The 57,671-nt window shown below is 61.8% G+C and carries 47 protein-coding genes, 1 tRNA gene and 1 pseudogene (2 of these 49 running past the window's edge); 31 read left to right on the forward strand and 18 right to left on the reverse strand.

Going from position 1 to position 57,671, the window contains the following annotated elements; genetic code table 11:
* Both JFU04_RS00985 and JFU04_RS00990 read left to right on the forward strand, forming a co-directional pair.
* A protein-coding gene (locus JFU04_RS00985) for an arsenic resistance protein (protein WP_201143360.1) crosses the window boundary here: on the forward strand, nt 1-689 show its 3' portion. It extends 277 nt beyond the left edge of the window; the window shows 689 of its 966 coding nt (coding positions 278-966); the start codon falls outside the window, past its left edge; it ends in the stop codon at nt 687-689.
* 87 nt (nt 690-776) lie between these two features.
* Nucleotides 777-2,381, forward strand: coding sequence for an ArnT family glycosyltransferase (locus JFU04_RS00990; protein ID WP_201143361.1), 1,605 nt, complete (start codon nt 777-779; stop codon nt 2,379-2,381).
* 144 nt (nt 2,382-2,525) lie between these two features.
* On the opposite strand, the pseudogene JFU04_RS30210 reads toward JFU04_RS00990, so the two are convergent.
* From JFU04_RS30210 to JFU04_RS01010, 5 genes and pseudogenes are all read right to left on the reverse strand, one after another.
* Nucleotides 2,526-2,651: pseudogene (locus JFU04_RS30210) on the reverse strand (Fic family protein); the annotation flags it as partial.
* Between the two features lie 481 nt (nt 2,652-3,132).
* Nucleotides 3,133-3,208, reverse strand: a tRNA-Phe gene (locus JFU04_RS00995).
* A 103-nt stretch (nt 3,209-3,311) separates the two neighbouring features.
* Nucleotides 3,312-3,584: an oxidative damage protection protein gene (locus JFU04_RS01000; RefSeq protein ID WP_065899778.1), complete on the reverse strand. Its 273-nt coding sequence runs from the start codon at nt 3,582-3,584 to the stop codon at nt 3,312-3,314.
* Entirely contained in the window at nt 3,581-4,648 is a 1,068-nt protein-coding gene (gene mutY / locus JFU04_RS01005) for an A/G-specific adenine glycosylase (RefSeq protein WP_065899780.1), read from the reverse strand. Before mutY ends, JFU04_RS01000 begins: the two co-directional genes overlap by 4 nt.
* The gene (locus JFU04_RS01010) at nt 4,645-6,855 is read right to left on the reverse strand and encodes an AsmA family protein (RefSeq protein ID WP_201143362.1); all 2,211 of its coding nucleotides are present in this window, start codon (nt 6,853-6,855) and stop codon (nt 4,645-4,647) included. Before JFU04_RS01010 ends, mutY begins: the two co-directional genes overlap by 4 nt.
* A gap of 326 nt (nt 6,856-7,181) precedes the next feature.
* On the opposite strand from JFU04_RS01010, the gene JFU04_RS01015 reads away from it, so the two are divergent.
* Complete coding sequence (locus JFU04_RS01015) at nt 7,182-8,843, forward strand: OFA family MFS transporter (protein ID WP_065899784.1); 1,662 nt, start codon at nt 7,182-7,184, stop codon at nt 8,841-8,843.
* Between the two features lie 59 nt (nt 8,844-8,902).
* Here JFU04_RS01015 and JFU04_RS01020 read toward each other — a convergent pair whose 3' ends face one another.
* Together JFU04_RS01020 and JFU04_RS01025 are read right to left on the reverse strand one after the other, a co-directional pair.
* Nucleotides 8,903-10,240, reverse strand: a complete 1,338-nt coding sequence (locus JFU04_RS01020; protein WP_201143363.1) for an HdeD family acid-resistance protein — start codon at nt 10,238-10,240, stop codon at nt 8,903-8,905.
* Nucleotides 10,241-10,285: 45 nt separating this feature from the next.
* Nucleotides 10,286-11,500, reverse strand: a complete 1,215-nt coding sequence (locus tag JFU04_RS01025) for an MASE1 domain-containing protein (protein ID WP_201143364.1) — start codon at nt 11,498-11,500, stop codon at nt 10,286-10,288.
* 261 nt (nt 11,501-11,761) lie between these two features.
* On the opposite strand from JFU04_RS01025, the gene hisB reads away from it, so the two are divergent.
* From hisB to JFU04_RS01055, 6 genes are all read left to right on the forward strand, one after another.
* Nucleotides 11,762-12,355: an imidazoleglycerol-phosphate dehydratase HisB gene (gene hisB / locus JFU04_RS01030; RefSeq protein WP_017849940.1), complete on the forward strand. Its 594-nt coding sequence runs from the start codon at nt 11,762-11,764 to the stop codon at nt 12,353-12,355.
* Complete coding sequence (hisH, locus tag JFU04_RS01035; protein ID WP_145159878.1) at nt 12,355-12,993, forward strand: imidazole glycerol phosphate synthase subunit HisH; 639 nt, start codon at nt 12,355-12,357, stop codon at nt 12,991-12,993. The genes hisB and hisH overlap by 1 nt, the downstream gene beginning before the upstream one ends.
* On the forward strand, nt 12,994-13,254 hold the full coding sequence (locus JFU04_RS01040; protein ID WP_065899797.1) for a DUF2164 domain-containing protein: 261 nt from the start codon (nt 12,994-12,996) through the stop codon (nt 13,252-13,254).
* A 92-nt stretch (nt 13,255-13,346) separates the two neighbouring features.
* Nucleotides 13,347-14,096 (forward strand): 1-(5-phosphoribosyl)-5-[(5-phosphoribosylamino)methylideneamino]imidazole-4-carboxamide isomerase, encoded by a 750-nt coding sequence (gene hisA, locus JFU04_RS01045; RefSeq protein WP_065899799.1) that lies wholly within the window; start codon nt 13,347-13,349, stop codon nt 14,094-14,096.
* Between the two features lie 79 nt (nt 14,097-14,175).
* On the forward strand, nt 14,176-14,946 hold the full coding sequence (hisF, locus tag JFU04_RS01050) for an imidazole glycerol phosphate synthase subunit HisF (RefSeq protein ID WP_065899801.1): 771 nt from the start codon (nt 14,176-14,178) through the stop codon (nt 14,944-14,946).
* Between the two features lie 66 nt (nt 14,947-15,012).
* A complete protein-coding gene (locus JFU04_RS01055; RefSeq protein WP_201143365.1) occupies nt 15,013-15,768 on the forward strand; it encodes a substrate-binding periplasmic protein in 756 nt (251 codons plus the stop codon).
* Between the two features lie 443 nt (nt 15,769-16,211).
* Here the strand turns inward: JFU04_RS01055 and JFU04_RS01060 are convergent, their stop codons facing one another.
* The 4 genes from JFU04_RS01060 to gpmI form a co-directional block, all read right to left on the reverse strand.
* A complete protein-coding gene (locus JFU04_RS01060; RefSeq protein ID WP_120447417.1) occupies nt 16,212-16,985 on the reverse strand; it encodes a divergent polysaccharide deacetylase family protein in 774 nt (257 codons plus the stop codon).
* Between the two features lies 1 nt (nt 16,986).
* On the reverse strand, nt 16,987-18,303 hold the full coding sequence (locus tag JFU04_RS01065) for a S41 family peptidase (RefSeq protein WP_065899807.1): 1,317 nt from the start codon (nt 18,301-18,303) through the stop codon (nt 16,987-16,989).
* A gap of 31 nt (nt 18,304-18,334) precedes the next feature.
* Complete coding sequence (locus JFU04_RS01070; protein ID WP_065899809.1) at nt 18,335-19,630, reverse strand: murein hydrolase activator EnvC family protein; 1,296 nt, start codon at nt 19,628-19,630, stop codon at nt 18,335-18,337.
* A 259-nt stretch (nt 19,631-19,889) separates the two neighbouring features.
* Nucleotides 19,890-21,416 (reverse strand): 2,3-bisphosphoglycerate-independent phosphoglycerate mutase, encoded by a 1,527-nt coding sequence (gene gpmI / locus JFU04_RS01075; protein WP_106805400.1) that lies wholly within the window; start codon nt 21,414-21,416, stop codon nt 19,890-19,892.
* 151 nt (nt 21,417-21,567) lie between these two features.
* Between gpmI and JFU04_RS01080 the strand changes: the two genes are divergently transcribed.
* The 3 genes from JFU04_RS01080 to secB are packed head-to-tail and all read left to right on the forward strand — an operon-like array spanning nt 21,568 to nt 22,756.
* Complete coding sequence (locus JFU04_RS01080; protein ID WP_065899812.1) at nt 21,568-21,981, forward strand: rhodanese-like domain-containing protein; 414 nt, start codon at nt 21,568-21,570, stop codon at nt 21,979-21,981.
* A 1-nt stretch (nt 21,982) separates the two neighbouring features.
* The gene (gene grxC, locus JFU04_RS01085; protein WP_201143366.1) at nt 21,983-22,237 is read left to right on the forward strand and encodes a glutaredoxin 3; all 255 of its coding nucleotides are present in this window, start codon (nt 21,983-21,985) and stop codon (nt 22,235-22,237) included.
* A gap of 39 nt (nt 22,238-22,276) precedes the next feature.
* Nucleotides 22,277-22,756, forward strand: coding sequence for a protein-export chaperone SecB (secB, locus tag JFU04_RS01090; protein WP_065899817.1), 480 nt, complete (start codon nt 22,277-22,279; stop codon nt 22,754-22,756).
* Nucleotides 22,757-22,888: 132 nt separating this feature from the next.
* Here the strand turns inward: secB and JFU04_RS01095 are convergent, their stop codons facing one another.
* The gene (locus tag JFU04_RS01095; RefSeq protein WP_058413147.1) at nt 22,889-23,344 is read right to left on the reverse strand and encodes a tRNA (cytidine(34)-2'-O)-methyltransferase; all 456 of its coding nucleotides are present in this window, start codon (nt 23,342-23,344) and stop codon (nt 22,889-22,891) included.
* Here JFU04_RS01095 and JFU04_RS01100 point away from each other — a divergent pair.
* A complete protein-coding gene (locus tag JFU04_RS01100; RefSeq protein ID WP_201143367.1) occupies nt 23,343-23,783 on the forward strand; it encodes a hypothetical protein in 441 nt (146 codons plus the stop codon). The genes JFU04_RS01095 and JFU04_RS01100 overlap by 2 nt on opposite strands.
* 625 nt (nt 23,784-24,408) lie before the next feature.
* On the opposite strand, the gene ntrC is transcribed toward JFU04_RS01100, so the two are convergent.
* From ntrC to glnA, 4 genes are all read right to left on the reverse strand, one after another.
* Nucleotides 24,409-25,845: a nitrogen regulation protein NR(I) gene (gene ntrC, locus JFU04_RS01105; RefSeq protein ID WP_008435682.1), complete on the reverse strand. Its 1,437-nt coding sequence runs from the start codon at nt 25,843-25,845 to the stop codon at nt 24,409-24,411.
* Nucleotides 25,842-26,927: a nitrogen regulation protein NR(II) gene (gene glnL, locus JFU04_RS01110; protein ID WP_016979130.1), complete on the reverse strand. Its 1,086-nt coding sequence runs from the start codon at nt 26,925-26,927 to the stop codon at nt 25,842-25,844. The genes ntrC and glnL overlap by 4 nt, the downstream gene beginning before the upstream one ends.
* Nucleotides 26,928-27,265: 338 nt before the next feature.
* Entirely contained in the window at nt 27,266-27,802 is a 537-nt protein-coding gene (locus tag JFU04_RS01115; protein ID WP_065899821.1) for a chorismate mutase, read from the reverse strand.
* Nucleotides 27,803-27,981: 179 nt separating this feature from the next.
* Entirely contained in the window at nt 27,982-29,388 is a 1,407-nt protein-coding gene (gene glnA, locus JFU04_RS01120; protein WP_065899824.1) for a type I glutamate--ammonia ligase, read from the reverse strand.
* 334 nt (nt 29,389-29,722) lie between these two features.
* Between glnA and thiI the strand changes: the two genes are divergently transcribed.
* Nucleotides 29,723-31,177 carry a tRNA uracil 4-sulfurtransferase ThiI gene (gene thiI, locus JFU04_RS01125; RefSeq protein ID WP_106805397.1) on the forward strand — a complete coding sequence of 485 codons (1,455 nt, stop codon included), beginning with the start codon at nt 29,723-29,725 and terminating at the stop codon, nt 31,175-31,177.
* A gap of 139 nt (nt 31,178-31,316) precedes the next feature.
* Entirely contained in the window at nt 31,317-33,137 is a 1,821-nt protein-coding gene (gene typA, locus JFU04_RS01130; RefSeq protein WP_058423717.1) for a translational GTPase TypA, read from the forward strand.
* A 324-nt stretch (nt 33,138-33,461) separates the two neighbouring features.
* Here the strand turns inward: typA and JFU04_RS01135 are convergent, their stop codons facing one another.
* The gene (locus JFU04_RS01135; RefSeq protein ID WP_017529542.1) at nt 33,462-33,896 is read right to left on the reverse strand and encodes a YkgJ family cysteine cluster protein; all 435 of its coding nucleotides are present in this window, start codon (nt 33,894-33,896) and stop codon (nt 33,462-33,464) included.
* Nucleotides 33,897-34,133: 237 nt separating this feature from the next.
* Between JFU04_RS01135 and JFU04_RS01140 the strand changes: the two genes are divergently transcribed.
* From JFU04_RS01140 to JFU04_RS01165, 6 genes are all read left to right on the forward strand, one after another.
* Nucleotides 34,134-36,584: a glycogen/starch/alpha-glucan phosphorylase gene (locus tag JFU04_RS01140; RefSeq protein ID WP_065899830.1), complete on the forward strand. Its 2,451-nt coding sequence runs from the start codon at nt 34,134-34,136 to the stop codon at nt 36,582-36,584.
* Nucleotides 36,585-36,784: 200 nt separating this feature from the next.
* Nucleotides 36,785-40,309 carry a DUF2339 domain-containing protein gene (locus JFU04_RS01145; RefSeq protein ID WP_201143368.1) on the forward strand — a complete coding sequence of 1,175 codons (3,525 nt, stop codon included), beginning with the start codon at nt 36,785-36,787 and terminating at the stop codon, nt 40,307-40,309.
* Nucleotides 40,309-41,661, forward strand: a complete 1,353-nt coding sequence (locus JFU04_RS01150) for a DUF3999 family protein (protein ID WP_201146291.1) — start codon at nt 40,309-40,311, stop codon at nt 41,659-41,661. Before JFU04_RS01145 ends, JFU04_RS01150 begins: the two co-directional genes overlap by 1 nt.
* A 109-nt stretch (nt 41,662-41,770) precedes the next feature.
* Nucleotides 41,771-42,781 carry a class 1 fructose-bisphosphatase gene (locus JFU04_RS01155; RefSeq protein WP_065899834.1) on the forward strand — a complete coding sequence of 337 codons (1,011 nt, stop codon included), beginning with the start codon at nt 41,771-41,773 and terminating at the stop codon, nt 42,779-42,781.
* A 176-nt stretch (nt 42,782-42,957) separates the two neighbouring features.
* Entirely contained in the window at nt 42,958-43,212 is a 255-nt protein-coding gene (locus tag JFU04_RS01160) for a hypothetical protein (RefSeq protein WP_201143369.1), read from the forward strand.
* Between the two features lie 30 nt (nt 43,213-43,242).
* Nucleotides 43,243-43,812, forward strand: coding sequence for a lipocalin family protein (locus tag JFU04_RS01165; RefSeq protein ID WP_201143370.1), 570 nt, complete (start codon nt 43,243-43,245; stop codon nt 43,810-43,812).
* Nucleotides 43,813-43,878: 66 nt separating this feature from the next.
* Here JFU04_RS01165 and JFU04_RS01170 read toward each other — a convergent pair whose 3' ends face one another.
* On the reverse strand, nt 43,879-45,243 hold the full coding sequence (locus JFU04_RS01170; protein WP_201143371.1) for a formimidoylglutamate deiminase: 1,365 nt from the start codon (nt 45,241-45,243) through the stop codon (nt 43,879-43,881).
* Nucleotides 45,244-45,390: 147 nt separating this feature from the next.
* Between JFU04_RS01170 and hutC the strand changes: the two genes are divergently transcribed.
* The 10 genes from hutC to JFU04_RS01220 form a co-directional block, all read left to right on the forward strand.
* Nucleotides 45,391-46,101: a histidine utilization repressor gene (hutC, locus tag JFU04_RS01175; RefSeq protein ID WP_017738808.1), complete on the forward strand. Its 711-nt coding sequence runs from the start codon at nt 45,391-45,393 to the stop codon at nt 46,099-46,101.
* Nucleotides 46,098-46,658: a HutD/Ves family protein gene (locus JFU04_RS01180; RefSeq protein WP_106805392.1), complete on the forward strand. Its 561-nt coding sequence runs from the start codon at nt 46,098-46,100 to the stop codon at nt 46,656-46,658. The genes hutC and JFU04_RS01180 overlap by 4 nt, the downstream gene beginning before the upstream one ends.
* A 384-nt stretch (nt 46,659-47,042) precedes the next feature.
* Entirely contained in the window at nt 47,043-48,746 is a 1,704-nt protein-coding gene (gene hutU, locus JFU04_RS01185; protein ID WP_065899838.1) for a urocanate hydratase, read from the forward strand.
* Between the two features lie 145 nt (nt 48,747-48,891).
* Complete coding sequence (locus tag JFU04_RS01190; RefSeq protein ID WP_120447422.1) at nt 48,892-50,352, forward strand: purine-cytosine permease family protein; 1,461 nt, start codon at nt 48,892-48,894, stop codon at nt 50,350-50,352.
* Between the two features lie 69 nt (nt 50,353-50,421).
* Nucleotides 50,422-51,387 (forward strand): ABC transporter substrate-binding protein, encoded by a 966-nt coding sequence (locus JFU04_RS01195; RefSeq protein WP_065899842.1) that lies wholly within the window; start codon nt 50,422-50,424, stop codon nt 51,385-51,387.
* A 71-nt stretch (nt 51,388-51,458) separates the two neighbouring features.
* Nucleotides 51,459-52,310, forward strand: coding sequence for an ABC transporter permease (locus tag JFU04_RS01200; protein ID WP_012721776.1), 852 nt, complete (start codon nt 51,459-51,461; stop codon nt 52,308-52,310).
* Nucleotides 52,307-53,131 (forward strand): quaternary amine ABC transporter ATP-binding protein, encoded by an 825-nt coding sequence (locus JFU04_RS01205; RefSeq protein ID WP_201143372.1) that lies wholly within the window; start codon nt 52,307-52,309, stop codon nt 53,129-53,131. The genes JFU04_RS01200 and JFU04_RS01205 overlap by 4 nt, the downstream gene beginning before the upstream one ends.
* 132 nt (nt 53,132-53,263) lie before the next feature.
* Nucleotides 53,264-54,787: an HAL/PAL/TAL family ammonia-lyase gene (locus JFU04_RS01210; protein WP_201143373.1), complete on the forward strand. Its 1,524-nt coding sequence runs from the start codon at nt 53,264-53,266 to the stop codon at nt 54,785-54,787.
* Between the two features lie 18 nt (nt 54,788-54,805).
* Nucleotides 54,806-56,344, forward strand: coding sequence for a histidine ammonia-lyase (hutH, locus tag JFU04_RS01215; RefSeq protein ID WP_106805389.1), 1,539 nt, complete (start codon nt 54,806-54,808; stop codon nt 56,342-56,344).
* Between the two features lie 146 nt (nt 56,345-56,490).
* On the forward strand, nt 56,491-57,671 hold the 5' portion of the coding sequence (locus JFU04_RS01220; protein WP_065899851.1) for an amino acid permease. 229 nt of this gene lie beyond the right edge of the window; only the first 1,181 of its 1,410 coding nucleotides appear in the window; its start codon is at nt 56,491-56,493; the stop codon falls past the right edge of the window.

Here is a 57,671-nt window from a genome sequence, read left to right on the forward strand (position 1 = left end):
AGCGCCCGGCGTTGCTGGTGGGCGCGTTGCTGGTGTTGCTCACGCCGTGTATCGACTACGTGGTGGTGTTCACCCACATCGGCAAAGGTGATGCGCGATTGATGCTGGCGGCGACGCCGGTGCTGTTGCTGCTGCAGTTGCTGCTGTTGCCGCTGTACCTGGGTTTCATGCTGGGCGCGCAGTCCGAGGTCGTGGTGGCGGCGGGGCCGTTTATCGAGGCGTTCCTGTGGTTGATTGTGTTGCCGATGGTGCTCGCGGTGATCACGACGTCGCTGGCGCGCAGGTCGGCGCTCATCAATGCCTGGAACAGCGCCTGGGCGTGGCTGCCGGTGCCGGCGATGGCAGCGGTGCTGTTTGTGGTGATCGGTTCGCAAATCACCTCGGTGGTGCGCGACATCAGCCTGCTGCTGCCGGTGATCCCGGTGTATGTCGGCTTCCTGGTGCTGGCCCCGCTGATGGGCGCGCTGGCGGCGCGGCTGTTCGCGCTGCCGGCGGCAACGGCGCGGGCGGTGACCTTCAGCGCGTCGACGCGTAATTCGCTGGTGGTGCTGCCCCTGGCGCTGGCCTTGCCGGAAGACGTGCGAGGGCTGGCGGCGACGGCGGTCATCCTGCAAACCCTGGTCGAACTGGTGGGTGAGCTGATTTACGTTAGGCTGATTCCCAAAGCGGTGTGGCCCGCAGGTCGGTAAAAGCGCAAATGTTCAGGTTTGTTCAGGCGCTATTCAGGGGCTCGCTCGGCAACATAGGTTGGCGCTCCCTACCTGACAGGTCTACTGATGGATCATCGCAACCGTTTTCGCATGGAATCCCTGGGCATTTTCCTGCTTGCCTTGTTGCTGTTTACCTTGGGCATCTGGGATCAGCAGCCGCAAGGGTTTGACGGACGTTGGGCGCTTTTCCTGCAGGAAATGTTTCGCCATGGCGCGAGTCTTTTCCCTACCACCTACGGGCAGCCCTACGCGGACTATCCCGGCACCGCGACGTTCTTCAGCTTTGTCTTCGCCCGGTTGTTCGGCGCGCCTAACCATCTGGCGAATATCCTGCCGACCGCGCTGGCCTCGGCCGGGGTGGTGGCGCTGATCTATCGCCTGCTGGTGCCGTACGGTCGCAGTTGGGCGCTGCTTACCGTGCTGTTGACCCTGCTGACGACCCAGTTGCTGGAGAAGTCGCGCTCGGTGTGCCTGGACCAAATGGTCGCGCTGTTGTGCCTGGGCAGTTTCTACCTGCTGCACAGCGGCGAGCGCCTCGGCTCGCGGTGGCGCCAACTCGGCGTGTTCCCGTTGTTCATCCTCGGCTTTGCGATTCGCGGCCCGCTGGGCTTGATCGAAGTCTGTGGCGTGGTGTGCGTGTACTGGGCACTGGCCCGGCCTGGAGAGCGGGTCAAGCAGGTGCTGATTCATGGCATCGTCGGGCTGGTGTTGCTGGCGGCCTGTTGGTGGCTGCTGGTCAAGCTCGCGCGCTTGAGTGGCGGCGATGCGTTTGCCGATGAAGTGTTCAAGATGCAGGTGGGCGGGCGCCTCGATGAAACCGGTGAGCCGTTCTATTTTTACTTCCAGCTGAGTTTGTACCGCTATTTCCCCGTGGTGCCCCTGGCGCTGGCCACACTGGTTGCCCTGCGCCAGCGCTGGGCGCAGCGCTTCGACGCTGATGTGCAATTGGTCGTGCGGCTCGGCGCCTGCGGCTTGATGATCCTGCTCGGGTTGTCGGTGCCGCACTTCAAGCGCGCTTATTACATCCTGCCGATGGTGCCGATGTTTGCCGCTGTCGCCGCCTATGGGCTGCTCCAGGCGCAAGGATGGTTGATTGGCGTGCGCCGATGCTACGAGGGGCTTGTCGTGGCGCTGCCGGCGTTGTGCGTGGTTGTCGTGTTTGTCTGTCGGCATAGTTGGCAGAAACACGGTTACTGGCCGGGCGTCTCGCTGCCGTTGTTGATCGGTGGGTTGGTGATCCTGCAAGTCGCGGCGCTGCTTGCCTGGCGGCGAGCAGGGCGGCTGGTGTGGCTCAGCGTGTTCGCACTCGCGGCGCAGTGGTTGGTGCTGGTGACGGTAGTGGAGCCCGCCAAGGACTTGCAGTTCGACACCCGCCAGTTTGTCAGCCAGGTGGAAGCCCTGCGCGTGGCGCAACCGGGGCCGCTGGTATTTGTGAATCTCGGCCGGGACACCTGGGCGGTGCGCTACATGATGAATCTGGAGCATGACGAGCAGCCATTGTTTGTCAGTAGCGCCGACGTTGCGCGGCTGGACACTCTGCCCCGCCCGGCGTGGGTCATCGTCGCGCGCAAGGAAACCGCGCTGCTCAAGGGCACGCCCCTGGAGCATCTGGCGCCAAGCTTTGAGGGGCGCTTGAACGACAATCCCCTGATGGTGTTTTTGTTGGAGTGAGTCAGTGACGGGCTATCCGTCTGCCGGTCACGTGAGGGGGCCTGATCGGATGCAGGAGCATGGCTTCCAGCTATCCGACCAAGAGCGGGTGGGGGGTGGTGACGCTGATGTGGAATGAGGCGGCTCGGCGAGTAGCGACTTCGGTCATATGTAGGGCTTATCCAGTTGCTCGGGGATGAAGCCTTCGTCGCGCAGAGATTTGATCACGCCCCTGATCAGATAGTTGTTGGAGAGCCCGATGGTGTATTGCCGCGCGCCTGGGTTTATGGGGCGAAACCTCTGATTGGATTTTGAATATCTCAAAAAAAGGATGCCTTGGTGCCCGCAGATTAGGCTTTGAGGGCCTCATCAGGTCGTTCGTTATCTCAAAAAAGCAGTTCGGGTAAGTGAAAAATATCGGAAGTGAAGTGGTGTTCAGCTTCGTCGCATTTTCGGATGTGGAAGCGAGCTTGAGATGAAAAGGTCGACTCTCATGGTAATCATGAGCATAGCCTCCGAAGTGGGCCTTTTTGCGCTGTCGTGGAATCTGCAGGGGTGAACTCAAGTGCAGGTCGCAGGCCGCGGTCGGAAGAGGTCTGGATGACGGTGGTAAAGCGGCCCCTTGCAGGGCGCATTAGGTCGGTGTCTCGCCAGCGAATGTGTTTGGGCTTATTGGGGGGGGGCGCTTAGAAATCGCAGGCAACAAAAAACCCGCACTAGGCGGGTTTCTTGTGTGTTTCAGATGATATTTGCACCACCTGAAACTTAATAGTGGTGCCCAGAGACGGAATCGAACCGCCGACACGGGGATTTTCAATCCCCTGCTCTACCGACTGAGCTATCTGGGCAACGGGGCGCATTAAACGGGTTTTTCAGGGGGTCGTCAAGCAAGTTTTCAAAAAATATTTAATTATTACCGTCGCTTACGTGCCGACCCCGATTTTTGATCAATTATTGAGCAGGCGGCACGTAGCCGTCGGCCTTGGCGTAATCCTCGCCGGAAAAGAACTTGTCCATTTCGCCTGACAGGTATTTACGATCTTCGGCGTTCATCATGTTCAGGCGTTTTTCATTGATCAGCAGCGTCTGGTGTTTCAGCCAGTCGCCCCATGCCTGGGCGGAGATGTGATCGAAAATGTCCTGGCCTTTCGCACCTGGGTACGGAGGGCGTTCCAGGCCGGGCAATTGTTCTTTGTACTTGCGGCACATTACGGTGCGGGTCATGACGACACTCCTGCATTCAATACGTCGGCCGCGCGCTTCAGCAGTTTCTTGACCGGGGCGGCAAGGCCCAGGCGCGGCGGGGTGGCGAGGTTATACCAGAGCCAGTCGGCCTCGGCCACGTGATGGGCGGATTCCTCGACCTGGACCAGCCAGGGTTCGATGGCCAGCTGGAAGTGGCTGAAGGTGTGGATCAGCCCCGGCAGCTCCTGCTGTTTGCCCAGTGCCAGCGCGTGCTGGTGGGCGAGGTGTTCCAGGTCGGTGAGGTCGTCCAGCTCCGGCAAGCTCCACAAACCGCCCCACAGGCCGGTGGATGGGCGCCGGTAAAGCAGGATTTCGCCTTCGGCATTGGCCAGCAAGGGCATCAGCGTGCGCTTCTGCGGGATGCTCTTGCGCGGCTTGGGGATCGGGTAGCGCGTCTCCAGGCCGAGCATGTGGGCTTCGCAGCCTTTTTCCAGCGGGCACAGCAGGCAACTGGGCTTGCTGCGGGTGCAGAGGGTGGCGCCCATGTCCATCATCGCCTGGGTATAGGCGTTGACGCGGTCATGCGGAGTGAAGCGTTCTGCGGTGGCCCACAGCTGCTTCGCCACCTTGGGTTCGCCCGGATAGCCTTCCTGCGCGGTAAAGCGTGCCAGCACGCGCTTGACGTTGCCGTCGAGGATCGGCGCGCGCAGGCCCATGCTCAGGCTGGCAATCGCGCCGGCGGTGGACAGGCCGATACCCGGCAGTTCGGTGAGCTTTTCGACATCCCGGGGAAACTCGCCGCCGTACTCGGCCACGACGATCTTCGCGGTCTTTTGCAGGTTGCGCGCCCGGGTGTAGTACCCCAGTCCGGTCCACAGGTGCAGCACTTCATCTTCCGGCGCGGCAGCCAGGGCCTCGACCGTTGGCAACGAAGCCATGAAGCGGTCGAAGTAGTTGAGCACGGTGCTCACCTGGGTCTGCTGCAGCATGATCTCCGAGACCCACACCCGGTAAGGCGTGATGCCCTGTTGCCAGGGCAGGTCATGGCGACCGTGGCGGTCGTACCAGTTGAGTACGGCCTCTGAAAACTGCTCGTTTCTCATCGTTTGAACAGGCCTTTCAACGCGTCTTTCAACTGCGGGTTTACCTTGTCGAGTTTCTCTTCCAGCTTCTCGCTGAGCTTGTTGCCGGCTGCCTTGATCGCGACCTGGCTCAGGCCGTCCTTGTCCAGGCGGCAGGCCTTGGCGCCCAGTTCCAGCGGGCCACGGCAACGCAGCGGCACTTCGATGTTCTGGAAGTTGGAACCGACCTGGCAGGCCGGGTCCGGCGTATCACGCTGGTCGCCTTCGACGATGATGCCGACGCGGTAATCCATGCCGAGTACGCGCAAGTCGACGTCGCCGTTGCCGTTGACCGTCAACCCTGGAATGCGCACTTTCAGGTCGGGGTTGCTGGCCACGCCGTTACGGAATGTCAGGTTGCCGCGCAGTTCCTGGAAGGGCGTGTCCTTGCCCTGGGGCGTGGTGCTCAGGGTCTTGCGGTTGAGCAGGGCGATGCCGGTGCACAGTTGCTGTTCGAGGTTGGCGTTGAGCAGCACGCCGTTGTTGATCACAAAGCTGGCGGTGCCGTTGAGGCTGTCGATCAGCGCCTTCTGGCTGTTGCCACGGCCGTTGAGGTTGCTGTCGAGGGTGACCTGGCCCTTGACCGGCGGGTTCTGCCCCTGGGCCTGCAGGATGCGTTCAACCGGCACCTGCTTGATATGCGTCTGCAGCGCGAGGACCGGGATGTCCTGGCGCACATCGAGGTTGCCGTTGGCCTGGAACGTGCCGTTGTAGAGACCGCCGCTGAGGGTGTCCAGCTTGAGTTGGCCGTCGACGCCGGAGGCTTTCAGTGCCGCGTTCTGGATCGGCAGCTTGCTCAGCGTCAGCTGGCCGAAGGCGAGGTCGGCGTCTATGTCCAGGGTGCGCAGGTGCGTCAGCGGCAGCAGCTTGTCGGTGCTCCAGGCGCCTTTGGTGGGTGCGTCCGGCAGCGGTGTAGTGCCACCGGCGGCCATGGCCCCGGCTTCGCTGTTCTGCACTTCGGCCTGGCGGGCGGCGCTCGCGCCTTTGGCGGAGTCGGACTTGGCCGGCAGGTAGTTGTCAGCGTTGAAGGTGTCGCCCTTGAGCTGAACCCGCAGCGACTGCTTGGCGAAATCGTCCACGGCAACGCGGCCGGTGAAGGTGCTGCCGTCGAGTTTCAGGTTCAGGTCTTCCAGCGCCAGGCTGTTTGGCGTGCCCTTGAGGCGGCTGACCAGCTCGACCTTGCTCAGGCTGCCGTCCGCCATCGGCGGCAACGGGTGGCCGACGCTGTCGAGGAACTTGGCCAGGTCAAACTGGGCAATGGACAGCGCGCCGCTGAATTGCGGGGTCTTGTCCAGGTCATTGACCTTCAGCTCGCCCAAGGCGCGCAGTTGGTTGGCCGACAGCTTCAGGTTGGTCCACTCGGCGATATTCGCCGCCTGGTCCACCAGCAACTGGCCCTGGGTGGAGAAGGTCACTGTCTTGCCTTGCAGCGGCTCGCCCGTGGCTTCGCCGGTGATTTTCATGTCCTCGAACTGGTAGCGCTTGAGGGCGCGCTGGATGCGCAGGTTGCCGTTGAGCTCGGTCTTGACGCGCATCACCGGCTGGTTGCTGCCGAAGAAGGCGGTGAGTTTCACCGGAATGCTCGCGCCTTCGTGCACGGCGCCGGCGCTCAATTGGATGCTTTCGGCGCTGAACTGCTTGCCGGTCTGTTCATCGTTGTATTCGATGCGGGCGTTGTTGACCGTCAGGCTGTCGATATCCAGGCGGATCGGCTTTGACGGTTTTTCCGGCTCGGTCTCGGCAGGTTGCTCGGTGGGAGCGGGTGCGCCGGTGCTGGCCGACGACACGTTCTTGCCAATGTCTTCCCAGTTGCCGTGGCCTTGCTTGTCGCGGGTCAGGCGCAGGTTGAGGCCTTCGACACGCACGTCGCTCATCTGGACTTCGCGGCGCAGCAGCGGCAGCACGCGCACCGACAGGCCCAGCATCTGCAGGTCGGCGAACGGCTGAGTCGGGTTGGTCAGGGTCGCGACGCTGGCTTCGTGCAGTTCAAGGCCGAGCCAGGGGAACAAACTCCAGCCGATATCGCCATTGAGCGTCAGCTCGATGTGGGCCTTGTCGCGGGCTATCTGGCGAATCTCGTCTTTATAGTCGTTGGGATCGAAGAGATGGGTCAGGGCAAAGCCCAGAGCCACAATGATCAGCAACAGCCCGAGAAGTACCAGACCCAGGATTTTGCCGAACGCTTTCATGGGCGAGTCCTTGTATGTCGATTTCAAAATTTAGCCGCAGAGTATAACGCCCGACGGCCCGCGTCAGTTCGCGGATCGTTACATTGTATCCAGGGGCGCGGGAACGGGTTTCTGGCGTCAAACAAAACAGATTTCCTGAAAAAGGTGATATCAGTTTGGTTTTTCTGTCATCCACAGGTGCTAATCTGCGCAGGTTCGTCTGCCTTCTGCGACACAACGTCGCGCTTAAAAGGAGCTTTACTCAACAACAACGGCCAACGCTTTGCGTGCAAGGCCGAGGGAGAGAGCGCCTGACGGACACATACTAACAACTGGGGGAAACACCAATGAGCACTAGCACTGCAGCAGGTCATACTGCCGCACAGCCTGCGTTCCTGTCCAAGGAGCGCATTATCGCCAAGCCAGGGTTCAACCGCTGGCTGGTTCCACCGGCCGCCCTGGCCATCCACTTGTGCATCGGCATGGCCTACGGTTTCTCGGTGTTCTGGCTGCCACTGTCCAAGGCACTGGGCATCACCAAGCCGGTCGCCTGCGCGCCGGACATGGGGTTCATCGCCCAAGTCTTCTCGTCCCAATGCGACTGGCCCATCTCCATGCTGGGCTGGATCTACACCCTGTTCTTCATTTTCCTCGGCTGCTCGGCAGCGATCTGGGGCGGCTGGCTGGAACATGCCGGGCCTCGTAAAGCCGGGGTTGTATCGGCCCTGTGCTGGTGTGGCGGCCTGTTGATCTCGGCGCTGGGTATCTATACCCACCAGATCTGGCTGATGTGGATCGGCTCCGGGGTCATTGGCGGTATCGGCCTGGGCCTGGGCTATATCTCGCCGGTGTCGACCCTGATCAAGTGGTTCCCGGACAAGCGCGGCATGGCCACCGGCATGGCGATCATGGGCTTCGGCGGCGGCGCAATGGTTGGCGCTCCCCTGGCGGCAGCGCTGATGGGTCACTTTGCCACGCCGACCAGCGTGGGCGTGTGGCAGAGCTTTGTGGTCATGGCTGCGATTTACTTCGTGTTCATGATCGCCGGCGCGCTGCTGTACCGCGTTCCGCCGACCGGCTGGAAGCCTGAGGGCTGGACCGCACCGGCGAAAAAAGCCAGCAACGCGATGATCACCCACCGTCACGTGCACGTGAATGTGGCGTGGAAAACCCCGCAATTTCGCCTGGTGTGGCTGGTGCTGTGCCTGAACGTGTCCGCCGGTATCGGCATCCTCGGCATGGCTTCGCCACTGCTGCAGGAAGTCTTCGGCGGCAAGTTGCTGGGTGTGGACGTGCCATTCGGCCAGCTTGATGCCGGTCAGTTGGCTTCAATTGCGGCAATTGCCGCAGGCTTCACCGGTCTGTTGAGCCTGTTCAACATCGGTGGTCGGTTCTTCTGGGCGTCGTTCTCCGACTACCTGGGGCGTAAAAATACCTACTTCGTGTTCTTCGCCCTGGGCTTTGCCCTGTACGCGCTGATCCCGAACCTGGGGCACCTGGGCAACGTGGCGCTGTTCGTGGCCGCGTTCTGCATCATCCTGTCGATGTACGGCGGTGGTTTTGCGACCGTCCCGGCTTACCTGGCCGACCTGTTCGGCACTCAGATGGTCGGCGCGATCCACGGTCGCCTGCTGACCGCCTGGGCCGCTGCGGGCGTACTCGGCCCGGTGTTGGTGAACTACCTGCGTGAGTACCAGTTGAGCATCGGCGTGGATCGCGCTGCGGCCTACGACATCACCTTGTACATCCTCGCGGGCCTGCTGGTGCTGGGTTTCCTCTGCAACCTGCTGGTGCGTCCGGTGGCCGACAAGTACTTCATGACCGATGCCGAACTGGCCGCCGAACAGGCGCTGGGTCATGACAAAGGTACCGATGCCTCTACGTCGCTGGAGTGGAAGGCGTCTGCGGGCAGCAAGCCGTTGGCGATCGCCGCCTGGCTGGTGGTGGGTATTCCGTTGGCGTGGGGTGTGTGGGTGACCCTGCAGAAGACCGCGGTACTGTTCCACTGATACGCAGTTTCCCGGCGCCCTTTCACGCAAGATGAGTGGGGCCCGGGCATCCGGCCGCGCTAGTCCTGCTTCTTGTCGGGCGCGGCCTTGGCCGCAGTGCCGCGCCATGGAATCCGTTGAAACCATGGCTGCGGCACCGGATGCACAATCACCCGCAACGCGCGGGCATAGTCCATTACCAATCCCGGTGTCCACGCCATTGTCATGGCGCGCTTGCGCACTTGCGCGGCAATCCACAGCTCGGGCATCAGCAAGGTCTGCAGCACCGAGCGCCAACGCCGGGACCGCTCCGACAGCACGCCATCCATCGAGGCTTCCAACGCAAATGCCACGCTGCTCGAGCAGTTGCGGTAGGTCAGGTTGTAGGTGGCCTGTTGGCGATAGTGGGTCGAGAACTCAATCAGCGCCTTGCGACTGTACCGATGAAACACGATCTTGCGGTCTGAGTCGCACCAGTTGGCGACTTCGGTGGCGTAGTCCGGCTGGAACGTGCCGGGCACGTCGTTGTTGCGCGTGGCCTTGAGGATGCGGAAAAACTCTGACGGCGAGCGATCGATGTCGGCGACCGGGTACAGGCTCAGGTACACCGAGGGCGACAGTTCAAGGGCCGCATGCCCGGTGGAAATCACGCCTTGCGCATCCACCGCTGCGATGTAGCGGTTGATGATCGGGCGCGGGATCGTAGTGGCGCTCGCGGTGCCTTCCGGTGTCCAGATATGCACCACCAGCGGATCGTTGCAGGCAGGTTCGGGCTCCTGCTGTTCGAGCGGTGCTTGCGGCGGCAACTTCTTGAAGTCCGACAGCAGGTCCCTGGGCGCCAGCAACTCGAACGTCGAGGTGCCGTGGCGCAGGCGCCGGACGCGACGCGCGATGCGCACGGTGTTCAAGCCGCTGACGATCATCAACGCGCCGAGGAAAAACGACACCGTTGCACTGTTGGCAATCGGATAGGGACTGACCAGCAACCCCGCAAACACCACCTGCGCGCCGCCGCTGATCAGTGATGTGCGCCAATGCGGGAACCTCACTACCCAGGCCGAGGTGATGGTCAGCAGGCCGATCACGAAGTAGGTGAAGCCGAAGATGATCGCCAGCAGCAGGTTGCTGTAGACCTTGTCGGCCAGAATCAGCACCGCTACGAAGAAGCAGATGCCGCCCTTGAAATACAGCACGGCCCGCTGAGTGCCCACGCCGCTGGCGGCCACGCTCAGGGTGACAATGCTTTCGAGCAGCAACATCAACCCGAACGCGCGCAGCGGGAAATACAGCTCGCCATCCAGCCCATCAATCATCACGCCAAGGCCCATCGCGCCCCAGACGATGCCGACCAGGCCGAGAAACCAGAACTTGGAACGGACGAATTCTGCGCCGAACAGCAGTAAAGCAATCTGGATCATGAAGGTACTCGTACAGGTAGGCGCGGGTCGGCAATAGTCATGGGGTCAGTCATAACGACTCGGTTGCCAGTTGCCGACAATCACTTGGCCGTGCGCATCACGCAGGGCGCCGGGGCTCTGGTCATAAAGGGTCAGCCAGTCACCGTTGCCCTTGTCGATGCGAAACGCCAATGAGGCCGCGCGCGCGTGGGTGGCCGGTGTCCAGTGGCGCTTGAGCTTGTCGCGATCCTCGGGATGCACGCGTTCCAGGACCTGTTGCACGGTGCCCAGTGGCAGGGTGCTCACATCCAGGAGCGTTGCAAGGTTGTCGTCCCAGAGGATTTCCCCCGTGCCGGGGTGCAGTTGGTACATCACGCCATCACCCGCCAGGCGGCCGCTTTGCGGGTCATAAGGCTTGGCTGCCTGGGTCATCAGGCGTATCGCGACCACCAGCAAGGCAGTGATCGACAGGTAGCTTTGCGCAAGCAGCAAGGGTTCACCTTCCAGCAGGCCGGGCACATAAAACGGGCCTGTCTGCTGATCGGTGTAATTGACCACGATACTGCCCAGGACCAGCAGCGCGAGCGAGCCACCGGGGCTGCGCCAGGTCACGCAGACGGCGAGGGTGAGGGCGATGGGCAGGCAGGCGAGGATGAAATACAGCGCAGCACCGGCGTCGGTGTCCAGCATGTCGGTGAGCCAGTGCGGCGTCGTGCCGAACACGTACCAGGTCATCACGGCCAGCAGCGCCACGCACACGGCGCCGGCCCATTTCGCGCGCGCGCTGAGGGCGACGTCGCGCAGGTTGCGGGTCAGTACGTTCATCACCACGACGGTCGCGAAGAACACGCCGTTGACGCCGGCCATCCAGTTGCTCATCAGCGTATGCGACGAGGCCTCCCCGGCCAGTATCAGCCAGGCTTTCCTCAGCAATGCCTCGGCGCCACACACGGCCACGGTTGCCAGCAGCCATAGCACGATGGCGTGCAGGTCGTCGCCACGCCGGGCGAAGCGCCGAACCAGCCAGGCAATCGCCACCGAGCCCGCCAGCGCCTGGGCCGAAAGCGCCACGGCGACCGGTAAGTGTTGCCAGCCTGGCTCATCCAGCAACACTCGCGCGGCCAGCAACACCAGGAACAGCAGCGGCCAGTGTGCGCGTTTCGAACTGAGGAAGGCTGATACCGAAACACCCGCCGGGAACCAGATGATCGCCATGCCCGAGACAGGATCAGCAAAGGCCAGCGAGGCGACGCCGGTCACGTAGTAGGTGAGTGCCCACAAGAGGAGAATGCCGCTGCGCCTTAAGACTCTGGGTATTGTCACTGTTCAGTTCATCAGGTTTTAAACGTTGCGTTCATGTTACAGCGAAGCCGCCGAGGGCATTCGAGTAAATACCTCGGGCGCACCATGTTGGGGCGCCTGCTTGTATGCACATGTCTATCGTCGACACTCCATCAGTCTTATCCCCTCCGATGTTTCTGTTTAGCGCCCGCGCCCCTATAATGGCTGCCTTTTTCGCCCAATGATTTTGCGGAGCTGGTGATGGCCGAACGTAAGGCGTCCGTCGAGCGCGACACTCTGGAAACCCAGATCAAAGCCTCGATCAACCTGGATGGCACCGGAAAGGCCCGATTTGATATCGGTGTACCTTTTCTTGAGCACATGCTGGACCAGATCGCCCGTCACGGGCTGATCGACCTGGATATCGTCAGCAAGGGCGACCTGCATATCGACGACCACCATACGGTGGAAGACGTAGGCATCACCCTGGGCCAGGCATTTGCCAAGGCCATCGGCGACAAGAAAGGCATCCGTCGCTACGGCCACGCCTATGTCCCGCTGGACGAAGCGTTGTCGCGCGTGGTCATCGACTTCTCCGGCCGCCCAGGCCTGCAGATGCATGTGCCCTACACCCGCGCCACCGTAGGCGGGTTTGACGTTGACCTGTTCCAGGAATTCTTCCAGGGCTTCGTCAACCACGCACTGGTCAGCCTGCACATCGACAACCTGCGCGGCACCAACACCCACCACCAGATCGAAACCGTGTTCAAGGCCTTCGGCCGCGCGCTGCGCATGGCTGTCGAGCTTGATGAGCGCATGGCCGGGCAAATGCCATCGACCAAGGGCGTCCTGTAATGCAGACGGTCGCGGTTATCGATTACGGCATGGGTAACCTGCACTCGGTGGCCAAGGCCCTCGAGCACGTCGGTGCCGGCAAGGTGCTGATCACCAGCGATGCCAACGTGATTCGCGAAGCCGATCGCGTGGTGTTCCCGGGCGTCGGTGCGATTCGCGATTGCATGGCCGAGATCCGTCGCCTGGGCTTTGACAGCCTGGTGCGCGAAGTCAGCCAGGATCGCCCGTTCCTCGGCATCTGCGTGGGCATGCAAGCCTTGCTCGACAGCAGTGAAGAGAACGACGGCGTCGACTGCATCGGCCTGTTCCCAGGCCAGGTGAAGTTCTTCGGCAAAGACCTGCATGAAGACGGCGAACACCTGAAGGTCCCGCACATGGGCTGGAACGAAGTGCGTCGCACCGTCGACCACCCGTTGTGGCACGAAATCCCTGACATGGCGCGTTTCTACTTCGTGCACAGCTACTACATCGCCGCCGGTAACCCGCGCCAGGTGGTGGGTGGCGGGCATTATGGCGTCGACTTCGCCGCCGCGCTGGCCGAGGGCTCGCGGTTTGCCGTGCAGTTCCACCCGGAGAAGAGCCATACCCATGGCCTGCAGTTGCTGCAGAACTTCGCCGCCTGGGACGGTCGCTGGTAAATGGCCAAGAAGCCGAAGCTGCCGGTGCTCAACCTCACGCCTGAGCAGGAGGGTGAGGCGATCCTCAAGATCAAGCGCTTCATGGAAGACCGTTTCGAGCTCAAGCTGGGCTCGTTCGAGGTCGCCGAGATCCTTGAGTTGTTCACCACCGAAGTGGCTCCGCACTATTACAACAGGGCGATTTTCGACACGCAGACGCTCCTTAAAGAAAGGTTCGAAAGCATCGAAAGCGACCTGTGGTCGCTTGAAAAGAGCAGCTGAGAGCGTCAGGCGCCAAGCTGCAAGAATTGATACGCGTGCTTGCTTGCAGCTTATAGCTCGCAACTCGCAACTCTTTTGACGAAGGAAAAAGCATGCTGATTATTCCCGCTATCGATCTCAAGGACGGCGCTTGTGTACGCCTGCGCCAGGGCCGCATGGAAGACTCCACCGTGTTCTCCGATGATCCGGTGAGCATGGCTGCCAAATGGGTGGAAGGTGGCTGCCGTCGTCTGCATCTGGTGGACTTGAACGGCGCCTTCGAAGGCCAGCCCGTCAATGGCGAAGTAGTGACCGCGATCGCCAAGCGCTACCCGAACCTGCCGATCCAGATCGGCGGCGGTATCCGCTCCCTGGAAACCATCGAGCACTACGTCAAGGCGGGCGTGAGCTACGTGATCATCGGCACCAAGGCCGTGAAGGATCCGGCGTTCGTCGCCGAAGCTTGCCGCGCGTTCCCCGGCAAGGTGATCGTGGGCCTGGACGCCAAGGACGGTTTCGTCGCCACCGACGGCTGGGCTGAAATCAGCACCGTGCAGGTGATCGACCTGGCCAAGCAGTTCGAAGCCGACGGCGTGTCTGCCATCGTTTATACCGACATCGCCAAAGACGGCATGATGCAGGGCTGCAACGTGCCGTTTACTGCGGCGCTGGCTGCGGCCACCAAGATTCCGGTGATCGCCTCCGGCGGCATCCACAACCTGGGCGACATCAAGTCGCTGCTGGACGCCAAGGCTCCCGGGATCATCGGCGCCATCACCGGCCGCGCGATCTACGAAGGTACCCTGGACGTCGCCGAAGCCCAGGCTTACTGCGATGCCTACGCGAACAGCTCCAAGTCGTAAGCTGAAAGCTGCAAGTCAAAGCACACCTGCTCCAGCTTGCCGCTTGTAGCTTGAAGCTTCTTAATCGGAGATTAAGTCAATGGCTTTAGCCAGACGCATCATCCCTTGCCTGGACGTCGACAACGGTCGCGTGGTCAAGGGCGTCAAGTTCGAGAACATCCGTGATGCCGGCGACCCGGTGGAAATCGCGCGTCGCTATGACGAGCAAGGTGCCGACGAGATTACCTTCCTCGACATCACCGCCAGCGTCGACGGCCGCGACACCACGCTGCATACCGTCGAGCGCATGGCCAGCCAGGTGTTCATCCCGCTGACCGTGGGCGGCGGCGTGCGTACCGTGCAAGACATCCGCAACCTGCTCAATGCGGGCGCGGACAAAGTCTCGATCAACACCGCTGCGGTGTTCAATCCGGAGTTCGTCGGCGAAGCCGCGCAGCACTTCGGCTCGCAGTGCATCGTGGTCGCCATTGATGCGAAGAAAGTCTCCGCCCCGGGCGAAACCCCGCGCTGGGAGATCTTCACTCACGGCGGTCGCAAGCCGACCGGCCTGGACGCGGTGGAGTGGGCGATGAAGATGGAAGGCCTGGGCGCCGGTGAAATCCTGCTGACCAGCATGGACCAGGACGGCATGAAAAATGGCTTCGACCTGGGCGTGACGCGCGCCATCAGCGACGCGCTGGGCATTCCGGTGATCGCTTCCGGCGGCGTCGGCAACCTGCAGCACCTGGCTGACGGCGTGATCGAAGGCCACGCCAGCGCGGTGCTGGCGGCGAGTATTTTCCACTTTGGCGAATACACCGTTCCCGAGGCCAAGGCCTACATGGCAGCGCGCGGTATCGTCGTTCGCTAAACGTTGCTGGACACCATGGCGGGCGCGCGGCACTCTCTGCGCTTGCCATGGATTCCGGTAGCCTTCATGTTCAAGACCCTGCTGCTCGCCCTCGCCAGTACTTCCCTTTTGTTGGCAGGTTCGGCCCACGCCGAAGAACCGTCTGACGCCGCCCTGGTGTTGCTGACGGAAAATTTCCCGCCCTACAACATGGCCAAGAACGGCAAGAACTTCGCCAAGGAAGAAAACATCGAAGGCATCGCCGTGGACATCGTCCGCGAGACCTTCAAGCGCGCCGGCATTTCCTACAACCTCACGTTGCGTTTCCCTTGGGAGCGAATCTACAAACTCGCCTTGGAAAAGCCTGGCTACGGCGTATTCGTGATGGCGCGACTGCCGGACCGCGAAGCGCTGTTCAAGTGGGTCGGCCCGATCGGCCCGGATGATTGGGTGATGCTGGCCAAGGCTGACAGCAAGATCCAACTGTCCGACCTGGAGCACGCGCGCCGCTACAAGATCGGCGCCTACAAGGGTGATGCGATCGCCGAGACCCTTGAGAAACAGGGGCTCAACCCGCTGGTGGTACTGCGCGACCAGGACAACGCGCAAAAGCTCATGGATGGCCAGATCGACCTCTGGGCCACCGGTGATCCTGCCGGGCGTTACCTGGCGCGTCAGGTCGGTGTGACCGGGCTCAAGACCGTGCTGCGGTTCAACAGTGCGCAGCTTTACCTCGCGTTGAACAAGGAGGTCCCGGACGAACTGGTGGCCAGGCTGCAGGCCGCGCTGGACCAGTTGCGTAAAGACGGCGTCGTCGACCAGATCATGGCGAACTATCTTTAACTGACGAGCACTTCTATGGAGCAGGCAATCCAGTCTCCCACCGACTGCGCTACACAATCAGCGGCCTAAACACACCCAAAAATGTGGGAGCGGGCTGGCCCGCGAAAGCGCCGGGTCAGTCACTGAAGCTGCTGACTGATGCACCGCTATCACTGGCAAGCCAGGCTCCCACAAATTGCGCTACACAACCAGCAGGCTAAACACGCCCAAAAATGTGGGAGCGGGCTTGCCCGCGAAAGCGCCAGGTCAGTCACTGAAGCCACTGACTGATGCCCCGCCATCGCTGGCAAGCCAGGCTCCCACAAATTGCGCTACACAATCAGCAGGCTAAACACGCTCAAAAAATGTGGGAGCGGGCTTGCCCGCGAAAGCGCCAGGTCAGTCACTGAAGCAGCTGAATGATGCCCCGCCATCGCTGGCAAGCCAGCTCCTAAAATGAATCGTCAGCGATAAATACCATTCTTGCCGTGCCCGGCCATCGCCTGGTTGCCGCGCACGCTGATCATCAGCTTGATATCAATCCAGTCGACCCCCTGGGCCTTGAGCTTGGGTAGCTCGCGCTCCAGCACCGCCAGGGTCTGTGGATAAGGGTGGCCGATCATCACCGCCGAACCCTGTTTGTGCGCCAGCTTGATCGCGGTTTGCAGTTGCGTGGTGATTGCTGCTTCGGTGCGTTCATCGTCGAGGAATACGTCTCGCGAGACATGCGCCAGGCCGATCTTCTGTGCTTCGGCGGCGGCGACGGTTTGTGCGCTGGTGCGGCTGTCGACGAAGAATTTGTTGCGCCGCTGCAGCTCGGCCATCAACCAGGCCATGGCGGCCGGCTGGGCGGTCATGCGACTGCCCATGTGGTTGTTGATACCGGCGGTGTAGGGCACGGCCTTGAAGGCGGCGTCCAGGCGCTTGCCGAGTTCTTCGATGGGCAGCTCGGGGTGCCAGGCGAACGGGCCGGTGGCCGGGTCCATGGGCATGTGCAGGATCACGATCTTGCCAGCCTTGTGCGCTTCACGGGCGAATTCGGCAGCGTGGGGCGTGTCGGGCATGACTGCGGTGGTGACCGGCCCAGGCAGGGCCAGCACGCGACGATCCCGGGCCAGGTTTTGCCCGAGGTCGTCGATGATGAGGGTCAGGTAGGCTTTGTGGGGCTCGCTGGCGGGGGCCGCGTGAGCGACTCCCGCCAGGCTGCACAGCACAGCGAGGATCAGGGCAAAGCGCATATCAACGGCTGCGTGTGATGCTCAGGCCCTTGAGCAGGCTCAGCGCCTGGGCCAACTGGTAATCGTCGTCCTGCGGCATCGGCTTGGCTTTGGTGCCGCTGCCGGTTGGCTGGTCGGCACCGCCGTTGCCATTGCCCAGGTGACCTTGCAGGTCAGCCTCTTTGTAGTACTCGCTGTCGATCTCGTTGGTGATCTTGGCCTTGCGCACTTCGATGTCGGGCACGATGCCCTGGGCCTGGATCGAACGACCATTCGGCGTGTAGTACAGCGCGGTGGTGATTTTCAGCGCGCGGTCATTGTTCAGCGGCAGCACGGTTTGCACCGAGCCTTTGCCGAAGCTGGTGGTGCCCATCAGCACGCCGCGCTTCTGGTCCTGCAGGGCGCCGGCGACGATTTCCGATGCCGAGGCGCTGCCGCCGTTGATCAGCACGGCCAGTGGCACGTTTTCGCTGAGGTCGTTGCCGGTCGCCGAGAAGCGCAACTCGGAGTTGGCGATACGGCCCTTGGTGTAGACGATCAGGCCTTTGGTGATGAAATGGTCGACCACTTCCACCGCAGACTGCAGCACGCCGCCGGGGTTGTTGCGCAGGTCGAGCACGATACCGCTGAGTTTCTTGCCGTTGTCCTTGCGCAGCTTGGCCAGGGCCTTGGCCACTTCGTCGCCGGTCTTGACCTGGAACTGGGTGATACGGATGTAGCCGTAGCCCGACTCCAGCAGCTGGCTCTTCACGCTCTTGACCACGATGGTGGCACGGGTCAGGGTCACGTCGAACGGATTGCCGCCGTCGCGCACCAGGGTCAGGGTGATTTTCTGGCCGATCTTGCCGCGCATCTTGTCGACGGCTTCGGTCATGGTCTGGCCGCGGGTCGGCTGGCCGTTGATCTTGACGATAAAGTCGCCGGCCTGGATGCCGGCCTTGGACGCCGGGGTGTCATCGATCGGCGAGACGACCTTGATATTGCCGTCTTCGGAGCCGACTTCAATGCCCAGGCCGCCGAATTCACCGCTGGTGCTTTCCTGCAGCTCGGCGAAATCTTCCGGGCCCAGGTAAGCGGAGTGCGGGTCGAGGTTGCTGAGCATGCCCTTGATGGCATTTTCCAGCAGGGTCTTGTCGTCTACGGGTTCGACATAAGCGGCCTTGATCCGGTCCATGACCTCGGCAAAGGTGCGCAATTCGTCCAGCGGCAACGGTGCCTTGGTGGTCGCGGCCGAGGCGGCGGGTGCAGCCGGGGCAGCCTGGTCGGCGAAAGCCAGGGGCGCGCCGATCACCAGGGCGATCGTCAGGGCCAGCGAAGTGAGGCGGGACAAATGCAGCATGTCGAACGAACTCCTAATGTAGATGCGACCCTTATCCTTGGGTTCTGCACCATTGTGCAGGGTCGCTCGGGCGGCCCTGCTGACGAATAGCGAAGTACAGCGCCGGGGTGTCCTGGCCACCACTGTTACCCACAGTGGAGATGGATTCACCGGCTTTTACAACATCACCTGCCGACTTGAGTAAAGTCTGATTGTGGCCGTAAAGGCTCAAATAGCCATTACCGTGGTCAAGAATCACCAGCAAACCGGCGCCCCGCAGCCAATCGGCGAACACCACGCGCCCACCGTGAACGGCATGCACCTGGCTGCCGGCGGAGGCGCTGATCATCACCCCATCCCACTTGGCGCGGGTGTCATCGCCACGGGTTTCACCGAAGCGTGCCAGTAATCGACCATCAACTGGCCATGGAAGTTTGCCGCGAGCTGAAGCAAAAGGGCCACCGAATGACTCACCGGCGCTGGAAACCAGCGGCCCGGGCGCCGCATGTGCCGGTTTACGCGGCGCGGGAGCGTCCGAGGTGGCAGCCAGTTCGGCCTCACGCTGACGCTTTTTTTCGGCTTCCTGCTGGGCGATCAACGCCTTTTGCCGCGCTTCTTCGGCCTCGCGTGCCTGGCGCGCCAGGGTTTCCTCGATGGTCTTGAGGACTTTGGCCAGGTCGGCCTGGTCTTGCTCGCGGGCCTGCAGCTTGGCGTCACGGGCCTTCACGTCGTCATTGAGCTTGGCCAGGGCCAGCTGGCGTTCCTTGCGGACCTTGTCGAGTTCGTCGCGCTGGGTGTCGAGGGCGCTTTTCTGGTCCTGCAACTGCGACTGCTGGTTGGCGATCTCCTGTTCGACATTGACCAATTGGCGCAGGGTCTCGTTGAAGCTTTTCAACTGCTCCAGGCGGGCCTTGCTCAGGTAGTCGTAGTAGGTCAGGGTGCGCGCGAATTTTTCCGGATTCTGCTGGTTGAGCAGCAGCTTGAGGTATTCCTGGCGGCCGCTCTGATAGGCGGCGCGGGCCTGGATCGCGATCAGGCGTTGCTGTTCAACGCGTGCGCTCTGGAGTTTTTTTTTCTCAGCGTCGAGTCGCTCCAGTTCCGACTCGCTCTTCTTTAGTTCTTTTTGCAGCTCCTGGACCTGCTTCTCCAGCTTGCCCATCTCGGTTTCCGTGCCGCGCAGGTCTTTCTGTACCCCGGATTTTTCTTCCTGGAGCTTGCCGAGCAGCTTTTTCAGCTCGGTAATGTCCTGACGCGTAGCGTCCAACTGTTGTTGGGTTTGTGCGCGCTCATCGGCAAATGCCGGTTGGAGCAGGCAGACAAGAGCAAGGGTAATCAAGGCGCGAAGCATAGAGGCGGGCGACACCAGGGAAAGGGACGGCCTAGTATGCCCGCCAAGCGCCGCAAAAAAAACGCCCAATTCGGGCTGGAAGGCAAGATAGGTGCCGAGTGGCGCCGGTATGGCAAAACGACATCTTTGAAAACTCTGCAAAACCAATGTGGGAGCGGGCTTGCCGGCGATGGCGGTGGGTCAGCCATATGAATATCTGCTGATCTACCGCTATCGCGGGCAAGCCCGCTCCCACACTGTTTTGTGGTGTATCCGAAACTTAGACCAGGATCGAAGTGCCGGTCATCTCTTTCGGTTTCTCCAGCCCCATCAGCTTCAGCATGGTCGGCGCCACGTCCGCCAGTACGCCGCCTTCGCGCACTTTCAGGTCGCGCTTGCCGACGTAGATGAACGGCACTGGCTCGGTGGTGTGGGCAGTGTGGGCTTGCCCTGTGGATTCATCGGACATCTGCTCGCAGTTGCCGTGGTCGGCAGTGATCAGTGCTTCGCCGCCGACTTTTTCCAGCGCGTCAACGATGCGGCCGACGCACAGGTCCAGGCATTCCACCGCCTTGGTGGCAGCTTCGAGGTTGCCGCTGTGGCCGACCATGTCACCGTTGGCGTAGTTGACCACGATCACGTCATAACGCTGGTTGTCGATGGCGTCGACGATTTTGTCGGTGACTTCAGGCGCGCTCATTTCCGGCTGCAAGTCGTAGGTGGCGACCTTTGGCGACGGGATCAGGATGCGCTCTTCGCCCGGGAACGGCTCTTCGCGCCCGCCGGAGAAGAAGAAGGTCACGTGGGCATACTTCTCGGTTTCGGCGATCCGCAGCTGGGTCTTGCCGTTTTTCGCCAGGTAGTCGCCCAGCACGTTTTCCAGGCTGCCCGGGGCGAAAGCCGAGGGGGCCGGGATGTTGGCGGCGTATTGGGTGAGCATCACGAACTCGACTTTCGGCTGGCGCGCGCGTTCGAAGTCCTTGAAACCGGCGTCGACGAAGACGTGGCTCAGCTCGCGGGCACGGTCGGCGCGAAAGTTCATGAACACCACGGCGTCGCCGTCTTCGACTTTCACCGGCTCGCCGATGGTGGTGGCCTTGACGAATTCATCGCTCTCGCCACGCGCGTAGGCGGCTTCCAGGCCTTCCTGGGCGGTGGCGGCGTTGAATTCGGCCTGGCCGTCGACGATCAGGTTGTAGGCCTGTGCCACGCGGTCCCAGCGGTTGTCGCGGTCCATGGCGAAGTACCGGCCGACCAGGCTGGCGATGCGGCCCTTGCCCAGGGCGGCGAAGGTGGCGTCGAGCAGCTCGATGGAGGATTGCGCGCTTTTCGGCGGAGTGTCACGGCCGTCCAGGAAGGCGTGCAGGTAGATTTTGTCGGCGCCGCGCTTGAAGGCCAGCTCGGCCATCGCGATCAGGTGGTCCTGGTGGCTGTGGACGCCGCCGTCCGAGAGCAGGCCCATGAAGTGCACGGCCTTGCCGGCCGCGACGGCTTTATCGACTGCTGCGCAGATGGTCGGGTTCTCGAAGAAGTCGCCATCGCGGATCGATTTGGTCACGCGGGTGAAGTCCTGGTAGACCACTCGTCCGGCGCCGAGATTCATGTGGCCGACTTCCGAGTTGCCCATCTGGCCATCCGGCAGACCCACGTCCATGCCGGAACCGGAGATCAGGCCGTTGGGAACGGTGGCGACCAGGCGGTCGAGCACGGGCTTCCTGGCCGCGTATACGGCGTTGTCGTGGTGGCTTTCACTGTGTCCAAAGCCATCGAGAATTATCAGGACCAAAGGTTTAGGCGTAGTAGTCATAGATCCTCTCGCGGCGTTAATAAAGGAAGACAATTGAAAAGGGAGTGGCAGTTTAAAGCGAAGTTCCGACCACGTCACCGCTTTACGGGGGTTGGCCCCCCTTGGCGGCTGTGTATACTTACCGCCATTTTAACGCCCTGGAACCTCCTTGATGGTTGATCACCTGATTGCATTTGCCACTGCCCACTACCTGCTCGCGGGTGCCTTCGTCATCCTGCTGGCGCTGCTGATCGCTCATGAATTGAGCCGCGGTGGCCGCAGCCTGAGCACGTCGGAGCTGACCGCGCTGGTCAACAAGGATGAGGCCGTTGTCGTGGATATCCGTGCGGCCAAGGAATTTGCCGCCGGTCATATCGTTGGTGCCCTGAACATTCCGCAGGACAAGCTGATCGCGCGCCTGGCCGAGCTGGAAAAATACAAGGCCAAGACCATCATCCTGGTCGACGCCCAAGGCCAGCACGCCGGCACCCACGCCCGCGAGATGCTCAAGAGCGGTTTTACCGCCGCCAAACTGTCCGGCGGTATCGGCAGCTGGAAGGCCGATAACCTGCCGCTGGTGAAGTGATATGAGCCAGGTTGTCGTGTATTCCAGCGATTGGTGCCCTTACTGCATCCGGGCCAAGGCCTTGCTGGAGAAAAAGGGTGTTGCCTTCGAAGAGATCAAGGTCGACGGCAAACCCCAGGTGCGCGCCGAAATGGCCCAGAAGGCGGGGCGCACGTCCGTGCCGCAGATCTGGATCGGCGCCAAACATGTCGGTGGATGCGATGACCTGTTCGCCCTGGAGCGCGCGGGTAAACTCGATGCGCTGCTGCTCGTCTGACTCCCAACCCCTAAAAGACCCCAAGATCAAGGATCTGAGATGACTGACCAACAGAACACCGAAGCAGCAGAAGCTCAAGGCCCACAATTCTCGTTGCAGCGTATCTATGTGCGCGACCTGTCGTTCGAAGCGCCGAAAAGCCCGGCGATCTTCCGTCAGGAATGGACCCCAAGCGTTGCGCTGGACCTGAACACTCGCCAAAAGGCACTGGAAGGCGACTTCCACGAAGTCGTGCTGACCCTGTCGGTGACCGTCAAGAACGGCGAAGAAGTGGCCTTCATCGCTGAAGTGCAACAGGCTGGCATCTTCCTGATCCAGGGCCTGGACGAAGCGTCCATGAGCCACACCCTGGGCGCGTTCTGCCCGAACATCCTGTTCCCGTACGCCCGTGAGACCCTGGACAGCCTGGTCACCCGTGGCTCGTTCCCGGCACTGATGCTGGCGCCGGTGAACTTCGATGCCCTGTACGCCCAAGAGCTGCAGCGCATGCAACAGGAAGGCTCGCCAACGGTTCAGTAAGCTGTTCTGAGCAACGACGCCGATCCAATGTGGGAGCGGGCTTGCTCGCGAATGCGGTACTTCAGTCGATATCCTTGTTGACTGGCACTCCGCTTTCGCGAGCAATCCCGCTCCCACATTCGTTATGCAGTGTTACTTGAACCCCAATTGCCGCCAGCCTTCGTAAACCGCGACGGCCACGGTGTTGGACAGGTTCAGGCTGCGGCAGCCCTCGCGCATCGGCAAACGCAGGCGATGGCCGTCGGGCAGGGCGTCGAGCACCTCGGCCGGCAGGCCCCGGCTTTCCGGGCCGAACAGGAAGGCGTCGCCTTCGGCAAAGCTGGCGTCATGGAACGGCCGCGAACCCTTGGTGGTGAACGCGAACAGGCGTGGCTGGCCCAGGCTTTCCAGGCAACTGGCAAGGTCGGCGTGGCGCTGCAGGGTGGCATACTCGTGGTAGTCCAGGCCGGCGCGGCGCAGGCGCTTGTCGTCCATGTCGAAGCCCAGCGGCTCGATCAAATGCAGGTGGCAGCCACTGTTGGCGCACAGCCTGATAACGTTGCCGGTATTCGGCGGAATTTCTGGTTGAAAAAGGATGACGTGAAACATGCACGGCTCCGAAGGCAAAGATGCGCTGCATTCTACCCCTGAAGAAGACCCCAGGCCGAAGCTATTCCCGAAGGTCATGGGCTCGTTGGCGATTGTTGGCCTGATGATCGGCCTGATGATCGGCCGTTTGACCACGCCTGACCCGGTCGAATTGCAGCAGGTCGAGACAGTGGCAGACGGCGTGGTGGTGTGGTTCAACAACGAACCCAAGCTGCACGGCGAGTTGGTTGATGGCACCGTGGCGCTGCTGTTTGATGCGCAAGGCAAGGCGGCCGGTGGGCAACTCAAGGTCAACGATAAGGATGTGAACTGGCGCGTGCGCAAGACCGATGGCGGCTTGCTGCTGAACCTGGTGGCGGCTCGGCCATTGCGCGGGGAGTGGAAAGGGGAGAAGGCCGATGGCCGCTGGCGGCTGGAGATCCATCTCCAAGAGCAATAAAAGAGGGAATCCCCGGCCTGCCTGTACCAAGGTCCCCAAAACGGGCTGGGGCTATGGGCGCTGTGCCGCATAAGCCCCGGGTGTAAAGAAGGGAGTTCCCGGCCTGCCTGTACCAGGGCTCCCAAAACGGGGTGAAGCCATTACGGCTTCGGTGTTAAAGAGGGAATCCCCGGCCTGCCTGTACCGAGGTTCCCCAAAGCGGTGTGGAGCGCGACGCGATTCGCATCAAGCACCCCGGGTGTAAAGAGGGGATTCTCGGCCTGCCTGTACCAAGGTCCCCGAAACTGGGTAGTACAAGGGTTGTTGCAGGGCGCGTGCCAGAGTTTGCAATGTGTGCCAAAAAAAGTTGTCAAAAAGCGCAAAGCCCCGGATTACGGGGCTTTGGTGTTTTTGCGATTTGGTTTTTTCTTAATCAGGCGGCTGTTTTGCGCTTGGGATACGTGCCCGATGCCGGTTCATGGTGCATTGAAGCGGTGCACGGTCGTTAGTCTGGTACAAAACAAATGTGGGAGCTGGCTTGCCCGCGATGGCGCTGTGTCAGTCGATACATCCAGTGACTGACACAGCGCCATCGCGAGCAAGCCCGGCTCCCACATTAGATCTTCAGTGGATCAGGGATGAGTGATCAGGCCTCATCACCTTCGTCATCATCCCCGCCATCGACCTTCATCCCCAACTCCTTGATCTTGCGCGTCAGGGTGTTGCGGCCCCAGCCCAGCAGCACGGCGGCATCGCGGCGGCGGCCGGCGGTGTGTTTCAGGGCGGTTTCGATCATGATCCGCTCGAAGGCCGGCACGGCACTGTCCAGCAGGTTCGACTGGCCGCGAGCCAGGGCCTGGTCGGCCCATTGGCGCAGCGCCTGTTCCCAGTTGGTCACCGGCGCCGAGTCCTGTGGCAGGCTCAACAGCTCCGGCGGCAGGTCGCTGATGTGCACTTCGCGCCCGGAAGCCATCACCGTGATCCAGCGGCAGGTGTTCTCCAGCTGGCGCACGTTGCCTGGCCATGGCAGGTTCTTCAGGTATTCCTCGGTCTCGCTCTTGAGCAGCTTCGGCTCGACAGCCAGCTCCTGGGCGGCGCGGCTGAGGAAATGGCGGGCGAGGGTCGGGATGTCTTCACGACGGTCCGACATCCGCGGAATATGGATGCGGATCACGTTGAGGCGGTGGAACAAGTCCTCACGGAATTTGCCCGCGTGCACCAGGGTTTCCAGGTTCTGGTGCGTCGCGGCGATGATACGCACGTCGACCTTGACCGGCGTGTGCCCGCCGACGCGGTAGAACTCACCGTCTGCCAATACACGCAGCAGGCGGGTCTGGGTGTCGGCCGGCATGTCGCCGATTTCGTCGAGGAACAACGTGCCGCCGTCGGCCTGTTCAAAACGCCCGCGACGCAGGTTGGCTGCGCCGGTGAAGGCCCCTTTTTCATGGCCGAACAGCTCGGACTCCATCAGGTCCTTGGGGATCGCCGCCATGTTCAAGGCAATGAACGGCGATGCGGCCCGTGGGCTGTGACGGTGCAGGGCATGGGCCACCAACTCTTTACCAGTACCCGACTCGCCGTTGATCAGCACGGTGATGTTGGAGTGGCTCAAACGCCCGATGGCGCGAAACACTTCCTGCATCGCCGGCGCCTCGCCGATGATTTCCGGGGTGCGGGTCAGGGCGGGTGGCGCTTCCTGGTTCTGCTGTTCCTGGGCGTGCTGGTTGGCGCGCTTGACCAGCGCCACTGCCTCGTCCACATCGAACGGCTTGGGCAGGTATTCAAACGCACCGCCCTGATAGGACGCGACAGCGCTGTCCAGGTCCGAGTGCGCGGTCATGATGATCACTGGCAGGCGCGGGTGCTGCTCGCGGATCCGTGCCAGCAGATCCAGGCCACTGGCGCCGGGCATGCGGATGTCTGAGATGATCACATCCGGCTGCTGGCGAGCCAGGCGACTCATCACCCCGTCGGCGCTGTCGAAGCTCTGGGTGGTCATGCCTTCCTGTTGCAAGGCTTTCTCGAGGACCCAGCGGATAGAACGGTCGTCATCGACGATCCAGACAGTTTCACTACGGCTCATGTCGATGGGGCTCCTTGTTCCAGAGGCAGAAAGATCGAGAACGTGGTGTGGCCAGGATGGCTTTCACATTCGATCAGACCCTGGTGCTGGCTGATGATGTTCTGGGTGATGGCCAGGCCCAGCCCGGTACCGTCCGGACGGCCGCTGACCATGGGAAAGAAAATGGTTTCCTGCAGTTCCGCAGGAATGCCCGGGCCGTTGTCGATGATCTCGACCTTGGTCACCAGGCGATGGCGCACGTGGCCAATGGTGAATTGGCGCAGGGCACGGGTGCGAAGGCTGATGCGGCCCAGGCGCAGTTCGTTCTGGCTGCTGATGGCCTGCATGGCGTTGCGCACGATATTGAGCACCGCCTGGATCATCTGCTCGCGGTCGATCAAGACGTCGGGAATGCTCGGGTCGTAGTCGCGCACCAAGGTGATGCAGCCCTGGCTTTCGGCTTCGACCAGTTGGCAGACACGCTCCAGCACCTCGTGCACGTTGGTCATCGCCAGCGACGGCAGTTTGTTGGAGCCGAGCATGCGGTCCACCAGGTTCCGCAGGCGGTCGGCTTCCTCGATGATGACGTTGGTGTAGTCCTTGAGGTTCTCGTCCGGCAGCTCACGGGCCAACAGCTGCGCCGCGCCGCGAATCCCGCCGAGGGGGTTCTTGATCTCGTGGGCCAGGCCGCGCACCAGCATCTTGCTGGTTTCCTGCTTGGACAACTGCGCTTCCTCCTTGGTAATGCGCAGCAGGCGATCGCGGGGGTGGACTTCGAGCAGCAGCAGGGTGGCGCCATTGCTCAGGATCGGGGTAACGGCGTAGTCGACGGTCAGCGTCTGGCCGGTCAGGGCCGTGAGCATCGCCTCGCGCTTGGTAAACGGGTGTGCCTGCTCCACCGCCTGGCGCAACGAGCTCAAGGCTTCGGCCGATTCGGTGAACAGCTCGCTGATGAACTGCCCATGGCTGCGCTGGCCGCTGATGGCCAGGAGCATCTCCGCCGCCGGGTTCATGTACTCAAGGCGCAGATCGTCATTGAGCAGAATGGTCGCGGTGGTCAGGTTGTCGAGTAGCAAACGGTGCAGTGCATCGCTGATGGTCATCAGGACCTCTTTTGGAGCATGGCGCGGGCTTGAGGCACACGCTGATACAAGGAAAATGCAAAAACCAAACCAAGGCTCCGAAAAGAAGCGTTAAAGCCCTGAATTAGGGGTTTTAGGCGCGAAACTGTGGCGTTCTGCCAGCTTGATCGGGAAGAATCGAACCAAAATGGGCTGGGCAGGTGGGAAGGGTGCAGCCTATCGCACCAATATAGTGCGGTTTTGTGAAGGTTGTTCAGGAAGTGAGGGGATGACTTGAAAGGTTGCGCGCATGGAGGCGCTGGCTTGCCTGCGCTATCGCAGGCAAGCCAGCTCCCACAGTTTTGATGGGGTTGCAGCTTTTAGCCTTTGTTGATGCACAGCTCGGCGGTGGCGCGGATCATTGCTAGTTGGCGCAGCGGATCATTCAGTGGCTCGTGCACGGCTGAGGCGAGCCATTGCGGGCACTGCGCGTCGGTGCGCTGCGGGGTGAAGTCGGCGAGTTGCTGCAGCAGGCGTTTTTGCAGTTCATCCAGTTTCGGGCGGATCTGCTTGACCAGGTCCGGTCGCGGATCGTCCGGCGCCTTGCCCTGGAACTGCCAGTCGGACAGATGGGTGTACTGCACCAGTTTGTTCGCTTCGATCTGCGCCGAGAAAAACTGCTCGGCCGCGGCGGGCGCCAGCTTGTAGGTTGGCGCCTGGGCGATAACGCTGGCGATCACTTCTTGCTCGCGCTTCTTGTCTTCCACGGGCTTTTTGCTGTCCCACTTGCTCAGCGCGACCTGATCGGCAATCTCCAGGCGTTCGGCGATGCTGTTGAGCAAAGGCTCCAGGGTCGGTGGGGCGGCGAGTGCATTGGCGCTGATAAATAATAGGACAGAGGCAAGTCGAAGCTTCAAAGGCGATCTCCTGTGGGAGCGGGCTTGCCCGCGATGGCAGTGTCAGTCAATACAACAGGTACTGGATGCGGCGCAATCACGCGCGAGCCCGAGGCTGCATTTTTCATGATGTGCAGGCAAAAAAAAGACCTCCCGAAGGAGGTCTTTTTCATCACGCCGCGTTACGCAGCGCTACCGGATCAGCAGCTGTAGTACAGCTCGTATTCCAGTGGGTGTACGAAGGTGCGTACTTTGATTTCTTCTGCGCTTTTCAGCTCGATGTAGGCATCGATGAAGTCGTCGCTGAATACGCCGCCTTTGGTCAGGAACGCACGGCCCTTGTCCAGCTCTTCCAGGGCTTCTTTCAGGCTGCCGCACACTTGTGGGATCTCTTTGGCCTCTTCAGGCGGCAGGTCGTACAAGTTTTTGTCGGCGGCGTCGCCAGGGTGGATCTTGTTCTGGATACCGTCCAGGCCGGCCATTACCAGGGCAGCGAAGGCCAGGTACGGGTTGGCTGCTGGATCCGGGAAGCGTGCTTCGATACGGCGAGCGCGAGGGCTGGACACGTAAGGAATACGGATCGAGGCAGAACGGTTGCGAGCCGAGTAGGCCAGCATCACCGGTGCTTCGAAACCTGGGACCAGACGCTTGTAGGAGTTGGTCGACGGGTTGGTGAAGCCGTTCAGGGCCTTACCGTGCTTGATGATGCCGCCGATGAAGTACAGGGCGGTGTCGGACAGGCCGGCATAGCCTTCGCCAGCGAAGGTGTTCTTGCCTTCTTTGGCGATGGACAGGTGAACGTGCATACCCGAACCGTTATCGCCGTACAGTGGCTTAGGCATGAAGGTAGCGGTACGGCCGTAGGCCACGGCAGTGTTGTGTACGCAGTACTTCAGGGTCTGAACTTCGTCAGCCTTGGCAACCAGGGTGTTGAACTTCACACCGATTTCGTTCTGGCCGGCAGTGGCCACTTCGTGGTGGTGCACTTCGATGACCAGGCCCATGTCTTCCATGGCGTTGCACATGGAGGTACGGATTTCGTGGTCGTGGTCGAACGGTGGAACCGGGAAGTAGCCGCCTTTGATACCTGGACGGTGGCCATGGTTGCCGCCTTCCACGTCCTGGTCGGACATCCACGAACCTTGCTCGGAGTAGATCTTGAACATCGAGCCGGAGATGTCGGACTTGAACTTGACTTGGTCGAAGATGAAGAATTCTGGCTCTGGGCCTACGAATACGGTGTCACCGATACCGGTGGACTTCAGGTATTCCTCGGCACGCTTGGCGATCGCACGTGGGTCGCGGTCGTAGCCCTGCATGGTCGAAGGCTCGATCACGTCGCACACCAGGATCAGGGTGGCTTCTTCGGTGAACGGGTCCAGTACGGCAGTGCTGTCGTCCGGCATCAGGATCATGTCGGAAGCTTCGATGCCTTTCCAGCCGGCGATGGAGGAGCCGTCGAACATTTTGCCTTCTTCGAAGAAAGCATCATCCAGCGCGTCGCGAGCCGGCATGGTCACGTGGTGCTGAGTGCCTTTTGTGTCCGTGAAGCGCAGATCAATCCATTTAACGTCATGATCTTTGATGAGTTGAACCGACTTCGACATGGTGTCCTCCGGGTGGCTTCGGGCTGGGGTAGTGGAGTTAGCCCTTAGAATGTGGGTGATGCCGGCGCGGATACTCCGCCATGGCAACCTGCCTCACAAGAGAGCAAATTGCATGCCAGTGCGCCAACATGGCCTTTTTGCTTCAAAATGGCCCCTATAAAGGTGCAATCCGCTGAAACGGAATAAATAACGCACTGCAATGTAGCGTTAATTTCTATAAATGACCCGTTTTGGTGCGTGAAGCGGCTGATGCATATTAACTGGTTAAACCTTGAGCGATTTCCGCTATAATCCGCGCCCCCCTTTTTCGGCAGGCCCTGCGCGCGCTGTTTCCATGAAATTAATCGTTAAAGTCTTCCCCGAGATCACCATCAAGAGCCGACCGGTACGGACGCGTTTCATCCGTCAGTTGGCCAAGAACATCCGTGCCGTGCTCCGCGATCTGGACCCGGCTGTGGTGGTGAACGGCGTGTGGGACAACCTCGAGCTGGAAACCCGCGTAACCGACGCCAAAGCCTTGAAGGATATGACTGAGCGCCTGAGCTGCATGCCGGGCATCGCGCATTTCCTGCAGGTCGACGAGTACCCGCTGGGCGACTTCGACGACATCACCGAAAAGTGCAAGCAGCACTACGGCAGCGCGCTGGAAGGCAAGATTTTTTCGGTGCGCTGCAAGCGTGCCGGCAAGCACCCGTTCAGCTCCATGGATGTCGAAAAATACGTCGGCAGCAAGCTGCGTCGCGAGTGCGGCGCCGCCGGAATTTCCCTCAAGGCGCCGCAAATTGAAGTGCGCATGGAAATTCGCGACCAACGGTTGTTTGTGATCCACAGCCAGCACGACAGCATCGGCGGCTACCCGCTGGGCGCCCTGGAACAGACCCTGGTGCTGATGTCCGGCGGTTTCGATTCCACGGTGGCGGCCTACCAGATCATGCGCCGCGGCCTGATGAGCCACTTCTGCTTCTTTAACCTGGGCGGGCGTGCACACGAATTGGGCGTGATGGAGGTCGCGCACTTTATCTGGAAGAAGTACGGCAGCTCCCAGCGCGTGCTATTTGTGAGCGTGCCGTTCGAGGAAGTGCTGGGCGAAATTCTCGGCAAAGTCGATAACAGTCATATGGGCGTAGTATTGAAGCGTATGATGTTGCGCGCTGCGTCCCGAATCGCCGATCAATTGCAGATCGACGCGCTGGTGACCGGTGAAGCGATCTCCCAGGTGTCCAGCCAGACGCTGCCGAACCTGTCGATCATCGATTGCGTCACCGAGAAGCTGGTCTTGCGCCCGCTGATCGCCAGCCACAAGCAGGACATCATCGACCTGGCAGAGCAGATCGGCACCGCCGACTTTGCCAAGCACATGCCCGAGTACTGCGGGGTCATCTCGGTGAACCCCAAGACCCACGCCAAGCGTCACCGCGTGGAGCATGAAGAAAAAGAATTCGACATGGCGATTCTGGAGCGTGCGCTCGAGAACGCCAAGCTGGTCCCGATCGATCGTGTCATCGATGAACTGGGCCAGGATGTGCAGATCGAAGAAGTCAGCGAAGCCCTGGCCGGCCAGATCGTCGTCGACATCCGTCACCCGGATGCCGCTGAAGATGAGCCGCTGGAGATCGCCGGCATCGACGTACAAACGCTGCCGTTCTATGCATTGAACGCGCGTTTCAAGGAACTGGATAACAGCCGTCAGTACCTGCTGTATTGCGACAAAGGCGTGATGAGTCGCCTGCATGCTCACCATTTGCTCAGTGAGGGGTATGCCAATGTGCGCGTTTATCGACCGAGCTAAGAGCCCGGGGCTGTTTGCCTGTGGCCTGCGTCACCGGCCCCCCGACTCTGCCGTCAAGCTGTAACGGCAAGGCCTGACTCTACTGTTAATCGCTGCCACGACCTGTCAGCACACCGAATCCTCTGATCGAGATACACAAGTGATCGAAAATCTACGTAACATCGCCATCATTGCTCACGTTGACCATGGTAAAACCACCCTGGTAGACAAACTCCTGCGTCAATCCGGCACCCTGGAGCGCAACGAGCTCAACGACGAGCGCGTGATGGACTCCAACGACCAGGAAAAAGAGCGCGGTATTACCATCCTGGCAAAAAACACCGCTATCAACTGGAACGGCTACCACATCAACATCGTGGATACCCCGGGCCACGCCGACTTCGGCGGCGAAGTAGAACGCGTAATGTCGATGGTTGACTCCGTTCTGCTGCTGGTTGACGCTCAAGACGGCCCTATGCCGCAAACCCGTTTCGTGACCAAGAAGGCGTTCGAAGCCGGCCTGCGTCCGATCGTGTGCATCAACAAGGTTGACCGTCCAGGCGCGCGTCCGGACTGGGTTCTGGACCAGATCTTCGACCTGTTCGACAACCTGGGTGCTACCGAAGAACAGCTGGACTTCAAAGTCGTCTACGCCTCGGCCCTGAACGGTATTGCCGGTCTGGACCACACCGACATGGCTGAAGACATGACCCCGCTGTACCAGTCGATCGTCGACAACGTACCTGCGCCGGCTGTTGACCGTGACGGTCCGTTCCAGATGCAAATCTCCGCACTGGACTACAACAGCTTCCTGGGTGTTATCGGCGTTGGCCGTATCGCTCGTGGTCGCGTCAAGCCGAACACCCCGGTTGTCGCTATCGGCGCCGACGGCAAGAAGCGCAACGGTCGTATCCTGAAGCTGATGGGTCACCACGGTCTGCACCGCATCGACGTTGAAGAAGCGGCTGCTGGCGACATCGTGTGCATCAGCGGTATGGACTCGCTGTTCATCTCCGACACCCTGTGCCACCCGGACGCTGTCGAGGCGATGAAGCCCCTGACCGTTGACGAGCCAACCGTTTCCATGACCTTCCAGGTAAACGACTCGCCATTCTGCGGTAAAGAAGGCAAGTTCGTGACCTCCCGTAACATCAAGGAGCGTCTGGACAAAGAGCTGCTGTACAACGTTGCTCTGCGCGTTGAAGAAGGCGACTCGGCTGACAAGTTCAAGGTTTCCGGCCGTGGTGAGCTGCACCTCTCGGTACTGATCGAAACCATGCGTCGCGAAGGCTTCGAAATGGGCGTTGGTCGTCCTGAAGTGATCATCCGTCAGGTTGACGGCGTGAAGCAGGAACCGTTCGAAAACGTGACCATCGACACCCCTGAAGAATCCCAGGGCAAGGTCATGGAAGAGATGGGCCTGCGTAAGGGCGACCTGACCAACATGGTGCCGGATGGCAAGGGCCGTGTACGTCTGGAATACAACATCCCTGCTCGTGGTCTGATCGGTTTCCGTAACCAGTTCCTGACCCTGACCAACGGTGCTGGCATCCTGACCTCGATCTTCGATCGCTACGACACCATGAAGTCCGGCGACATGTCCGGCCGTCAGAACGGTGTTCTGGTATCGGTTGAAACCGGCAAGGCACTGACCTACTCCCTGGAAACCCTGCAGGCGCGTGGCAAGCTGTTCGTTGAACACGGTCAAGAGATCTACAACGGCCAGATCGTTGGTCTGAACAGCCGTGACAACGACATGGGCGTCAACCCAACCAAAGGCAAGAAGCTCGACAACATGCGTGCTTCGGGTAAAGACGAAACCATCGCCCTGGTTCCACCTGTTCGCTTCACCCTGGAACAGGCCCTGGAATTCATCCAGGACGACGAGCTGTGCGAAGTGACGCCGAAGTCGATCCGCCTGCGTAAGAAGATCCTGGACGAAGGCGAGCGTACCCGCGCTGCCAAGAAAGCCAAGAACTGAGTTAACTCAGGCTGAATGAAAAACGCCCCCGGTCGAAAGGCCGGGGGCGTTTTTTTATGCCTGCTTATTGGGGGCGCCGGCGGCTTTTGTGGTGAGCGGGCTTGCCCCGCGTTGGGCTGCGAAGCGGCCCCTCCAGGAATCGGTGCGTTGTTTCAGGCAAACCGAGGTGTTTGGGTTTGGGGCTGCTGCGCAGCCCAACGCGGGGCAAGCCCGCTCGCCACAACAGGCTCGTTCATCACAACAAGCCCGTCCACCACAACAGGCTCATTCATCACAGCGGGCTTGTTCATCAGAGCAGGCCCGCTTGCCAAAGGGGGGGTTGGATCAGAACTTGTCGAGGGTCTTGAACTTGGTTTCGCGCACCACTTCCTTCGGCTTGTACGCGCAATACCCTGGGCGCGGGCCGATCTTGGGGTGGTTGCGGCAGGTGTCCGGGCGCTTGTCATAAATAGTGCAGAAACGCGTCTTACGATCCAGGTACAGGCAATCGTTGTTGCTCATGCGTTGCAGGGTGAATATTTCCGACTTGGAATTGAAGCGCTCGACGATGCCTTCCTTCTGCAAGCGCTTGGCGATGTTCTTCGGCGGGTCGCCGCGCTCGAACTCATCGACGATGCCAATGCGGATCAGGTCCTTGATCTTCACCTCGACCGGCAGCGTGCAGCAGCTGGACACGCAGCCACCGCACATGTGGGCGGAATATTTCTGCCAGGTCTCGAGACGGTCGAGTTCCGCGGCGGCGATCAGTTGAGGCTTCATCAGGGTTCCAAGGTGGGGCGATATCCGGGCGCGCGATCATACCGGGATTGGTGATTTTTTGAACAATATTTTGCAGATTTCATCTCCAACGGTGCGCCAGGGGAAAGCAGGCACGGCCCCTGCATCTAATTCCCGCAAAGGTGAATGAGTTAAAAAACTGCCGAACCAGAGCGTCTACCGTCTGTCAGACCGTCTAGGCTCTAGCAACTCCTTCTATCTCGCCCGAGGTCGCATTTGATGTCTCAGGAACCACTTGCACGAGAAGCAGAGGTAGCCGCATTTCGCGATGCCGTCTTGACCAAACTCACCTACGCGGTGGGCAAGGACCCGGATCACGCCTTCGACCATGACTGGTTCGAAGCCATTGCCCTGGCCGCCCGCGACCAGATGGTCGACCACTGGATGGACCACACGCGGCGGATCTACCGCAAGGGCCAGAAGCGGGTGTATTACCTCTCGCTGGAATTCCTCATCGGCCGCTTGCTCTACGACAGCCTGAGCAACCTTGGCGTGCTGGAAATTGCGCGCGAAGCCCTGTCCGAGCTGGGCGTGGACCTGGAGCGCATCCGCCTGCTGGAGCCCGACGCGGCGCTGGGCAACGGCGGTCTGGGCCGTCTCGCGGCCTGCTTCATGGAAAGCATGTCGACCCTGGGCATTGCCGGCCATGGCTATGGCATCCGCTATGAACACGGCCTGTTCCGCCAGGCGATTGTCGATGGCTGGCAGCAGGAGCAAACCGAACGCTGGCTGGATTTCGGCAACCCGTGGGAATTCGAACGCGCCGAAGTGATTTACCCGATCGGCTTTGGCGGCAGCGTCGAAACCCTGGCGGATGCCTCCGGCAAGATGATCCAGGTGTGGTCGCCCAACGAAACCGTGCGCGCCGTTGCCTACGACACCCCGGTGGTCGGCTGGCGCGGGGCCAGTGTGAATACCCTGCGGTTGTGGCGTGCGCGGGCGGTGGAAGACCTGCACCTGGAGCGCTTCAACGCCGGTGACCACCTGGGCGCGGTGGCCGAAGTGGCCCGCGCCGAAAGCATCTCGCGCGTGCTTTACCCGGCCGACAGCACCGAAGCGGGGCAGGAACTGCGCCTGCGCCAGGAGTACTTCTTCGTCTCGGCCTCGCTGCAGGACCTGCTGCGCCGCCACAAGAACATGCACGGCTCGGTGCTGAGCCTGGGCGAGCACGCGGCGATCCAGCTCAACGACACCCACCCGTCCATTGCCGTCGCCGAGTTGATGCGCCAGTTGGTCGACCTGCACGACATTCCATGGGAAGCCGCCTGGGATGTCACCGTCGAAACCTTGTCGTACACCAACCACACGCTGCTGCCCGAGGCGCTGGAAACCTGGCCGGTCGGCCTGATGGAACGCATGCTGCCGCGGCACATGCAGATCATCTACCTGATCAACGCCCAGCACATCGACTCGCTGCGCGCCAAAGGCATCCACGATTTCGACGTGCTGCGCGCGGTATCGCTGATCGAAGAAGACAACGGCCGTCGCGTGCGGATGGGTAACCTCGCGTTTCTCGGCTCCCACAGTGTCAACGGCGTGTCCGGCCTGCACACCCAGTTGATGCGCAGCACGGTGTTTTCCGAATTGCACAAGCTCTACCCGGAGCGCATCAACAACAAAACCAACGGCATCACCTTCCGCCGCTGGCTGTACCAGGCCAATCCCAAGCTCACCTCGATGCTGGTGGAGGCGCTGGGCCCGGACATTCTCGACAAGCCCGAAGAGCGCCTGGTAGAGCTTGAGCCCTTTGCCGAGAAACAGACCTTTCGCAAGGCGTTTGCCGAGCAACGGCTGCACAGCAAGCGGGCATTGGCCGACATCATTCATGAGCGGTTGGGAATCGCGATCAACCCGGCGGCGATGTTCGACGTGCAGGTCAAGCGCATCCACGAGTACAAGCGCCAACTGCTGAACCTGTTGCACACCGTGGCGCTGTACCAGGCGATCCGTGCCGAACCTGGCACCGACTGGGTGCCGCGCGTGAAGATCTTCGCGGGCAAGGCGGCGGCCAGTTATCACCAGGCCAAGTTGATCATCAAGCTGACCAACGACATTGCGCGCACCGTGAACAATGATCCGACCGTGCGCGGTTTGCTCAAGGTGGTGTTCCTGCCCAACTACAACGTCAGCCTGGCGGAAAGCATCATCCCGGCGGCGGACTTGTCGGAGCAGATTTCCACCGCCGGCTTTGAAGCCTCGGGCACCAGTAACATGAAGTTTGGCCTCAACGGCGCGCTGACCATCGGCACCATGGACGGCGCCAACGTGGAAATGCACGAGCGCGTGGGCGCCGAGCACATGTTTATCTTCGGCCTCAGCGCGCAGCAGGTGGAAGCCCGCAAGCACGCCGGTGAGTTCAACGCCGGGCCGGAGATTGCCGCATCGCATCGGCTCAACGATGTACTGCAGGCGATTCGCGGTGGGGTGTTCTCGCCGGATGACCCGGGCCGTTATGTCGGCCTGATCGACGGGCTGGTCGACTACGACCGCTTCCTGGTGTGTGCCGACTTCGATTCCTACTGGGACGCCCAGGCGCGGGTCGAAGCGCATTGGCACGACTCCAAGGCATGGTGGCGTTCGGCAGTGCTGAATACGGCGCGGATGGGTTGGTTCAGCTCGGACCGGACCATCAGGGAGTACGCGACCGAGATCTGGAAAGCCCTCGACTAAACATCGCTGACCTGAACATGCGTGCGGGTTTATGTGGGCGCTGGCTTGCCTGCGATAGCATCACCTCGGTGTGACTGATACGCCGAGGTGTCTGCATCGCGGGCAAGCCCGGCGCCCACATAAGCGTGCTTCCACATGGGGTCTGCGTCGATATACTAGGCGCCAGTTCGCCCGCCTCGGGCTGCTTAGGGATATCGACCATGCAATGGATTCTCATGCTGATTGGCCTGGTGCTCGGCTGGACGCTCGATGAGTCGTTCACCGATGCCGGTTTCGGTGCGCTGTTGGGGTTGGGCGTGGGTCAGGCGATTCGCCTGGCGAAGCTCTCGGCCCAGGCGGATCAGCAGGCACGTCAGTTGGAAACCACGCAGAAAGCGCTGATCGCGCTGGGTGAGCGCCTGCGGCAATTGGAAGTGCCCACGCCGGCCAGCCCTGTGAGTGTCGAACCGCTTATCCCCGAGCCGACGCCTGTCACCCAGGCTCCTGAGCTTGTGTGGGAGTTGCCGGCAGAAGCAGAAATAGCCCCCGTCGCTGCGGCTGTCGAAGCCAGCCAACCGCTGCCGGACGACGTGTGGGCTCCCGCGCCCACGCCGCGCCCCCAGGAACCTGCAATTCCCCGCGGCCCCAACCTGATCGAACGCGCGATCAGCGGCGCACGCAATTGGCTGTTTGGCGGCAATACCGTGCTGCGTGTCGGCGTGGTGCTGTTGTTTCTCGGCCTGGCGTTCCTGCTGCGCTACGCCACCGAAGGCATGGTCGTGCCGATCGAACTGCGTTACGCCGGCGTTGCCGCCGCCGCATTGGGCCTGCTGGGCCTCGGTTGGTGGCTGCGGCTGCGCAACAGCAACTACGGGCTGATGCTGCAGGGGACCGGGATTGCGGTGCTGTACCTGACGGTGTTTGCCGCGATGCGCCTGCACCCCTTGATCGACCCGAGCGCGGCGCTGGGGCTGTTGGTGGCGGTCACGGTGTTCTCGGCGATCCTGGCGATTACCCAGGATGCACTGGGGCTGGCCTGTGCGGCGGCGCTGGGCGGCTTTGCGGCGCCGATCCTCACCTCAACCGGTGCCGGCAACCATGTGGCGCTGTTCAGTTATTTCGCCCTGCTCAACGCCGGCATCCTCGCCATCGCGTGGTTCAAGGCCTGGCGCCTGCTTAATCTGATCGGTTTTGTCGGCACCTTTGGCATCGGCTTCGCCTGGGGCATGCGCTCCTACACGCCCGAATTGCTGTGGAGCACCGAGCCGTTCCTGATCCTGTTTTTCCTGATGTACCTGGCCATCGGCCTGTTGTTCGCCCGGCGCACATTGCTGGAAATGCGTGACGCGCCCGACGATGACAGCCGGGCCGCACTGCTGCGTTGGTCGCTGGCCAAGGGGCACTATGTCGACGGCAGCATGCTGTTTGGCCCGCCACTGGTGGGGTTCGGCCTGCAGTTCGCACTGGTGCAGCACCTGGAGTTTGCCGCTGCGTTCAGCGCGTTGGGCCTGGGGATCATCTACATGGGCCTGGCCCGCCTGTTGGGTGGCGGGCGCGCATTGCTGCTGGCGGAAACCTGCCTGGCGCTGGGGGTGATCTTTGCCAGCCTGGCCATTCCGTTGGGTCTCGATGCGCGCTGGACTGCCGCCGCCTGGGCGGTCGAAGGCGCCGGGATCTTCTGGCTTGGCTTGCGTCAGGAGCGGCCATTGGCGCGTGCCTTCGGCTTGTTGCTGCAAGTGGGTTCGGCGTTGGCATTCCTCAGTGAGCTGCGCATCGGCGAGCACACCTTGCTCGACGGCGCCCCGCTGGGGGCGCTGCTGCTCGGCGCGGCGTTGCTGTTCAGTTTCGACCAGTTGCGCAAGGCCTCGGCGCAGCAGGCTGCAGCGTGGGAGCGCAAAGGCCTGCCCGTGCTGGCGAGCCTGGGCCTGGGCTTTTTGTACCTGCTTGCACCGTTCTTTTGGCTGACCCAAGGCACCGCGATCAGTTGGGCAATCGCCGGTCTGGTGACGCTGTTCGTCGGCCTGCGCATCGGCTCGCGCACCTTTCTGTTCACGGCATTCGCGGTGCAGTTGCTCGGCGGTGCTGTGTTCCTGCTGCGCTTGCAAGGCGGTGACGGCGCGGCGGTCTTCAATGCGGGCTGGAGCGGTTTGCTGACCGCCTCGCTGATCGGCATGGCCTTGATCGGTGGCATGTTGCTGGCGGCCCGCGATGACAGCGTGCGCGGTGACGTGCGCTTGCTGCGCGGGCTGTCGGTGGTGCTGCTGGCCGGCTTGGTGCTGATCAACCTCGCGGTGCTGTTCGTGTTGCCGTGGGAAAGCGCCAGCGCGGTGTGGGCGGCCAGTGGCGTGTTGATCATCTGGCTGAGCCTGCACTTGCAGCAGCGCGTCAGTTTCGTCTTTGGCTTGCTGTTGCAGGTGATCGGAGGCAGCGCGTTCCTGCTGGCGGTGCCGCAACTGCTGGGGCCGTTGACCAGCGAGGGCTTGCGGCCGCTGGCCCACAGCGGGTTCTGGACACCGATGGTGCTGGGCCTGGCTGCCCTGGTCGGCGCCTGGCGTTTGCAACGTGAGCCGCATGCGCCGGTGTTCGCTGTGCTGAAGCTGCAGCGTCTGTCCGACCTACTGTTGGTGTGGGGCGCGGCCTGGTGGACGCTGGCGTTGGTCGGTGAAGTGCTGCGGTTTCTTCCTGACGAGCTGCAGGGCCCGGCCTTGCTCGGCATCGCGGCGCTGAGCGTGGCGATCTGGGCGCTGCTGGCGGCGCGGCTGCACTGGGCGTCGCTCGGTGTGCTATGCGCGTTGCTGATGCCGGCGGCGGGCGTGGTGCTGCTGGTCTCGGCGCACAACTACTATCACCCGGCGGCGCACTACGGCTGGCTGGCTTGGCTGGCGGTGTTCGCGGTGCACTTCATCGCGTTGCGGCGTCTGGCGGCGAGTGTGCCGGCCAGGGTGCTGAGCGTGGCCCATGTACTGGGCTGCTGGATGCTGATCGGCGTGCTGGCGCTGGAGCTGCGTTACGGCCTGTTGCGGCTCTCGAGTGAATACAACGCCTGGCGCTGGCTGGGCTGGGCGATGCTGCCCAGCCTGTATCTGGTGCTGGCCGCCGCGCCGCGCACCTGGCCATGGCCAGTGGCGGCGTACCCGCGTGAGTACCGTGTGCTGGCAGCCTTGCCGCTCGCGGTGCTGATGCTCGGCTGGTTTTGGCTGGCGAACAGCTTCAGTGACGGCACGGCCAACCCTTTGCCCTATGTGCCGCTGCTCAACCCGTTGGACCTGGGCCTGCTGTTTGCGCTGCTGGGTGTGTACCTGTGGTCCCGCAGCGTGGCGCCGCAACGTGGGCCGCGTGCCGAGTTGATCGCCCAGGGTGTCGCGGGCGTTTCGCTGTTTGCTTTCTTCACCGCGTTGGTGATGCGCACGGCCCACCATTGGGGCGGGGTGCCTTTCCATTTGGATGCGTTGCTGGCGTCGATGCTGGTACAGGCCGGCCTGTCGATCGTCTGGACCCTCATCGCCCTCGGGTTGATGATCGGTGGCCACCTGCGCCATCGTCGTGAAGTGTGGTTGATCGGGGCGGTGTTGATTGCGGTAGTGGTCGCCAAACTGTTCTTTGTCGAACTGAGCAACCGCGGCGGCCTGGCGCGGATCGTGTCGTTCATCGGCGTGGGCGGGCTGTTACTGGTGGTGGGCTACTTTGCGCCGCTGCCGCCCAAGCGTGCCGAACCTGTATTGGAAACTGAAGGAGCAGCCTCTTGATCGGTAAGTTGAGCGTAATTGCGGTGGGCTTGTGGACGACCTTGGCCGTGTGGGCGCAGGAAACCCCGGCCGATTTCACCACCCAGGTACCGCTGGCGGTGAGTGGCAACGGCCCTTGGTATCGCCTGGAGTTGCCGCTCGCCGTGCAGTTGGCCGCGCGCCAGGCTGACCTGAGCGATGTGCGCGTGTTCAACGCCGCCGGCGAGCCGCAAGCCTATGCGCTGTCGCGCCAGACGTCGGAGCGCACCGAAAGCCGCAACGTCACTGACGTGAAGTGGTTCCCGCTGTACGCCTCCGATACCCGTGACGCTTCGCCTGACGTGACGATGAAAGCCACTACGGCGGGCACGCTGGTGGAAATCAAACCCTCGAGCGGCGCCAAGCCCGGCAAGCAGGTATTGCGCGGCTGGGTGCTGGATGCCAGCGCGATCAAGGCGCCATTGCAGCAGTTGAGCCTCGACTGGAGCCGCGAGCATGAGGGCTTCCAGCGCTTCAGCATCGAAGCCAGCGATGACTTGCAGCACTGGGAATCCTGGGGAGATGGGCAGGTGGCACGCTTGTCGTTTGCCGATGAGCGAGTCGAGCAGCATGACGTCAGCTTGCCAGGGCAGTCGGCACGCTACCTGCGCCTCATGTGGCAAGGCCAGGCGGCGCCGCGCCTGACCTCGGCCAAGCTGGTGAGTGCATCGAGCAGCAGTCTGCCGCTGCCGTTGGTGTGGTCGCAGCCGTTGGCGGGGTCGCGGCTCAAGGCGGGGGAGTACAGTTGGCAGTTGCCGGTGGGGCTGAATGTCGAGCGCTTGCGGGTTGAATTGAAGCAGCCCAACACCTTGGCGCCGGTGACCTTGGCAGGGCGGCGGGACAGCCAGCAGGCCTGGCAACCGTTGAGCAATGGCTTGCTGTACCGCCTGACCCAGAACGGCCAGGACGTGGTGCAGGATGAGCTGCGTTTGCCTGGCCAGGTGGTCAACCAGCTGAAATTGCAGGTGGACGAGCGCGGCGGTGGCCTGGGCGTTGAAGCACCGGCCCTGCGTTTTGCCGTGCGCGCCACGCAGTTGGTGTTCCTGGCGCGGGGTGAGCCGCCGTTCACGCTGGCGTTGGGCAATGCCTCGGTGAAGGCGGCGAACCTGCCGCTGTCGACGCTGATTCCCGATTACAGCGCCGCGCGCGTCAAGGCGCTGGGCCAGGCCACGTTGTCGACGGAGGTGGTGGTCAAATCGCCGGCCGTGGTGGCGCCGACCGAGGCCGGCACCGACTGGAAGAAGCTCGGCCTGTGGGCCGTACTCCTGCTGGGTGTGGCGGCGCTGGGAGGCATGGCCTACAGTTTGCTGCGCAAGCCGCCGGTGGCACGTTAAATAAAGTCCATGAACTCTATTGGGTTTAAATCCTCTGATAGGAGGAAATACGCCCCGACTCGCGTTAAACTGCGCGGGTTTTTAGCCCCCCCATTCTCCGGAGCCTTCCATGTCCCGCGTTACCTTGAGTCGCTATTTGATTGAGCAGACCCGCAGCAACAACACGCCTGCCGATCTGCGCTTCCTTATCGAAGTGGTGGCGCGTGCTTGCAAGGAAATCAGCCACGCCGTCTCCAAAGGCGCACTGGGTGGTGTCCTGGGCAGCATGGGCACTGAAAACGTGCAGGGCGAAGTACAGAAGAAGCTCGACGTACTCTCCAACGAGATCCTGCTCGAAGCCAACGAATGGGGCGGTCACCTGGCCGGCATGGCGTCCGAAGAAATGGACAATGCCTACCAGATTCCGGGCAAATACCCGAAAGGCGCCTACCTGTTGGTATTCGACCCGCTGGACGGTTCGTCGAACATCGACATCAACGCGCCGGTCGGCACCATCTTCTCGGTACTGCGTTGCCCGAACGAATACCTGAGCCAGAACGAAGCCCTGAATGAAAAGGCCTTCCTGCAGCCAGGCACCGAGCAGGTCGCTGCCGGCTACGCGATCTACGGCCCGCAGACCATGCTGGTGCTGACCCTGGGCGACGGCGTCAAGGGCTTCACCCTGGACCGTGAAATGGGCAGCTTCGTACTGACCCACGAAGACATCTCGATCCCTGCCTCGACCCAGGAATTCGCGATCAACATGTCCAACCAGCGTCACTGGGAAGCCCCGGTACAGCGCTACGTCAACGAGCTGATGGAAGGCGAGGAAGGCCCGTTGAAGAAGAACTTCAACATGCGCTGGGTGGCTGCGATGGTCGCTGACGTACACCGCATCCTGACCCGTGGTGGCCTGTTCATGTACCCACGCGACAGCCGCGAGCCATCCAAGCCAGGCAAGCTGCGCCTGATGTACGAAGCCAACCCGATGTCGTTCCTGGTAGAGCAGGCGGGCGGTGCGTCCACCGACGGCCACCAGCGCATCCTCGACATCCAGCCTGAAGGCCTGCACCAGCGTGTGGCGGTGTTCCTGGGTTCCAAGGAAGAAGTTGAGCGCGTGACGGCCTATCACAAGGCATAACCCACGGCGATAGTTTATCGGCCATGTTGTGAGCCGGTTCACCGTTAAAGAAGCCCCGAAACGTTTCAGCGTTTTCGGGGCTTTTTTGTTTTCGTTCGTCGGGAACCAGACACCTCTTTTCCCTTCTAAGCTTCTGGCAGATACCCAAGCTGCTTCGTCCCTCCAGGAGTTTTTCCATGTCGTTACGCCGTCTCGCTTTGCTGGCTTTTTGCGTGCTGTTGGCCGCTTGCAGCAAGGTCAACCAGGAAAATTACGCAAAGTTGTCGGCTGGCATGGCCAAGGCCGAGGTGGAGTCGCTGCTGGGTAAGCCGACCGATTGTTCTGGCGCACTGGGCATGTCCAGCTGCACGTGGGGCGATAAAGACAGCTTTATCAGCGTTCAATATGCCGGTGACAAAGTTCTGATGTTTTCCGGGCAAGGCCTGAAGTAAACCGGGGCGAGAGCCTGCGGGAGAAGAAGAATGATGCGTTTTGTTTTGTGCCTTTGTGCCTGCCTGTTTTTGGCGGGCTGCGCCAGTCATTCTGGCGATGATCTGCAACCCAAGACCGCGAGCAACGTCAATCTCAAGCGTTACCAGGGCACCTGGTATGAGTTGGCCCGATTGCCGATGTACTTCCAGCGCAACTGCGCGCAGTCCGAAGCCCGCTACACACTGCTGCCCGATGGCGATATGTCGGTGTTCAACCGCTGCCTGACCAGCGAGTGGAAGTGGGAAGAAGCCAAAGGCACGGCCACGCCGCAAGTGCCGGGCAAGACCGACAAGCTCTGGGTTGAATTCAATAACTGGTTTACCGCGCTGCTGCCCGGCGTCGCCAAGGGCGACTACTGGGTGCTGTACGTCAGCGATGACTACAAGACCGCCATCGTAGGCAGCCCGAGCCGGCGCTACATGTGGATCCTGTCGCGCACGCCGACGGTGAATGCCGACACCCGCGAAGACCTGCTCAGCAGGGCGCGGCAACAGGGGTATGACACCACACGGTTGATCTGGCGTACGTCGGACAAGCAGATGGCCAAGACCTCGCAGTAACTGAGGGGACCCTCAATCCAATAGGGGAGCTGGCTTGCCAGCTCCCCTATTTTTTTGTGTCGCCCGTCAGCCGAGCAAATCCCTCAAGACTTGCGTGAATGCCCGGCTGCTTTCTTCCTCGCCAGCATGGCGCCCATCCCTTACTACCCACTTACCGTTGACCAGCACATCGCGCACTTGCCGATCACCACCGGCGAACAGCCAGCGATTCAGGATCCCGTCCTCAATCGCCGTGGCCAGGTACGGATCATTGCCGTCCAGCACGATCCAGTCCGCACGCTTACCTGCTTCCAGTCGACCAATCGGCTGCCCCAACGCCTGTGCGCCACCGTCCAGCGCGGCATCGAACAGTGTGCGGCCGACCATCGGCTGATCGCTGCGATACAAGCGATTACGCCGCTGGTCGCGCAGGCGCTGGCCGTATTCCAGCCAGCGCAATTCTTCGACCACGCTCAATGAGACGTGGCTGTCGGAGCCGATCCCAATGCGACCGCCCTGTGCCAGAAAGTCCACGGCCGGGAAGATCCCGTCGCCCAGGTTGGCTTCGGTGGTCAGGCACAAACCGGCAATCGCGCGGCTCTTGGCCATGCGGGCCACTTCGTCAGCGTCCGCGTGAGTGGCGTGCACCAGGCACCAGCGCTCATCCACCTCGACATTGTCATACAGCCATTGCAGCGGGCGTTTGCCGCTCCAGGCCAGGCAATCGTCGACTTCCTTTTGCTGCTCGGCAATGTGGATATGCACCGGGCAGGCTTTGTCGCTGGCGGCCAGCACGTCATTGATTTGTTGCGGGGTCACCGCGCGCAGGGAGTGAAAGCACAACCCCAGCTGCTGCGCCGGTTGCGCGGCGAGGATCGGTTTCAGGCGCGCTTGCAGATCCAGGTAGTTTTCCGTGCTGTTGATAAACCGGCGCTGGCCTTCATTGGGTGCCTGGCCGCCAAATCCCGAGTGGGTGTAGAGCACCGGCACCAATGTCAGCCCGATGCCGCTGCTGGCGGCCGCGTGGCTGATCTGCCGCGACAGCTCCGTGCGGTCAGCATAGGGCTGGCCACTGACGTCATTGTGCACGTAGTGGAACTCAGCTACCGAGGTGTAGCCGGCCTTGAGCATCTCGATGTACAGCTGTCGGGCGATGACCTGCAATTGCTCCGGGCTGATCTTGCCAACCATGCGGTACATCAGGTCGCGCCAGGTCCAGAAGCTGTCATTCGGGTTGCCGGCGACTTCCGCCAGCCCCGCCATGGCGCGCTGGAACGCGTGGGAGTGCAGGTTCGGCATGCCCGCCAATACCGGGCCCCTGAGCCGTTCGGCGCCGTCTGCACTGGCGTTGGGCTCAACGTGGGTCAGCAGGCCATCGGCGCTGACTTCAAAGCGTACATCGTTGGCCCATCCATTAGGCAGCAGTGCGCGTTCGGCAAAGAAAGCGGACATGATCATGTCACCCCGGTCGTGTGTTTATTTGTATATACATATACAGACGTTTGCCTGCTCGGTAAACTCCGGCAATCTATGCATCTTTTCCTCTTGCAAGGATTCCCTGTGCCGACTCCGCCCGCCAAGTCTTCACTGGCTGCCCACATGGACGAAAGTCCGGCGCCCTTGTACGCCCGCGTCAAACAGATGATCAGCCAGCAGATCCTCAACGGCAACTGGCCGCCCCATTACCGCGTGCCGTCGGAGAGCGAGCTGGTCAGCCAGCTGGGCTTCAGCCGCATGACCATCAACCGCGCCCTGCGCGAGCTGACCGCCGAAGGTTTGCTGGTGCGCATGCAAGGTGTCGGCACGTTCGTCGCCGAACCCAAGAGCCAGTCGGCGCTGTTCGAGGTGCACAACATCGCCGATGAGATCGCCTCCCGTGGGCATCGGCATACTTGCCAGGTCATTCACCTTGGTGAAGAAGCAGCCGGCTCCGAACGCGCCGTAGCGCTGGAAATGCGCGAAGGCGGACGGGTGTTCCATTCGCTGATCGTGCACTTTGAAAACGACATTCCGGTGCAAATCGAAGACCGTTTCGTCAACGCCCTGGTCGCGCCGGAGTACCTGCAGCAGGACTTCACCCAGCAAACCCCCTACGCCTATCTGAACCAGGTCGCACCGCTGACCGAAGGCGAGCACGTGGTCGAGGCGATTCTCGCCGACGCCGCCGAGTGCAAGTTGCTGCAGATCGAGCCGAGCGAGCCCTGCCTGTTAATTCGCCGACGCACCTGGTCGGGTCGCCAGCCGGTGACCGCCGCGCGTTTGATCCACCCCGGTTCCCGTCATAGCCTGGAAGGACGTTTCAGTAAATGAGTGCAGTGAAAGTCTGGCGCGCCGCCGATTACGTGCGCATGCCGTGGAAAAACGGCGGTGGCAGCACCGAAGAAATCACCCGTGACGCCGGCACCGGCCTGGATGGCTTTGGCTGGCGCCTGTCGATTGCCGATATCGCCGAGTCGGGTGGGTTTTCCACCTTTGCCGGTTATCAGCGCGTAATCACCGTGATCAAGGGCGCCGGCATGGTGCTCACCGTGGATGGCGAGGAACAGCTGGGCCTGTTGCCGCTGCAACCCTTTGCGTTCAAGGGCGACAGCCACGTGTCGTGCCGCTTGATCACGGGGCCGATCCGCGATTTCAACCTGATCTACTCGCCCCAGCGCTACCACGCACGCTTGCAGTGGATTGACGGCGTGCAACGCTTTTTCAGCACGGCGCACACGGTGCTGGTGTTCAGCGTGGCGGATGAAGTGAAGGTGCTGGACCACGTGCTCGGCCATCACGACTGCCTGCAAGTGGACGGTAACACTGGCCTGCTGGATATCTCGGTCAGCGGCCGCAGTTGCATCATCGAACTGACTCAACACGATTAAAAAGCTGTGGGAGCAGGCTTGCCTGCGATAGCGGTGTATCAGCATGGGGTGTGCTGATCGACACACGGCTATCGCGGGCAAGCCTGCTCCCACAGTTGTTTTGTGGTGAGCAGAAAACTGTTTCCAGCCTGCGCACCAATTTGTTACCGAATGCCCCAGCGTGGCGCAAAACCACGCGTTGGTGACGAACCCCTCCCGTAGCAAAACTCCTTTGTAAGAAATTTCATCAAGCCTCGAAGCCTTATTTTCCAAGGCTCGCACACGCTTTCGAAAAAACTCCAAACGACTCGCGCAAAAAGTTGGCCGCTTGATTGCATATGCTTGTATGTACAAGTAAAGATGTGTGCGTAAGACTCTCCTTCGCACCATCCATGTTCGCGCATCATGCCGAGGAGTCCAGCCGTGACCGATTTTTCTAAAGCCAGGCCTACAAAATACCGTGACGTCGAAATCCGCGCGGCCCGCGGTAACAAGCTCACCGCCAAAAGCTGGCTGACTGAAGCGCCACTGCGCATGTTGATGAACAACCTCGACCCGCAAGTGGCCGAGAACCCGAAGGAGCTGGTGGTGTACGGCGGTATTGGCCGTGCGGCGCGCAATTGGGAGTGCTACGACCAGATCGTCGAGAGCCTCACTCACCTGAACGACGACGAAACCCTGCTGGTGCAATCCGGGAAGCCGGTCGGCGTGTTCAAGACCCACAGCAACGCCCCGCGCGTGCTGATCGCCAACTCCAACCTGGTGCCGCACTGGGCCAGCTGGGAACACTTCAACGAACTGGATGCCAAGGGCCTGGCCATGTACGGCCAGATGACCGCCGGCAGCTGGATCTACATCGGTAGCCAAGGCATCGTGCAGGGCACCTACGAAACCTTCGTCGAAGCCGGCCGCCAACACTACGATTCCAACCTCAAGGGCCGCTGGGTCCTCACCGCCGGCCTCGGTGGCATGGGCGGCGCCCAGCCGTTGGCCGCGACCCTGGCGGGTGCATGCTCGCTGAACATCGAGTGCCAGCAGGTCAGCATCGACTTCCGCCTGAACAGCCGTTATGTCGACGAACAAGCCACCGACCTCGACGACGCCCTGGCGCGTATCGCCAAGTACACCAAGGAAGGCAAGGCCATCTCCATTGCCCTGTTGGGTAACGCGGCGGAAATCCTGCCGGAACTGGTCAAGCGCGGCGTACGCCCGGACATGGTCACCGACCAGACCAGCGCCCACGACCCGCTCAACGGCTACTTGCCGGCCGGCTGGAGCTGGGACGAATACCGCGCCCGCGCCAAGACCGAACCAGCCGCCGTGATCAAGGCCGCCAAACAGTCGATGGCCGTGCACGTCAAGGCGATGCTGGAATTCCAGAAGCAAGGCATCCCGACCTTCGACTACGGCAATAACATCCGCCAGATGGCCCAGGAAGAAGGCGTCGAGAACGCGTTCGACTTCCCAGGTTTCGTGCCGGCGTACATCCGCCCACTGTTCTGCCGTGGCATCGGCCCGTTCCGTTGGGCAGCACTGTCCGGCGACCCGCAAGACATCTACAAGACCGACGCCAAAGTCAAAGAGCTGATCCCGGACGACGCGCACCTGCACAACTGGCTGGACATGGCGCGCGAGCGCATCAGCTTCCAGGGCCTGCCGGCGCGTATCTGCTGGGTTGGCCTGGGCCAGCGCGCCAAGCTCGGCCTGGCGTTCAACGAAATGGTACGCAGCGGTGAGCTGTCGGCACCTATCGTGATCGGCCGCGACCACCTCGACTCCGGCTCGGTCGCCAGCCCCAACCGCGAAACCGAAGCCATGCAGGACGGTTCCGACGCCGTGTCCGACTGGCCGCTGCTCAACGCCCTGCTCAACACCGCGAGCGGCGCGACCTGGGTCTCGTTGCACCACGGCGGCGGCGTGGGCATGGGCTTCTCGCAGCACTCCGGCATGGTGATCGTCTGCGACGGTACCGACGAAGCGGCCGAGCGCATCGCGCGCGTGCTGCACAACGACCCGGCCACCGGTGTGATGCGTCACGCGGATGCCGGCTACCAGATCGCGATCGACTGCGCCAAGGAGCAGGGGCTCAACCTCCCGATGATCAAGTAACTCAATGTGGGAGCTGGCTTGCCTGCGATGCGGGCGACTCGGTCTATCAGTAGAACCGAGGAGATGCCATCGCAGGCAAGCCAGCTCCCACAGAAAAGCGGTTTTACCCAGGCTTTATGAACAATCCATCAGAGGTTGAACACACATGGCTGCAAATGACGTACGTGCAAGCACCACCCCGTTGATCGAAAGGCGTTCGATCGACTACATCCCGGAAGCGGAAAGACACGGTCGTCTATTGAGTCAGTTCACCCTGTGGCTGGGTGCCAACCTGCAGATCACTGCCATCGTCACCGGGGCCCTGGCCGTGGTGCTCGGCGGTGATGTGTTCTGGTCGTTGATCGGTCTGTTGATCGGGCAATTGCTGGGCGGCGGCGTCATGGCGTTGCATGCTGCGCAAGGCCCGCAACTGGGCTTGCCGCAAATGATCTCCAGCCGCGTGCAGTTCGGCGTGTATGGCGCCGTGATCCCGTTGGTGCTGGTGTGCCTGATGTATGTCGGCTTTTCGGCCAGCGGTTCATTGCTGGCGGGGCAGGCGGTAGCGCAGTTGCTGCACGTCGAAGACTGGGTCGGCATTGTGCTGTTTGCCGGGTTGATCATGGTGTTCACCGTCTTCGGCTACCGCGTCATCCACGGCATCGGTCGCGTGGCCAGTGTGTTGGGGGTGGTGGCCTTCATCTACCTGTTCTACAAGTTGCTGGCGGGCAACGACGTGGGTGCCCTGCTGGGCAACAAACATTTTTCCCTCAGCAGTTTCCTCCTGGCGATTTCGCTGTCGGCCTCCTGGCAGATCGCTTTTGGCCCGTATGTGGCGGACTACTCGCGCTACTTACCGCGTAGCACGTCAGCGTCGAAAACCTTCTGGGCCGTGGGCCTGGGTTCGGTGATCGGGGCGCAGGCGTCGATGGTGTTCGGTGTGTTCGCGGCGGCCCTGGCCGGCTCGCAATTCGCCCATCATGAGGTGTCATTTATCGTCGGCCTGGGCGGCACCGGGATTGTCGCGGCGCTGCTGTATTTCAGCATCGCCTTCGGCAAGGTCACGGTGACCACCCTCAATGCCTACGGCAGCTTCATGTCCATCGCGACGATCATCAGCGGTTTTCGTGGCAGCCGGCACATCTCGAGTGCGGTGCGCCTGCTGTACATCTTCCTGATGGTATCGATTGCCGCCGCGCTGGCGTTGCTGGGCAAGGACTCGTTCCTCAAGGACTTCTCCGCGTTCATCCTGTTCCTGCTCGCATTCTTCACGCCGTGGAGCGCGATCAACCTGGTGGATTTCTACTGCATCACCAAGGAACGCTACGACATTCCGGCGCTGTCCAACCCCAATGGTCGTTATGGCCGCTGGAACCTGATGGGCATCGGCATCTACGTGTTCGGCGTGCTGATCCAGATGCCGTTCATCTCCACGCATTTCTATACCGGCCCACTGGTCGCCAGCCTTGGCGACACCGATATCTCCTGGATCATCGGGCTGGTGGTGCCTGCTGCGCTGTATTACTGGGCTGCGAAAAAGTGGCACAGCGCGATTCCTGAACACCTGATCCTGCCGATAGAGCAGGGCGCTGCACCGACGACGACAAACGGGCTGGCCGCACAAGCCTGATGGGACGTGGACAGGGCAGGATGCCTACTGACTGCCGTAATCCATTTCAAGATTGGGAGCGTCACAACAATGAAAATGCATAAAACCCTGTTGGCCACTCTGTTCTCTGCAGGCTTGCTGGCCACTGCCGGCGCCCAGGCGGCCGGTTGGTGCGAGTCCGGCAAACCGGTGAAATTCGCCGGCCTGAACTGGGAAAGCGGCATGTTGCTTACCGACATCCTGCAGACCGTGCTGGAAAAAGGCTACGACTGCAAAACCGACAGCCTGCCGGGCAACTCCATCACCATGGAAAACGCCCTGAGCAGCAACGACATCCAGGTCTTCGCCGAAGAATGGGTAGGCCGCAGTGAAGTGTGGAACAAGGCCGAGAAGGCCGGCAAAGTCGTCGGCGTCGGCGCCCCTGTGGTGGGCGCTGTCGAGGGCTGGTACGTGCCGCGCTACGTGATCGAAGGCGACGCCAAGCGCAAGCTTGAACCCAAGGCGCCGGACCTGAAAAACATCGCTGACCTGGCCAAGTACGCCTCGGTGTTCAAGGACCAGGAAGAGCCGTCCAAGGGCCGTTTCTACAACTGCCCGGCCGGCTGGACCTGCGAGCTGGACAACAGCGAAATGCTCAAGAGCTACGGCCTGGAAAGCACCTACACCAACTTCCGTCCAGGTACCGGCCCGGCGCTGGATGCGGCCGTGCTGTCGAGCTACAAGCGTGGCGAGCCGATCCTGTTCTACTACTGGTCGCCAACGCCGCTGATGGGCCAGGTCGACCTGGTCAAGCTTGAAGAAAAACCCGGCGTCGATAAAAGCGTGAGCATCAAGGTCGGCTTGTCCAAGACCTTCCACGAGCAGGCGCCGGAACTGGTGGCCGTGCTGGAAAAGGTCAACCTGCCGATCGACCTGCTGAACCAGAACCTGGGTCGCATGGCCAAGGAGCGAATTGAGTCGCCAAAACTGGCGAAAATTTTCCTCAAGGAACATCCTGAAGTCTGGCACGCCTGGGTGAGCGACGACGCAGCCAAGAAAATCGACGCGGCCTTGTAGGTCAAGTGTGCCCGGCTACCCTCAGGGGTGGCCGGGCGCCTGGCCACAACCCACTGGATCGAGAGCACGATATGTTTCCTGAGAGTTTTACGTTTTCCATTGCCGACTGGGTCAACGGTTGGGTGGATTCACTGGTCACCAACTACGGTGATGTGTTCCGGCACATCTCCGACACCCTGCTATGGGCCATCGTCAACCTGGAAGGGTTGCTGCGTGCGGCGCCCTGGTGGCTGATGCTGGCCATCGTCGGCGCAGTTGCCTGGCACGCCACCCGCAAGGTGGTGACCACGGCGGTGATCGTCGGCCTGCTGTTCCTGGTGGGTGCGGTCGGCCTGTGGGACAAGCTGATGCAGACGCTGGCGCTTATGATGGTCGCCACGGTGATCTCGGTGCTGATCGGCATCCCGCTGGGCATCCTGTCGGCGCGCAGCAATCGCTTGCGCTCGGTACTGATGCCGTTGCTCGACATCATGCAAACCATGCCCAGCTTCGTGTACCTGATCCCGGTGCTGATGTTGTTCGGCCTGGGCAAGGTCCCGGCGATCTTCGCCACGGTGATCTACGCCGCACCGCCGTTGATCCGCCTCACCGACCTGGGCATTCGCCAGGTCGACGGCGAAGTCATGGAAGCGATCAACGCCTTCGGTGCTAACCGTTGGCAACAACTGTTCGGCGTGCAACTGCCGCTGGCCCTGCCGAGCATCATGGCCGGGATCAACCAGACCACCATGATGGCGTTGTCGATGGTGGTGATCGCCTCGATGATCGGCGCCCGTGGGCTGGGTGAGGATGTCCTCGTCGGCATCCAGACCCTCAACGTCGGCCGGGGCCTCGAAGCCGGGCTGGCGATCGTGATTCTCGCAGTGGTCATCGACCGCATTACCCAGGCCTATGGTCGTCCACGGCATGAGGCGAGCAAATGACTACTGTCAGCAAAATCGAAGTCAAAAACGTCTTCAAGATCTTCGGCGCCCGTTCCAAGGATGCGCTGGCGCTGATCGGCCAAGGCAAGAGCAAAGACCAGGTCCTGGCCGAAACCGGTTGCGTGGTCGGGGTGAACGACTTGTCCCTGAGCATCGGCACCGGTGAGATCTTCGTGATCATGGGCCTGTCGGGTTCCGGCAAGTCCACGTTGGTGCGCCACTTCAATCGCCTGATCGACCCCACCAGCGGCGCGATCCTGGTGGATGGCGAAGACATCCTGCAACTGGACATGGAAGCGCTGCGTCAATTCCGTCGGCACAAGATCAGCATGGTGTTCCAGAGCTTCGGCCTGCTGCCCCACAAGAGTGTGCTGGACAACGTCGCCTACGGCCTCAAGGTGCGTGGCGAAACCAAGCAGGTCTGCGCCGAACGTGCGCTGCACTGGATCGAAACCGTGGGCCTCAAGGGCTACGAAAACAAATACCCGCACCAGCTCTCCGGCGGCATGCGCCAACGCGTCGGCCTCGCCCGTGCGCTGGCGGCCGACACCGACATCATCCTGATGGACGAAGCCTTCAGCGCCCTCGACCCGCTGATCCGCGCCGAAATGCAGGACCAGTTGCTCGAGCTGCAAAAGACCCTGCACAAGACCATCGTGTTCATCACCCACGACCTCGACGAGGCCGTGCGCATCGGCAACCGCATTGCGATCCTCAAGGACGGCAAGCTGATCCAGGTCGGCACCCCGCGCGAGATCCTGCATTCGCCGGCGGATGAGTACGTGGACCGGTTTGTCCAGCGGCGGGCGGCGGTGGTGTAGCTGATCATTCCCGCGCTCTGCGTGGGATGCATCCCGTGACGCTCTGCGTCACCTCTAACAGCGGGACGCAGAGCGTCCCAGGTGGCATTCCCACGCCAGAGCGTGGGAACGATAAACATGAAGAGGTCAACGATGTCCCAGGCTGCAAAAATCATCATCGCCGACGGCCCCTTGCGCTGGCAGGACGTCGTCGCCGTCGCTCGCCATGGCGCGGTCCTCGAACTCTCGGGCCAGGCCTGGGCGCGGATCGACAATGCCCAGGCCATCGTGCAGCGCATCGTCACCAGCGGCGAGCGCGCCTATGGCGTGAATACCGGCTTGGGCGCGCTGTGCAACGTGTCGCTCAAGGGCGAGCAACTCAGCCAGCTGTCGCGCAATACCCTGCTGAGCCACGCCTGCGGCGTCGGCCCGGTGCTGAGCGACGAGCAGACCCGCGCGATCATTTGCGCGGCCGTCATCAACTACAGCCACGGCAAATCCGGCCTGCATCCGCAGGTGGTGCATTCGCTGCTGGCGCTGCTCAACCACGGCATCACGCCGCAAGTGCCGTCCCAGGGTTCGGTGGGTTACCTGACCCATATGGCCCATGTCGGCGTGGCCTTGCTCGGTGTTGGCACTGTGAGCTACCGGGGCCGGATCGTCGCGGCGCAACAGGCCCTCAGCGAAGAAGGTTTGCAGCCGGTGGTGCTTGGCGCCAAGGACGGCCTGTGCCTGGTCAACGGCACACCGTGCATGACCGGCCTGAGCTGCCTGGCCCTGGCCGACGCGCATCATTTGCTGCAGTGGGCCGACGTGATCGGTGCCATGAGTTTTGAAGCCCAGCGCGGCCAGATCGATGCCTTCGATGCAGAAATCATCGCGCTCAAGCGGCACCCGGGCATGCAGCATGTCGGCATCAACCTGCGTGCGCTGCTCGACGGCAGTGAAGTGATCGCCAGCAGCAAAGGCATCCGCACCCAGGACGCGCTGAGCATCCGCTCGATCCCGCAGATCCACGGCGCGGCGCGCGACCAGGTGGAGCACGCGACCCGCCAGATCGAAACCGAACTCAACAGCGCCACCGACAACCCGCTGGTGCTCGGTACCCCGGACAATTACCGCGTGGTGTCCCAGGCCAACCCGCACGGGCAGTCCGTGGCACTGGCCGCCGACATGCTGGCGATCGCCATGGCCGAAATCGGCTCGGTGGCCGAGCGCCGCCTGGACCGCCTGATCAACCCGCACGTCAGCGGCCTGCCGGCGTTCCTGGTCAGCAACCCCGGGGTCAACTCCGGGATGATGATCGTGCAGTACGTCGCCGCCTCGCTGTGCGGGCAGAACCGACAGTTGGCGCAACCGGCGGTGCTCGACAACTTCGTCACCTCGGGCCTGCAGGAAGACCACTTGAGCATGGGCACCAACGCCGCGCTGAAGCTGCACCAGGTGCTGGCCAACGTCACGCAGATCCTCGCCATCGAGTACCTGCTGGCCGCCCAGGCCTTCGAATTCCTCAAGGAGCAGCGCTTCGGCGCGGGCACCGACAGTGCCTGGCGCCTGCTGCGTGAAGTGGTGCCGGCCTATGAGCAGGACCGCTGGCTGGCACCGGACATTGCGGCCGCCGCTGCATTGCTTCAGGACACGGCCCTGCTGCACCAGACAATTCCCCATTTGCACTGAAAATAATTCAAAAGGAGCATGAATGTGACTGCGCTAAACCTGATTCCAGGCCAACTGAGCCTCGCCCAACTGCGGGCCATCTACCAGCAGCCGGTAACCCTCAGTCTGGATGACAGCGCCTCGGCCCAGATCGAAGCCAGTGTCGCCTGCGTGGAGCAGATTCTCGCCGAGAACCGCACCGCCTATGGCATCAACACCGGTTTCGGCCTGCTGGCTTCGACCCGCATCGCCAGCGAAGATCTGGAAAACCTCCAGCGTTCGCTGGTGCTGTCCCACGCCGCCGGCGTCGGTGAGCCGATCAGCGATGCGCTGGTGCGGCTGGTCATGGTGCTCAAGGTCAACAGCCTGAGCCGCGGGTTCTCCGGGATTCGTCGGCAAGTGATCGACGCGCTGATCGCGCTGATCAACGCCGAGGTGTACCCGCATATCCCACTCAAGGGTTCGGTCGGTGCTTCCGGCGATCTGGCGCCATTGGCGCATATGTCGCTGGTGCTGCTCGGCGAAGGCAAGGCGCGCTACAAGGGTGAATGGCTGGAGGCGACCGCCGCGCTGAAAGTCGCCGGCCTGACCCCGTTGACCCTGGCCGCCAAGGAAGGCCTGGCGCTGCTCAACGGCACCCAGGTGTCCACCGCGTATGCCCTGCGTGGCCTGTTCGAGGGTGAAGACCTGTTCGCCGGCGCGCTGGCGTGCGGTGCGCTCACCGTGGAAGCCGTGCTGGGTTCGCGCTCGCCGTTCGACGCGCGCATTCACGCCGCCCGTGGCCAGCGTGGGCAGATCGACTCGGCAGCGGCTTATCGCGACCTGCTGGGTGAAAGCAGCCAGGTCTCCCAGTCGCACCAGAACTGCGACAAGGTGCAAGACCCATACTCCCTGCGTTGCCAGCCACAAGTCATGGGCGCGTGCCTGACCCAGTTCCGCCAGGCCGCCGAAGTGCTGGTGATCGAAGCCAACGCCGTGTCGGACAACCCCTTGGTATTTGCCGCTGAAGGCGATGTGATTTCCGGCGGTAACTTCCACGCTGAACCAGTGGCCATGGCCGCTGACAACATGGCGCTGGCCATCGCTGAAATCGGCTCGCTGAGCGAACGCCGTATCTCGCTGATGATGGACAAGCACATGTCGCAACTGCCGCCGTTCCTGGTGGGCAACGGCGGGGTCAACTCCGGCTTCATGATCGCCCAGGTGACTGCCGCCGCACTCGCCAGCGAGAACAAGGCGCTGGCGCATCCGCACAGCGTGGATAGCCTGCCGACGTCCGCCAACCAGGAAGACCATGTGTCGATGGCCCCCGCAGCCGGCAAGCGCCTGTGGGAAATGGCCGAAAACACCCGTGGCATCCTCGCCGTGGAATGGCTGGCAGCCGCCCAAGGCCTGGACCTGCGTGAAGGCTTGAAAACCTCGCCGAAGCTGGAAAAAGCGCGTGGCATCCTGCGCGACAAAGTGGCGTTCTATGACAAGGACCGCTTCTTCGCCCCGGACATCATCGCCGCCACCGACCTGCTCGCCAGCCGCTGCCTGAATGAGCTGGTGCCGGCCAAGCTGTTGCCAAGTCTGTAACTGCTCGTTCCCACGCGCTGCGTGGGAATGCCGCCCTGGACGCTCTGCGTCTGCTTTTAGAGCCGTGACGCGGAGCGTCATAGGATGCGTTCCCACGCAGGGCGTGGGAACGATCTTCTCTTCATAAGAATAATTAGGGACGAGAAATGCACCAGCAAGAAAAGGGTTTGAAACGCGGGCTATCAGCCCGACATATTCGCTTCATGGCACTGGGGTCGGCGATCGGCACCGGGCTGTTCTACGGCTCCGCCTCTGCCATCCAGATGGCGGGCCCCGCCGTGCTGCTGGCCTACCTGATCGGCGGCGCCGCGGTGTTCATGGTCATGCGCGCCCTCGGTGAAATGGCTGTGCACAACCCCGTGGCCGGCTCCTTCGGCCAGTACGCCAGCACCTACCTGGGCCCCATGGCCGGTTTTATCCTCGGCTGGACCTACGCCTTTGAAATGATCATCGTCTGCCTCGCCGACGTCACCGCCTTCGGCATCTACATGGGCTTCTGGTTTCCCGAGGTTGCGCGCTGGGTCTGGGTGCTCGGCATCGTGTTTCTGATCGGCGGCCTGAACCTGTGCAACGTCAAAGTGTTTGGCGAGATGGAGTTCTGGCTGTCGTTGCTCAAGGTCGGCGCCATCGTGGCGATGATCCTCGGCGGCTTCGGCATCATGCTGTTCGGCATCCATTCGGCGGGTGAAACGCACGCCAGCGGGATCAGCAACCTGTGGGCCCACGGCGGTTTCATGCCCAACGGCATCGGTGGCCTGATCGCCTCGTTCGCGGTGGTGATGTTCGCGTTTGGCGGCATCGAAATCATCGGTATCACTGCCGGTGAAGCCAAGGACCCGCAGCGCGTGATCCCCAAGGCGATCAATGCCGTGCCGCTGCGCATCCTGTTGTTCTATGTGCTGACCCTGTTTGTGCTGATGGCGATCTACCCGTGGCCGCAGATCGGCAGCCAGGGCAGCCCGTTCGTGCAGATTTTCAGCAACCTGGGCATCGGTTCGGCGGCGACTATTCTCAATATCGTGGTGATCTCGGCGGCGGTGTCGGCGATCAACAGCGACATCTTCGGCGCCGGGCGCATGATGTACGGTCTGGCCCAGCAAGGGCAGGCGCCCAAGGGCTTTGCGCAATTGTCCAGGCACGGTGTGCCATGGATGACCGTGGTGGTGATGGGGGCGGCGCTGCTCGGCGGCGTGGTGCTCAACTACCTGATTCCCGAAAACGTGTTCCTGCTGATCGCCTCGATTGCCACCTTTGCCACCGTGTGGGTGTGGCTGATGATCCTGTTTACCCAAGTCGCCATGCGCCGCTCCATGACCCAGGAGCAGGT

Source organism: Pseudomonas sp. TH21, from assembly GCF_016651025.1.
Classification (GTDB): domain Bacteria; phylum Pseudomonadota; class Gammaproteobacteria; order Pseudomonadales; family Pseudomonadaceae; genus Aquipseudomonas; species Aquipseudomonas aylmerensis.

What these genes read in the sequence shown, in the direction of transcription:
- JFU04_RS01060 (WP_120447417.1), bottom strand. Translation starts at nt 16,985, where the DNA reads ATGCGCTTTGCCCTGATCCTCGCTGTGCTGTGCAGCCTGGCGGGAGTC.
- JFU04_RS01020 (WP_201143363.1), bottom strand. Translation starts at nt 10,240, where the DNA reads ATGATCCAGATTGCTTTACTGCTGTTCGGCGCAGAATTCGTCCGTTCC.
- hisA (WP_065899799.1), top strand. Translation starts at nt 13,347, where the DNA reads ATGCTGATTATTCCCGCTATCGATCTCAAGGACGGCGCTTGTGTACGC.
- mutY (WP_065899780.1), bottom strand. Translation starts at nt 4,648, where the DNA reads ATGAGAAACGAGCAGTTTTCAGAGGCCGTACTCAACTGGTACGACCGC.
- gpmI (WP_106805400.1), bottom strand. Translation starts at nt 21,416, where the DNA reads ATGACTACTACGCCTAAACCTTTGGTCCTGATAATTCTCGATGGCTTT.
- secB (WP_065899817.1), top strand. Translation starts at nt 22,277, where the DNA reads ATGACTGACCAACAGAACACCGAAGCAGCAGAAGCTCAAGGCCCACAA.
- JFU04_RS01100 (WP_201143367.1), top strand. Translation starts at nt 23,343, where the DNA reads ATGCACGGCTCCGAAGGCAAAGATGCGCTGCATTCTACCCCTGAAGAA.
- hisH (WP_145159878.1), top strand. Translation starts at nt 12,355, where the DNA reads ATGCAGACGGTCGCGGTTATCGATTACGGCATGGGTAACCTGCACTCG.
- JFU04_RS01135 (WP_017529542.1), bottom strand. Translation starts at nt 33,896, where the DNA reads ATGAAGCCTCAACTGATCGCCGCCGCGGAACTCGACCGTCTCGAGACC.
- JFU04_RS00990 (WP_201143361.1), top strand. Translation starts at nt 777, where the DNA reads ATGGATCATCGCAACCGTTTTCGCATGGAATCCCTGGGCATTTTCCTG.
- JFU04_RS01065 (WP_065899807.1), bottom strand. Translation starts at nt 18,303, where the DNA reads ATGCTGCATTTGTCCCGCCTCACTTCGCTGGCCCTGACGATCGCCCTG.
- JFU04_RS01080 (WP_065899812.1), top strand. Translation starts at nt 21,568, where the DNA reads ATGGTTGATCACCTGATTGCATTTGCCACTGCCCACTACCTGCTCGCG.
- hisB (WP_017849940.1), top strand. Translation starts at nt 11,762, where the DNA reads ATGGCCGAACGTAAGGCGTCCGTCGAGCGCGACACTCTGGAAACCCAG.
- glnA (WP_065899824.1), bottom strand. Translation starts at nt 29,388, where the DNA reads ATGTCGAAGTCGGTTCAACTCATCAAAGATCATGACGTTAAATGGATT.
- JFU04_RS01180 (WP_106805392.1), top strand. Translation starts at nt 46,098, where the DNA reads ATGAGTGCAGTGAAAGTCTGGCGCGCCGCCGATTACGTGCGCATGCCG.
- JFU04_RS01155 (WP_065899834.1), top strand. Translation starts at nt 41,771, where the DNA reads ATGTCCCGCGTTACCTTGAGTCGCTATTTGATTGAGCAGACCCGCAGC.
- hutU (WP_065899838.1), top strand. Translation starts at nt 47,043, where the DNA reads ATGCCGAGGAGTCCAGCCGTGACCGATTTTTCTAAAGCCAGGCCTACA.
- hutC (WP_017738808.1), top strand. Translation starts at nt 45,391, where the DNA reads ATGGACGAAAGTCCGGCGCCCTTGTACGCCCGCGTCAAACAGATGATC.
- JFU04_RS01145 (WP_201143368.1), top strand. Translation starts at nt 36,785, where the DNA reads ATGCAATGGATTCTCATGCTGATTGGCCTGGTGCTCGGCTGGACGCTC.
- JFU04_RS01010 (WP_201143362.1), bottom strand. Translation starts at nt 6,855, where the DNA reads ATGAAAGCGTTCGGCAAAATCCTGGGTCTGGTACTTCTCGGGCTGTTG.
- JFU04_RS01195 (WP_065899842.1), top strand. Translation starts at nt 50,422, where the DNA reads ATGAAAATGCATAAAACCCTGTTGGCCACTCTGTTCTCTGCAGGCTTG.
- glnL (WP_016979130.1), bottom strand. Translation starts at nt 26,927, where the DNA reads ATGACCATCAGCGATGCACTGCACCGTTTGCTACTCGACAACCTGACC.
- thiI (WP_106805397.1), top strand. Translation starts at nt 29,723, where the DNA reads ATGAAATTAATCGTTAAAGTCTTCCCCGAGATCACCATCAAGAGCCGA.
- JFU04_RS01205 (WP_201143372.1), top strand. Translation starts at nt 52,307, where the DNA reads ATGACTACTGTCAGCAAAATCGAAGTCAAAAACGTCTTCAAGATCTTC.
- JFU04_RS01200 (WP_012721776.1), top strand. Translation starts at nt 51,459, where the DNA reads ATGTTTCCTGAGAGTTTTACGTTTTCCATTGCCGACTGGGTCAACGGT.
- hutH (WP_106805389.1), top strand. Translation starts at nt 54,806, where the DNA reads ATGAATGTGACTGCGCTAAACCTGATTCCAGGCCAACTGAGCCTCGCC.
- JFU04_RS01190 (WP_120447422.1), top strand. Translation starts at nt 48,892, where the DNA reads ATGGCTGCAAATGACGTACGTGCAAGCACCACCCCGTTGATCGAAAGG.
- grxC (WP_201143366.1), top strand. Translation starts at nt 21,983, where the DNA reads ATGAGCCAGGTTGTCGTGTATTCCAGCGATTGGTGCCCTTACTGCATC.
- JFU04_RS01070 (WP_065899809.1), bottom strand. Translation starts at nt 19,630, where the DNA reads ATGCTTCGCGCCTTGATTACCCTTGCTCTTGTCTGCCTGCTCCAACCG.
- JFU04_RS01095 (WP_058413147.1), bottom strand. Translation starts at nt 23,344, where the DNA reads ATGTTTCACGTCATCCTTTTTCAACCAGAAATTCCGCCGAATACCGGC.
- JFU04_RS01140 (WP_065899830.1), top strand. Translation starts at nt 34,134, where the DNA reads ATGTCTCAGGAACCACTTGCACGAGAAGCAGAGGTAGCCGCATTTCGC.
- JFU04_RS01160 (WP_201143369.1), top strand. Translation starts at nt 42,958, where the DNA reads ATGTCGTTACGCCGTCTCGCTTTGCTGGCTTTTTGCGTGCTGTTGGCC.
- JFU04_RS01040 (WP_065899797.1), top strand. Translation starts at nt 12,994, where the DNA reads ATGGCCAAGAAGCCGAAGCTGCCGGTGCTCAACCTCACGCCTGAGCAG.
- ntrC (WP_008435682.1), bottom strand. Translation starts at nt 25,845, where the DNA reads ATGAGCCGTAGTGAAACTGTCTGGATCGTCGATGACGACCGTTCTATC.
- JFU04_RS01210 (WP_201143373.1), top strand. Translation starts at nt 53,264, where the DNA reads ATGTCCCAGGCTGCAAAAATCATCATCGCCGACGGCCCCTTGCGCTGG.
- JFU04_RS01165 (WP_201143370.1), top strand. Translation starts at nt 43,243, where the DNA reads ATGATGCGTTTTGTTTTGTGCCTTTGTGCCTGCCTGTTTTTGGCGGGC.
- JFU04_RS01170 (WP_201143371.1), bottom strand. Translation starts at nt 45,243, where the DNA reads ATGTCCGCTTTCTTTGCCGAACGCGCACTGCTGCCTAATGGATGGGCC.
- JFU04_RS01015 (WP_065899784.1), top strand. Translation starts at nt 7,182, where the DNA reads ATGAGCACTAGCACTGCAGCAGGTCATACTGCCGCACAGCCTGCGTTC.
- JFU04_RS01055 (WP_201143365.1), top strand. Translation starts at nt 15,013, where the DNA reads ATGTTCAAGACCCTGCTGCTCGCCCTCGCCAGTACTTCCCTTTTGTTG.
- JFU04_RS01000 (WP_065899778.1), bottom strand. Translation starts at nt 3,584, where the DNA reads ATGACCCGCACCGTAATGTGCCGCAAGTACAAAGAACAATTGCCCGGC.
- hisF (WP_065899801.1), top strand. Translation starts at nt 14,176, where the DNA reads ATGGCTTTAGCCAGACGCATCATCCCTTGCCTGGACGTCGACAACGGT.